Here is a 57355-nt window from a genome sequence, read left to right on the forward strand (position 1 = left end):
TCGCCGACGGGGGCGCGCCCGAGTCGGCGCCGGCCCGGCGGGTCGGCTGGGCCGCGCTCGGCGGGGTGGCGCTCACGTTCGTCGTCCGGGGGTCGCTGGCCTGGTGGCGTGGCGCGCCGGGGCCGACCCGGGCCTCCCTCGTGATGCGCGACCACCCGGCCGCCGACCTCGGCCCGTCGTCGGGTCTCACCGACGAGGTGCGCCACGCCGCCACCTATTCCCGCAGCGTCGTCCTGTCCTACGCCGGTCCGGGCGGCCCCCGTTCGGTGGCGGTCAGCGCGGTGACGTCGGTCAGCCCGTCGGGCGAGATGCGGGTCATCGCCGGAGACGAGGCGTGGGAGGCGGTCGAGCGCGATCCGCGCGTGGCGGTCTTCGTCGGCGACCCCCGGTTCTGGGCCGAGGTGCGCGGAGTGGCCATCGCCGACAACGACGTTCTGCGGATCACCCCGCGTGAGGTTCTGGTCCGGGAATATCCCGGCCGCCACCAGGCTCGCACGCGCTAGGTCCACCCATTCGTCTTTCCCGTGCGGTATAACCGGGGGCGGACCGGGGAGGCAGGATGCGGGAGGACGGCCGAGCCCGCCCCACGGGGCGAGTGGCTGCGAGAAACGCTTTCGAGCAGGCGCGACAGCGCTATTTCGCTCTTCCTCCGGTCGCCCGAAGAACCATTTTCATCGTGTTACTGGTGGCTTCGGTGGCCCTGGCCGCAGGGCTCGGCTGGGATATGCTCTATACCTTTTTCGCCACCTTGACGATCCTGGCGTTCACGGTCCTGGCCCTGCATTTCCCCCGTGGCGCGGCGACCCTTCTGGTGGTCGCGGTCTGGTCGGTGATCTGTCCCTTCATCATGGTCGTGGCCAACAGCCAGGCGATCGGCTCCTTCCTGCTGTTCCCCCTGTGGCTGCTGGGCCTCGTGGTCGCCGGGATCGCCCACCTGATCCGCTGGGTGCCCCCGTGGCTGACGACCGCGCTCGCGCTGGGCGCCGCCGCGATCACCGGCATGCTGCTGCGCCTGGTCAGCGACCCGGCCGCGCTCTACGGCGCCTACGGCGGCGCCGCCGTCGTGCTGGTCTGGCGGTTCGTGCTGGCCCGGCAGGCCAAGGCCCGGCAGGCGCCCCCAGAGGTGCCCGCGCAGCAGCGCGTACGCGCGGGCGGCGCGCCGCCCCATCCGCACGCGCAGGGAGAGCCGGGCCGCCCCCCGCAGATCACGGTCGAGCAGGCCCTCGCCCAGCTCGAAGGCATGATCGGCCTCGAACCCGTCAAAGAGCAGGTCCGCTCGATAGCGGCCTCCATCGAGGCGGCCCGGCTCCGCCGCGAGGCCGGGCTGACCTCCGACGCGCCGATGCGCCACTTCGTCTTCGTCGGCCCGCCCGGCACCGGCAAGACCAGCGTCGCCCGCAGCCTCGCCTCGATCTTCTACGCCTTCGGCCTGCTCGAGACCCCCTACGTCGTCGAGGCCCAGCGGGCCGACCTGGTCGGCGAGTTCCTGGGCGCGACCGCCATCAAGACCAACGAGCTCATCGACCGCGCCCTCGGCGGCGTGCTGTTCATCGACGAGGCCTACGCGCTCATCAACTCCGGTGACGGGCAGACCGACCGGTTCGGCCACGAGGCCGTGCAGACGCTGCTGAAGCGGGCCGAAGACGACCGCGAGCGGCTCATCATCATCCTGGCCGGATACGAGAAGGAGATGACCGCGTTCCTGGCCTCCAACCCGGGTCTGTCGAGCCGGTTCTCCACCCGCGTCCGGTTCCCCAGCTACCAGCCGGCCGAGCTGCTGGAGATCACCGAGGCGCTCCAGGTCAAGCGCGGCGACCGGCTCGACCCGGCCGCGCGGCCGGTGCTGCTGGGGCTGTTCGACGACGTCCACCGGCGGGGCCTGGTCGACGAACTGGGCAACGCGCGGTTCGCGCGCAGCGTCGTCGAGGCCGCCGCGCAGGCCCGCGACGTGCGGGTGATCAGCGTCGGAGGAGCCCCCCGGGGCGAAGACCTGGTGACGACGACGGCCTCCGACGTCTCCAAGGCGTTCGGCGAGATCACCGCCCGGTTCCGCGGCTACCAGGCGACCCCCACGCTGGAGGACGCGCTGGCCGACCTCGACCGCATGGCCGGGCTCGAACCGGTGAAGCGGCAGGTCAGGGCCATCACCGCGCAGCTGCGGGTGGCCCGGATGCGCGAGGAGCAGGGGCTCCCGGTGCAGTCGCAGACGCGCCACTTCGTGTTCGTCGGGCCGCCCGGCACCGGGAAGACGAGCGTGGCCCGCATCATCGGCCGCATCTTCTCGGCGCTCGGCCTGCTGGCCCGGCCCGACGTGGTCGAGGCGTCGCGACCCGACCTCGTGGGCCAGCATCTGGGCGCGACCGCGATCAAGACGAACGAGCTGGTCGACCGGGCCCTCGGCGGGGTGCTGTTCATCGACGAGGCCTACGGCCTGGTCAACGCGGGCTACTCGGGCGGTGACGCGTTCGGGGCGGAAGCCGTACAGACCCTTTTGAAAAGGGCCGAAGACGACCGCGACCGGCTCGTCATCATCCTGGCGGGCTACGAGCGCGAGATGGACGCGCTGCTGGCCACCAACCCCGGGCTGGGCAGCCGGTTCAACAGCCGGGTCGTGTTCCCGAGCTACTCGCCGCAGGAGCTCGCCGAGATCGCCGAGATGACCGCCGCAGACGCGGGCGACCGGTTCGACGCCGCCGCCGCGCGCGACCTCGACGACGTGTTCGGCTACGTGTGCCAGGAGCGGCTCATCGACGGCCTGGGCAACGGGCGGTTCGCCCGGTCGCTCTACGAGCGGGCGGCCATGCGGCGCGACGTCCGGCTGGCCGCGCAGGGCAGCGCGACCTCGGCCGAGCTGACCACCATCACCGGCGACGACGTGCGGTCGGCGGTGGACGAACTGTCCTGACCGACACCTGGCACGGGTTTTGCGGCCCCATCGGTGGCGTGATCACATGATGGGGTCCCATGAGGAAACGTGCCGGCCTGCTGGTCCCGGCCCTCTCCATGGTTCTCGTGGCCTGTGGGGGCGGTCAGACCACCGCGACAGGGAGCGGGCCGCAGAGGGGCGGCATGCTCAGGGTCGTCGGCTCCGGCGACGTCGACCACCTCGACCCGTCGTCGTCCTACACGGTCGTCGCCTACAACCTCGGCCGCACCTGGACCCGTCAGCTGGTGACCTATCCGGCCGGGAGCGACATCTCGGTCGCCGGGAACGTCGTCCCCGACGTCGCAGCCGCGCTGCCGAAGGTGAGCGACGACGGGAAGACGTACACCTTCACGCTCCGGCCCGACGTCATGTGGAACACCAGCCCGCCGCGCCCGGTCGTGGCCGCCGACTTCGAGCGGGGGCTGAAGCGGCTGGCCAACCCCGTGCAGCCGTCGGGCGGCATTTCCTATTACACGCAGACCATCGCCGGTTTCCAGGAATTCTTCACCGCGTTCCAGAAGCAGCCGAAGACGGCCGCCGGAATGGCGAAGTTCATGAACTCCACCCGCATCGCGGGCGTGCAGGCGGTGAATCCGACGACGCTGAAGATCCAGCTCACCGCGCCCGCCAGCGACTTCCTCAACATCATGGCCCTCGGTTTCGCCTCGGCCGCTCCGGTCGAATACGAGAAATACGTCCCCGACGGGCCGGACTTCCGGCAGAACACCATTTCCGCCGGGCCCTACCAGATCGAGACCTATTTCGCCGGGCGGCAGATCCTGCTGGAGCACAACCCGGTGTGGAAGCAGTCGAGTGATCCGGTACGCCGCCGCTGGGTCGACCGCATCCTCGTCACCCTGGGCCAGGACAGCCCCGACGTCGTCCAGCAGCAACTGGAGGCGGGCGTCGCCGACCTGTCGTGGGACCAGCCGGTGCCCACCTCGGCCATTCCGCGCCTGACCGGCAACCCGGCCTACAAGGTCTACGAGGGCTCGACCCTGAACCCGTTCCTGGCGTTCAACATGCAGAGCCCCAACAACAACCGCGCCCTCGCCAACGTGAAGGTCCGGCAGGCGATCAACTACGTCGTCAACAAGGCGGCCATCGCCCAGATCTACGGCGGCTCGAAGATCAACTCCGTGCTCGACGGGGCGATCCCGCCGGGTTCCATCGGCTATGACGCCGCCGTCCGCCCCTACGCCACCCCGGGCGGCCGGGGCGACGTGAACCGGTGCAAGGCGCTGCTGGCCGAGGCCGGGGTCGCCAACCTGAACCTGCAGTTCCCCTACCGCACCAACGGCAACCACCCGAAGGTCGCCCAGTCGATCGCCGGCGACCTGACCAAGTGCGGCATCACCACGCAGCTCATCCCGACCGCCCCCGACGACTTCTACGGCCGCTACCTGTCGAGCGTCCAGAAGAGCCGCGAGGGCAAATGGGACATCGGCGCGCCCGGCTGGATCCCCGACTGGTACGGCAACAACGCCCGCTCGATCGTGGTGCCGCTGTTCGACGGCCGCAACTACACCGAGGGCTCGACGAACTACGGCGCCTACAACGACCCGGCCGTCAACGACCTCATCACCCGGGCGCTGACCGCGCCCGACGCCCGCGCGGCCGAGGGCCTGTGGCGGCGGACCAACGCCCGCATCATGGCCGACGCGCCGATCGTGCCGCTGACCTCCCAGAACGTGCCGATCTTCCACTCGTCGCGGGTGCGCAACGCCCTCTACACGCCGCTCACCCAGCAGTTCGACTACACGCAGCTCTGGCTGGCCTCATGAGCCTCCTCGAGGTCGCCGGCCTCCGCGTGACCTTCTCGACGCCCGACGGTGACCTGCGGGCGGTGCGCGGCGTGTCGTTCGAGGTCGAGGCCGGGCAGACGCTCGGCGTCGTCGGCGAGTCGGGCTCGGGCAAGAGCGTGAGCGTCCAGGCGCTCCTGGGCCTGATCCCCGGCGCCAAGGTCGAGGGCTCGGCCCTGTTCGACGGCGAGCAGCTCATCGGCATGCCGGCCGAGCGGCTGCGCCGGATCCGGGGCGCCCGGATCGGGATGGTCTTCCAGGACCCGCTGTCGAGCCTGCACCCGATGTACTCGGTCGGCCGGCAGATCGCCGAGGCGGTGCTGGTCCACCGCCGCGTCAGCAAGGAGCAGGCCTGGTCGGTGGCCCGGGAGCGGCTCGAACAGGTCGGCATCCCCGGCGCGCGGGCGCGCGACTACCCGCACCAGTTCTCGGGCGGCATGCGCCAGCGGGTGATGATCGCCATGGCGATGGCCCTGGATCCCGAACTGATCATCGCCGACGAGCCGACCACGGCCCTCGACGCGACGGTCCGCGCCCAGATCCTCGAACTCCTCGGGCGGCTGGGCTGCGCGCTGATCATCATCACCCACGACCTGGGCGTCATCGCCGACATGGCCGACGAGGTCATGGTCATGTACGCCGGCAAGCCCGTCGAGAAGGCCGGCCGCCGGGCGCTGTTCCACGACCCGCGCCACCCGTACACCCGGGGCCTGCTCAACTCCCTGCCGCAGGGCAAGGAGCGGCTGAAGCCCATCGAGGGCCGCCCGCCCAGCCTGCTCAGCCCGCCGACGGGCTGCTCCTTCCATCCCCGCTGTCCCGTGCGGATTCCGCGCTGCCCGATCGAGGAGCCGCCGATGCTGGGCCCGGACGACCACCCCGACGCCTGCTGGCTGGAGGAGGGCCGGTGAGCCTTCTCGACGTCTCCGACGTGCGGAAATACTTCCCGATCAAGTCGGGGATCTTCTTCCGGCGCGAGGTCGGCCGGGTGCACGCCGTCGACGGCGTGAGCCTGTCGGTCGAGGCCGGGGAGACGCTCGGCGTGGTGGGGGAGTCGGGCTGCGGCAAGTCGACGCTGGCCCGCTGCATGACCGGCCTGTACGAGGTGACCTCGGGCACGATCACGTTCGACGGCGACATGCGGCGCGACGTGCAGATGGTCTTCCAGGACCCGTACGGATCGCTGAACCCCAGACGCCGGATCGGGTCGATCATCGCCGACCCGCTGGTCATCCACCGCGAGGGCACCCCCGCGTCCAGGCGCCAGCGGGTCCGCGACCTGATGGCGCTCGTGGGCCTCAACCCCGAGCACTACAACCGCTTCCCCGCCGAGTTCTCCGGCGGCCAGCGCCAGCGCGTCGGCATCGCCCGCGCCCTGGCCCTCAACCCCCGCCTGGTCGTCTGCGACGAGCCCGTCTCCGCCCTGGACGTCTCCATCCAGGCCCAGGTCGTCAACCTGCTCAAGGACCTGCAGACCGAACTCGGCCTCACCTACGTCTTCATCGCCCACGACCTCTCGGTGGTCCGGTACGTGAGCGACCGCGTGGCGGTCATGTACCTCGGCAAGATCGTCGAGATCGCCCCGGGCGAGGAACTCTACGAGCGCCCCCGCCACCCCTACACGGCCGCCCTGCTGTCGGCCGCCTCGGTCGCCGACCCCGACCGGCAGAGGGACCGCGTCGTCCTGCGCGGCGACGTGCCCTCACCGATCTCCCCGCCGTCGGGCTGCCGCTTCCACCCACGCTGCCCGAAAGCGCAGGACCGCTGCACGGTCGAGGAACCGCTGCTGCTGGGAGACGGCCACAAGTGGGCCTGCCACTTCCCACTGGAACCCGGCGAACGCCTCCAGACCCGGACGGAGGAACAGTGAGACCACCTCACGCACCTGAGGGGAGGCTCGGGTGAGCCTCACCGATGCCGCGTTCGAGGCGGAGCCCGTCCATGCCGAGGTCGTGCACGGCAAGGGGCCCTGGCGGCTGGCCTGGGAGCGGATGCGGCGGGACAAGGCCGCGGTCGCGTCCATGGTCGTGATCGTGCTGGTCGCGCTGCTGGCGCTCTTCGCGCCGCTGTTCGCGCTCATCACCGGGCACGACCCGCTGACGCAGTATCCGTCGACCGCGCTGACGCCCGAGGGGCTCCCCGTCGGGCCGGGCGCGGAGTTCTGGCTCGGGGCCGACAGCCTCGGGCGGGACCTGTTCGTCCGGCTGGCCTACGGGGCGCGGATCTCGCTGCTCGTGGGGCTGAGCGCCACCGTCCTCGCGACCGTGTTCGGGGTCGTCGTCGGGCTGCTGGCCGGGTTCTACGGCGGGTGGGTCGACGGGGTGCTCGCGCGGGTGCTCGACGTCGTGCTGAGCTTCCCCTATCTGCTGGTCGCGATCGTGCTGGTCGCGGCCGTGGGGGCGTCGGTGCCGCTGACGATCTTCGTCATCGCGTTCTTCTCGTTCGCGGCGATGGCGCGGGTGGTGCGGGGGCAGACGATCGGGTTCCGGGAGCGGGAGTTCACCGAGGCCGTCAGGTCGCTCGGCGCGTCGCCGCTGCGGATCATGGTCATCGACGTGCTGCCGAACCTGGTCGCGCCGGTCACCGTGCTCGCCTCGCTGCTCATCCCGACCTCGATCGTCTTCGAGGCGACGCTCAGCTTCCTGGGGCTCGGGGTCGACCCGCGCACCCCAAGCTGGGGCGCCATCCTGGCCGACTCGACCGACTTCTACCGCGTGGCCCCCGGGCTGCTGATCTTCCCGGCCGTGCTGCTGCTGCTCACCACGCTCGCGTTCAACCTCCTCGGAGACGGCATCCGCGACGCGCTCGACCCCAGGAGGTGACCTGTGTGGCGCTTTCTCATCCGGCGGATCGTCTTCGGGATCGTCGTGCTGTGGCTGGTCGCCACGACGGTGTTCCTGCTGTTCTTCGCCGGCCCGGCCGACAGCGTGGCGCGGCGGCTGGCCGGCCCCCGCGCGCCCATCGAGGTCGTCGACCAGATCAAGGACACCCTCGGGCTCGACCGGCCGCTGTTCACCCAGTACCTCGGCTTCCTCGGCAACCTGCTGCGCGGTGACCTCGGCACCTCGTTCATCAGCCAGACGCCCGTCTCCACGCTCATCCTCCAGAGCCTCCCCGGCACGCTGTGGCTGGTCTTCGGGGCGGCCGTGCTGTGGATGATCATGGGCGTGGGCGGGGGAGTGGTGTCGGCGACCAAGCCGCGCAGCCTGCGCGACCGCACGCTCACCGTGCTCGTCCTGGCCGGGATCTCACTGCCGACGTTCGTGCTCGGCATCCTGATGATCTATCTCGCGCTGTCGGTGTTCCCGGGGACGGGGCTGCAGCCCGGTCCCTACATCTCCCCGTTCATCGACGTCGGGGCGTTCCTGTCGACCATGGTCATGCCGTGGATCTGCCTCGCGGTGGTCCAGGCGGCGGTCTACGTACGGCTGACCCGGGGCTCGATGCTCGACACGATGGGCGAGGACTTCATCCGTACGGCCCGCGCCAAGGGCGTCCCCGAGCGGTCGGTCACCTACCGGCACGGCCTGCGGGCCGCGCTTACGCCGGTGATCACCCAGTTCGGCGTGGATGTCGGGACTCTCCTCGGCGGCGTGGTCGTGACCGAATCGGTCTTCGGCCTGCAGGGGATCGGGCAGCTCATGATCCGGTCGGTGCGCGACGGCGACCTGCCCGTCATCATCGGCGCGGCCATCATGGCCGCCGCGTTCATCGTGATCGCCAACATTCTCGTCGACGTGGCGTACTCGTTCCTCGATCCACGCGTTCGGCTCGCCTGATTTGATCACGCTCTGCCACTACTCTGTGACGCGAGGTGGTGGTGGGAATCATGGTGCGACTGGTGAACTACGCGGCGTTGATCGTCGTCGCCTCCAGCCTGGCGTGGCTGCTGGCCGCCGTGACCCTCGATCCCCGGGCCAACTACGCCGGCCGCACCCCCGCGCCGCCGGTCGCCGTGGTCGACGCCGCCCTGTCCGAGGTCAACCTCAACGACCACGACCCGCTGCTCGACCGCTACCTCACCTGGGTCTCCGGCCTCGCGCGCGGCGACTTCGGCCGCACCTGGGACGGCCTCAGCGTCGGCGCCGACCTGGCCGACCGCGCCGGGGTGACGCTCCGGCTGGTGACGGCGGGGCTCGTCGTCGGCGCGCTGCTCGGCCTCACGGTGGGCACCCTCGCCGCCGTCCACCACCGCCGGTGGTTCGACCGGCTGTCGGGCGGGCTGGTGTTCATGCTGCTGGCGGTGCCGACGGTGGTGCTGGCCAACGTGCTGATCCTCGGCACGGTCTGGTTCAACGACGCGACCGGGGCCCGGTTCCTGATGGTCAGCGGCGAGACCGGCGCCGGCGGCCCGTTCGACCGGCTCCGGCATCTGGTGCTGCCCGCGCTCACCCTCGCCCTGCCGCTGGCCGCCGTCTTCAGCCGCTACCAGCGCAACGCGATGCTCGACGTGCTGAACGCCGACTACGTCCGCACCGCCCGCGCCAAGGGCCTGCCCCGGCGCACGGTCATCGTCAGGCACGCCCTGCGGACCGCGCTGATCCCCACGACCACCTACCTGACCTTCACCTTCGGCGCGCTGCTGGTCGGCTCGACCGTCACCGAGACGGTCTTCGGCTGGCACGGCCTCGGGCAGCGCCTCATCACCGCGATCCAGACCAGCGACGTCAACACCGTCGCCGGGATCACCGCCGTGGCCGCCGTGGCGCTGCTGCTGTCGGCCGTCGCGGCCGACGCGCTGCAGCGGGTGCTCAACCCCGGGAGGGCCCGATGAGCGCGACGCTCCCCACCGTCTCCACCCCCGCCGAGGCGCCCCCGGAGCCACGGCCGCGCATGTTCTCGGCCACCGGCATCGCCGGGCTCGCCCTGCTCAGTTTCCTCGGCGCGCTCGCCGTCCTCGGCCCGATCCTGGTGCCCTGGACGGCCGCCGACCGCGACTTCGAGGCCTTCCTGCAGCCGCCCTCGGCGAACCACCCCTTCGGCACGACCGCCTCCGGCGGCGACATCCTCGTGCTGACCCTGCTGGGGCTGCGGAGGTCGCTGCTCATCGGGCTCGTGGTGGCCGTCGCGGCGACGACGATCGCGGCGCTGGTGGGGGCGTTCGCGGGCTACTTCCTCGGCTGGGTCGACCGCACCCTGATGTGGGTCACCGACCTGCTGCTCGTCATCCCGGCCTTCCTCGTCGTCGCGGTCGTGTCGTCGGGGCAGGACGACTGGATCGCCCTGGTCGTGCTGCTGACGGCGTTCATGTGGATGGTCACGGCGAAGGCGGTGCGCGGGTCCACCATCGTGATGCGCGACCGCGAATACGTGAAGGCGGCCCGGTTCATGGGCGTGCCGTCGCACCGCATCGTGCTGCGGCACGTCGTCCCGAACCTCGCGTCGCTGCTCGTCGCCGACGCCACCGTGAACGTCGGCGCGGCGATCCTCGCCGAGACGTCGCTGTCCTACTTCGGGTTCGGGGTGGTGCCGCCCGAGGTGTCGCTCGGGTCGCTGATCGCCGACGGGGCGCCCACCGCGCTCTACGCGCCCTGGACCTTCTGGTGGGCGACCGGCCTGCTCATCGCCCTGATCGTCGCGGTCAACCTGGTCGGCGACGACCTGCGCGACCGGTTCGACCCGGCCCTGCGAGCGTCCCGATGATCGACGTCACCGACCTCTCCGTCTCCTTCGGGACCACCCCGGCCGTTCAGGGCCTGAGCTTCTCCGTCGCGCGGGGCGAGGTCCTCGGGCTCATCGGGGAGTCGGGCTCCGGCAAGTCGGCGACCGCGCTGGCCGTCATGGGGCTGCTGCCGCCCACGGCGTCCACGACCGGGTCGATCCGGCTGGACGGCGAGGAGCTCACCACCGCCGGAGAGAAGCGGCTGACCGCGCTTCGCGGCCGGGCGATGGCCATCGTGTTCCAGGACCCGCTGCAGGCGTTCACCCCCGTCCACCGCGTCGGGGCGCAGATCGCCGAGGCGATCAGGGCCCACCAGCGGGTGCCCCGGAAGGTCGCCGCGCGGCGGGCGGTGGAACTGCTCGACCTGGTCGGCATCCGCGACCCCCACCAGCGGGCCAGGTCCTATCCCCACGAGTTCTCCGGCGGCATGCGGCAGCGCGCGCTCATCGCGATGGCCGTCGCCAACCGCCCCGACCTGCTCATCGCCGACGAGCCGACGACCGCGCTCGACGTGACCGTCCAGGCCCACATCCTCGACGTGCTGAAGACCGCGCAGCGCGAGACCGGCGCCGCGCTGCTGCTCATCACCCACGACCTCTCCGTGGTCGCCAGGGCCGCCGACCGCGTCCACGTCCTGCGGGGCGGCCTGACCGTCGAGACCGGGACCGTCGAGGAGGTGCTGCGGGCGCCGCGGGAGACGTACACGAAGACCCTGATCGCGGCGATGGAGGCCGGCGACCGGCCCGCGGCCGCGCGGCCGGTCCGGACCGTTCTCGAGGTGCGCGACCTGGTCCGCCACCACCCGGGCGTCAGGGCGGTCGACGGGGTCAGCTTCGACCTGCGCTCGGGCGAGACCCTCGGGCTCGTCGGCGAGTCGGGGTCGGGCAAGACCACGCTCCTCATGGAGATCATGGCGCTGGCCCGGCCGCAGCGGGGCCGCATCACCGTGCTCGGCCGCGACACCGCCCAGCTGTCGCGGCGCGACCGCCGGCGCGTCCGGCGCGACCTGCAGATCGTCTTCCAGGACCCGTCGGCCTCGCTCGACCCGCGCATGACCGTCGGCGCGATCGTCGCCGAGCCGCTCCTCACCCACGGCCGCTCACCGGGACGGGTCCCCGAGCTGCTGGCGCAGGTGGGCCTGCCTGCCGCCTACGCCGCCCGCCACCCCGTCCACCTCTCCGGCGGCCAGCGCCAGCGGGTGGCCATCGCCAGGGCCATCGCGCTCGACCCGGCGGTGCTGGTGCTCGACGAACCCGTCTCGGCCCTCGACCCGACCATCCGCGCCGAGATCGTCGGGCTGCTGGAGAACCTGCGCGCCGAACGCGGCCTGTCCTACCTGTTCGTCGCGCACGACCTGCCGCTGATCCGGCGCATCGCCGACCGCGTCGCGGTCATGTACCGGGGCCGTATCGCCGAGATCGGCCCGGCCCACCAGGTGTTCACCGCCCCCGGCCATCCGTACACCCGAGCCCTGCTGCGCGCCTCCGCCCTGCGCGACGACGACCCGCCGATCGCCACGGGCTGCCGTTTCCGCCCCCGCTGTCCCCTGTACGCCGAGCTCCCCGCCGCCCCGAGATCCCGCTGCGTCACCGAGGAACCCGAGATCAGCGGCGACTCGGGAGCCGCCTGCCACCACCATCCAGGAGAAGCACCGTGAAACGCGCATGCGCCCTGCTACTGGCCCTGACGACCGCCGCCTGCGCGGCCCAGCCGGGAGCGCCCGGCGAGCAGGCCGCCCAGGTCACCGCGGCCGACCTCAACCTGACCCCGCGCGAGAAGATCAAGACCGGCGGCACCCTCCGCTGGGGCCTGACCGAATATCCGGCCCAGTGGAACCAGAACCACATCGACGGCAACCACATCAACGTCAAGACCGTCATGGACGCCCTCATGCCCCGCCCGTTCCGCTCCGACGAACACGGGGTGCCGGCGCTCGACGCCGACTACGTGGCCGCGGCCGACGTGACGGCGACCTCGCCGAAGCAGGTGGTGACGTACACCCTGAACCCCAAGGCCCGCTGGTCGACCGGTGAGCCGATCACCTGGGCCGACTACGACGCCCAGTGGAGGGCGCTGCGCGGCAAGGACCCGGCCTTCCACGTCGCCAACGTGACCGGCTACCAGGACATCGCCTCGGTGACCAAGGGCAGGAACGACTTCCAGGTCGTGGTCACCTTCGCCCGGCCGTTCGGCGACTGGCGGTCGCTGTTCGCGCCGCTCTACCCGAAGAGCGCGACCGCCTCGCCGCAGAACTTCAACGCGGGCTGGGTCGGCAAGATCCCGGCCACGGCCGGTCCGTTCCGGTTCGGCGCCTTCGACACCCGGGCCAAGACGATCACCCTGAGCCGCGACCAGAAGTGGTGGGGCGAGCCCGCCAAGCTCGACTCGATCGTGTTCCGCGGCCTGGAGTCCGACGCCCGCGTCGCCGCCTTCGCCAACGGCGAGCTCGACGTGTTCGACATCGGCCCGTCGGCGGCCGACCTCTCCCGCGCCAAGTCGGCCGAGGGCGCGGTGGTCCGCCAGGCGGCCGGTCCCGACTTCCGCCACTTCACCTTCAACGGCGAGAGCCCGATCCTCTCCGACGTCCGGGTCCGCCAGGCCGTCGCGCTCGGCATCGACCGCGCGGTCATCGCCAAGAGCGATCTGAAGGGCCTCAACTGGCCGGTCACGCTGCTCGACAACCACTTCCTGATGAACAGCCAGCAGGGCTACCGCCCCAACGCCGGCGAACTCGCCGCCCCCGACGCCGCCCGCGCCGGCGCGCTGCTCGACGCGGCCGGCTGGCGCATGAACGGCTCGGTCCGCCAGAAGGCCGGCAAGCAGCTCGACCTGCGCTTCGTCATCCCCTCGGGCCTGCAGCTGGCCCGCTCGGAGGGCGAGATCACCCAGGCCATGCTGGCCAAGCTCGGCATCAAGCTGACGATCGAGACCGTGCCGAGCAACGACTTCTTCACCAAGTACGTCATCCCCGGCAACTACGACATCGCGCCCTTCTCGTATGTCGGCACCCCGTTCCCGGTCTCGGCCTCCTACGGCACCTACGCCGACGGCGTGCGCTCCCAGGGCGACGACATCTCGTGGAACGCCAACCTCGGCCGCAGCGGCAACGCCGAGATCGACGCGAAGCTGAGGGCGGCCATGGCCGAACTCGACCCCGGCAAGGCGCTGAAGCTGATCAACGAGGCCGACCGGCTGGTCTGGCGCGAGGTCAACGTCCTGCCGCTCTACCAGCGGCCGCAGACCGTGGCCGTCGACGCCAAGCTCGCCAACGTCGGGGCCCGCGGGTTCCGCGACCTCGACTACGCCGACATCGGATTCGTGTCGTAGCCGTCCGATAGCGTCCGGGCCATGGACCTGACATGGCCCCAAGTGCTGGCGTGGCGGCTCGGCCGTCAGTTCGTGACCTCCCCCGGCCCCGGCGCGGTGGCCGTGGCCGAACGGCTCTGCGGGGTGCAGGCTCAGGTCGCGTCCTCGGCCGAGCTGGCGATCTCCCTCCGGCTCGGCCGACCGGCCGGGCCGGAGATCGAGCAGGCCCTCTGGACCGACCAGACCCTCATCAAGACCTGGTCGATCCGGGGCACCCTGCACCTGCTGCCGACCGCGTCCTGGCCGGTCTACCGCGCGGTCCTGGGCACCCTCCGTTACTGGGACAAACCCTCCTGGCACCGGGGCAGCGGCGTGTCGGCCCAAGAGCTCGACGCCATCATCGGCGCGGTGCCCGAGGCGCTCGCGGGCGGGTCGCTGACCAGGGAGGAACTGGTCGACGCGGTGATCGCGGTGACCGGCGACGAGCACCTGCGCGAGAAGCTGGCCTCCGGCTGGGGCCAGCTGTTCAAACCGCTGAGCTTCCTCGGCGAGCTCTGCCACGGGGTGCCGCGCGGCGGCAAGGTGACGTTCACGGTGCCGCCGAGGGTGGGGGAGATGTCGCCCGAGGAGGGCGGCGTCGAGCTGCTGCGGGCCTTCCTGGGCGCCCACGGCCCGGCGAGCATGGCCGCCTTCGACGGGTGGCTGTTCCGGGGGCTGACCCGGCGCGCGGTCCTCCGCCGGTGGTTCGCCGATCTCGCACCCGCGACGATCACCGTCGAGGGCGAGGAGCTGTTCGTCCTCCCCGAACACGTCGACGACCTGAGGGCGGCCCGTCCGTCGGAGGAGACCTACCTGCTGGCCGGCTTCGACCAATACGTCATGGGCGCCCCCCGCGACCTGGAGCCCCTCCTGCCGGCGGCCGCCAAGGCGGCGGTCAGCAGAACGGCGGGCTGGATCTCCCCGGTCGTGGTCCACCGGGGCCGCGTGGTCGGCACCTGGGACGCCCGCGACGGCGTGCTGACCGCGACCATGCTGGAGGAGGCGCCCGGCGTGGAGAAGGCGGCCGAGAAGGTCGTCGACGTCCTGGACAGACCCCTCACGGTCGTGGTGACCCGGGCCTGACCGGCCGGAAGCGGAGCCGGTCGCCCGGCCTGAGCTGGGCCACCTTCGGCAGGTCCGCCGTGGTCACGACGCCGATCACCGGATAGCCGCCGGTCGGCGGGTGGTCGGCGAGGAAGACGATGGGCTGGCCGTCCGGCGGCACCTGGATCGCGCCCGCGACCATGCCCTCACTGGGCAGCTCCCCGGTCCGCGCCCGCCTGAGCGCCGTCCCGGTCAGCCGCGCCCCGACCCGGTTGCTGTCCTGACTCACTCTGTACGCCCCCGCGCACAACGTGGCGAAACCGTCGTCGGTGAACCAGTCGTCCCGGGGCCCGCGCACCACCTCGACGGCCGGGTCGGCCGAGATAGGGCGCTGCGGCGCGACGTCGGCGTGCAGTCCGAACATCGGCTCACCCAGCGGCAGGACCGTTCCCGCCGCCAGCGGCGCGGGCCCGAGCCCGGAGAGCGAGTCGGTCGACCTGCTGCCCAGCACCGGCGGCACGCAGATCCCGCCCCTGACGGCCACATAGGTCCGCAGTCCCTCGTAGGGCGCGCCGATCTCCAGCGTCCGCCCGGGAGCCACCCAGAAGGGCGCCCACATGCCGCCCGTCGAGGTCGGCGCCGGCGCTCCGGCCAGCGCCACCCATGCACCCCGTCCGAACCTGAGCGTCGCCCCGCCGAAGGTGAGCTCGATCGCGGCGGCGTCCTCGGCGTTGCCCACCAGCCGGTTGGCCAGCCGCAGGCTCGGCAGGTCGGCCGCCCCCGACCGGGGCACGCCGAGATGGGCGAAGCCGCGCCGTCCGAAGTCCTGGACGGTGGCGTAGGGACCGGGGACGACGACCTCGACGTCGCGTCCTTCCGCGCCGGACGGGTCGCGATGGCCCCCGCCGGAGATCTCGTGATCTGGTCGTCCGGTCACGCGGCGACCATCCGGACCCGCGTGCCCGGCCTGAGCAGGGCGGGGGAGTCGCTCGTCACGTCCCACACCGAGAGGGTGGTGTGTCCCAGCAGGCGCCAGCCTCCCGGTGAGGCGGCGGGATACACCGCCGAATAGGCCCCGGCGATCGCCACCGCCCCGGCCGGCACGGCGGTCCGCGGCCGGTCGAGCCGGGAGACGTGCAGAGAGGAGTCGAGGCCCACCAGGTAGGCGAACCCCGGTGCGAAGCCCAGCCACCCGGCCACGAACTTCGAGCCCGTGTGCCGGGCGATCACCTCGTCGACGGAGATCCCCGCCAGCGCGGCCACGTCGGCGAGGTCGGCGCCGTCGTACACGACCGGGATCTCGACCGTCTCCCCGCCCGCGTCGTGCAGGGGGGCGTGGTCGAGCTGCTCGATCAGGGGGATCAGCTGCTCGGCCCGGCCGCCCACCACCAGCACCGTCTCGGGCCCCGGGACGATCTCCTCCACGTCGGTGAGCAGCCGCAGACGGGCGTCGAGCCGGTGGGAGGCGGCCAGGGAGCCCGTCTCGACGAGCAGGGCGCGCTCGCCCACCCGCCGGATCACGCGAACGCCTCTACGGCCACACCCGCGCCGGTCAGCGCGTCGCGGACGGCGCGCGCGAGGCCTACCGCACCCGGAGTGTCGCCGTGGACGCAGATCGACCGCGCCTCCACCCGCACCTGCGACCCGTCGACGGCCGTCACGACGCCCTCGCGGGCCATCCGGACCGCCCGCGCGGCCACCTCGCCGGGATCGTGCAGCACCGAACCGGGTTCGCGCCGCGACACCAGGGCGCCCTCGGGGGTGTACGCCCGGTCGGCGAAGCACTCGGCCACGGTCGGCGCCCCCAGCCCGTGGACCGCCGACCCCGGCAGCGTCAGCACCGGCAGCGGGCCGTAGTCGGTCACCGCCTCGACCACGGCGCGCGCCTGCACCGCGTCCCAGATCACCCGGTTGTAGAGCGCTCCATGCGGCTTCACGTAGGTGACCCGCCCGCCGACGGCCCGCGCGATCCCGTCGACCGCCGCCAGCTGGTAGAGGATCTCGGCCCGCAGCTCCTCGGCCGGCACGTCCATCTCACGCCGCCCGAACCCCGCCAGGTCGCGGTAGGAGACCTGCGCGCCGATCGCCACGCCGCGGGCGACCGCCGCCTCGCACACCCGGCGGATCGTCAGGGGGTCGCCCGCGTGGAAGCCGCAGGCCACGTTGGCGCTGGTCACGATCTCCAGGAGCGCGTCGTCGTCGCCCAGCGTCCAGGCCCCGAACCCCTCGCCGAGGTCGGCGTTCAGGTCGATCCTCATGATCCCCAGCCTAGAGGGGCGGCTCGTCGGGGATGTCGGCGATGTCGTCGAGGGCGGCGGCGAGTTCGTCGGGGTGGTCGCCGATGCGCTCGGCGATCTCGATCAGCACGTGTAACACGTCGTGGCGGTCGTGGCCGAGGTCGATCAGGCGCTGGGCCGCCTCCCACATCTGGGGCGGGTCGCCGTCCCACAGGCGCTTGGCGATCTCCTCGTGCCAGGCCAGGTGCTCGGCGAAGTCGGGCCGCGACAGCTCCCCGGCGTGGTCCATCTCCAGCAGGATCCGCCGGTCGGCCTCGTCGGCGGGGTTGAGGCGGTCGAGTTCGACGTCGCCGTACATGCCCTGGAGGACCGGGAACACGAACGCCCGCCGCGCGAGCGCGGAGAGGTCGCCGTCGGGCAGCAGCCGCTCGACCAGCTCGCGGTCGAGCCCGAACGACGTCGGGTCGCGGTAGGCCACGCCGAACCGGGCGGTCGCCTCCCAGACCGCGTCGAGCGTCGCCCTGATCGCCTGGTCGGGCAGGCCGATGCGGGCCCCCGCGAAGCGCACCCAGGCGGCCAGCACGTGGGGCATGGCGTCCTGCTGCGCCGGGGTCAGCATGATCTTCCGGGGCAGCCAGTCGAGCAGGAACGTCTCGCACTTGGCCGGGCTGACCCGGTGCGGACGGCCGAAATCCTGGTCGCAGCCGTAGTCGATGATGTGGTCGGCGCAGCGCGAGGCCGCCGACGGGTCGCTCAGGTTCTCGGCCGCGTCGCTGGCCAGGAACTCGGCCGCGAGCATGGCCCGCCGCTCCCGCGTGTAGGGCGCCTCGCTGTGGGCCGGGGCCGGCCGCTTCCGGCCGGGCGGCAGCGCCTTGATCCGGGAGCGCGCGAAGGCGTGGTAGGCCGAATAGCTGTCGCTGACGACCTTGGGCGCCTTGCGGTCGTAGGCCTCCTCGCGGGCCGCCTTCATGGCGAACTCCAGCAGCGCCCGCGCCTGCTGCGGCTCGATCTCCTCGAACCGGAGCATCGGGTTGCCCGCGGCCTCTAGGCCGGCCTGCTCCAGCAGCTTGTCGACCTGCGTGGAGACCCAGGCGTCGCGGGCCATGCCGCGCATGTTGTAGTCGACGACGAGCACCAGCGCGTGGGTGTCGTCGCCGTTGTAGGCGAAGGTGCTGACCACCGTGTCCTGGTCGCCGTAGATGTCGCGGGAGACATAGCAGCCCTGCGGCTTGACCGCGCCGACGCGGTCGGCCCAGCCGGGGCGGGCGACGTCGGACTCCATGAGGGCCAGCGCGGCCCCCTCGGCCTTGGCGGCCTGCCGGGCGGTGCCGAGGTAGGCGACCGAGATCAGCAGCGTGAGCGCGGCGGGCGTGCCCGCCTTGGCGGCGTAGTCGACGAGGCCCTCTCCGAGGATCTGCTCCACGTCGCCGCCGCGAAGCCGCTTCCCCCACCAGGCGCCCAGCATGTCGGACACCATGAGCTCGGCGTCCAGCGGACTCCTGACGGCGAGTAGCTCGCGGGCCGCGAGGAGCATCTCCGCGAAGACGTCGTCCGGCGGATTTTCCCGGGGATCTCGTCTCCGTCTTCGACTCACTGTTCTACCTTCTCGCATTACGACGCCAAAAGGCACCGTAACGCGGCCCGGTGACTACCCCGTTATTTATCTCCTGCCCGGAGGCGCGGAGTTGACCAGGGCGAGAAGGTGCTCCCGGGCGATGCGTTCGATGCTCGCGGGAGTGACGTCGACACCGAGGTGCTCGGTGCAGGCCCAGACGTCGTCGACGCATCGTTCGACGGTGACCAGGGGGACGGTGAGGAATTCCTCGGAGAGCCGGGCGGTGAGGGCCTCACGTGTTCCAGCGCGTGTCGCGGCGGCTGTGGAGCTCGTGGCGAGAGTAGGCATAGAGGCAGGCATCCTCGCTGAATGTGGGAATTCCGGTGCTCGGTGGGGCACCGGTTGTCGGGCGAAAGTGCCGTCTCTCATTCCATAACTTTCCGCGCTGGTGTCAACCCTCCGCGTGGTTTTGTTACATGAGCCAAACACACCAGGGTGACGCGTGCGAAGCTGGAAACATGTACATCCGGCTAACACAGCGTCCCGAGGCCGACGAACTCCTCGGGCGCAGTGGCCTGGCCCTGCTCGTCGGCATGCTGCTCGATCAGCAGATCCCCATGGAGTGGGCGTTCCAGGGTCCCCACACGATCTCCGAGCGGCTGGGGCACGACCTCGACGCCCACGAGATCGCCGCGATGGACCCGGAGGCCTTCGCCGCGATACTTTCGGCGAAACCGGCCGTGCACCGTTATCCCGGCTCGATGGCCGGGCGGATCAGGCAACTGGCGGCCCATCTGGTGGACCACTACGATGGCGACGCCGAGCGGGTCTGGGCCGACGCTGGCAGCGGAGCCGAACTGCTGCGCCGCCTGACGGGCCTTCCCGGGTTCGGCAAACAGAAGGCGCAGATCTTCCTGGCGCTGCTGGGCAAACAGCTCGGCGTTCAGCCGCCGGGCTGGCGCGAGGCCGCGGGGGCTTACGGCGAGGAGGGGGCGTTCCGGTCGGTCGCCGACGTGGTCGACGCCGGCAGCCTCGCCAAAGTGCGGGCGACCAAGCAGGAAGCGAAGAAGGCCGCCAAAAAGTAAGTCAGATCTTGCTGCGCGAGGTGGCGCTTTTTTGACAGGATGCGTTGACCGCATGCCGGGCGGGGCTTCCGTCCGTGCGTGCCCATCGCCGATGATGTAGGGCAGAACTGCGCTACTCAATACAGTTATGGAGATGTGCCTCGTGGGAGACCCTGGCACGCGACGGAGGTGCCGACCATGAGCGCCGAAACCTCCGTGCCCCGTCCCCGGGAGTCGGGTTTGGACATCTCAGACTCTGCCCTGTTCAAGGGCCTCATGTCGGAGGCTCCCTACGCCTTCGCCTTCTTTGACACCACTGGCCGTTTTGTCCGTGTCAACTCGACCTTTACCGAGCTGACCGGGATCGCTGTCGACCGGCATATCGACCGCCTCCCCGCCGACATCCTGTCGGCCGACCTGGCCACCGTGATCGACTCCGCCCTGCGCAGGATCAACGACGACCGTCTTCCCGTCACCGACCAGCGGCTGCGCACCCGCGCCGAGAACGGCGACGCCCGCCACTGGACCATCTCGTTCTTCCCGCTCCACGACGACGAGGGCGCCGCCATCGGCACCTCCCTGTTCGGCGTCGACGTCACCGAGCGCCAGACCACCGAAGAAGACCTGCGCCGCAGCGAGGAGCGCTACCGCTCGCTCGTCGAGTCGCAGCAGCAGCTCGTCTGGATCACCTCGCCCAGCGGCGCCGTCGTCGAAGACGCCCCGCAGTGGCGCGCCATCACCGGCCAGGGGCTGGAGGAATACCTCGCCCACGGCTGGCTCGACGCCGTCCACCCCGACGACCGCCCGGCCGCCGAGGAGGCCTGGCGCGAGGCCCTGCGCGGCCGGACCATGTTCGAGTGGAGCTACCGCGTCCGCACCCGGGCCAGCGGCTACCGCGACTTCGAGGTCCGGGCCGTCCCGATCATCCGCCACGGCCGCGTGGTCGAGTGGGTCGGCGCCAACTCCGACGTCACCGCCCAGCGTGAGGCCGAGGAGATGCGCGGCCGGCTGACCGACCAGCTCGGCGCCGCCGCCCTGCGCACCGCCCGGCTCCAGGGCGCGACGGCCATACTGGCCGAGGCGCTCACGGTCGAGCAGGTCGTCCAGGTCATCATCGACGTCGGCCGCACCGCCCTCGCCGCCGACCACTCCGCCGTCGCGCTGCTCGACCCCGACCGCGGCACCCTCAAGGTGATCAACTCCGGCGCCATCCCCGACGCGGGCGGCGCTCCCGGCGAAGACATCTCACTGTCGCGCTCCAGCGTGATGACCATGGCCGTGAACAGCCGCCGCCCGGTCTTCGCCGAGTCGCCCGAGAGCCTGCGCGCCCAGCTCACCGACGCCGGCGGGGAGACCGACCAGATCAACGGCTTCCTCGCCCACACCCAGGAGCGGGCCTGGGTGGGCCTCCCGCTGCTGGCCGCCGGACGCGCGCTGGGAGCGCTCCGTTTCTCCTTCACCCGCCCCCAGAAGATCTCCCAGGAAGACGGGGTGTTCCTGGAGGCCCTGGCCGGTCAGTGCGCGCTGGCCGTCGAGCGGGCCACCCTGTTCGAGCGCGAGCACCGCACCGCCGAAACGCTCCAGCGCAGCCTGCTCCCCGAGCGGCTGCCGGTCGTGCGCGGCCTCGTGCTGGCCCAGCGCTTCCGCTCGGGCTCGCGCCACGTCCAGGTCGGCGGCGACTGGTACGACGCCTTCGTGCTCCAAGACGGCCGGGTGGCCGCCGTGGTCGGCGACGTCATGGGCAAGGGCGTCAAGGCCGCCGCCGGAATGGGCCGCATCCGCAACGCGATGCGCGCCCTGGCGCTGACCAACCCGCCGCCCGCCGCGGTGCTCACCGGCCTCGACCGCGTCTTCGAGGCGACCGAGGAGGAAGAGCAGGTCACGACGCTGGCCTACATGGTCGTCGAACCCACCACGGGCGAGGGCACCCTCGCGCTGGCCGGCCACCCGCCGCCCCTGCTGGTCTCTCCGCAGGGCACCGCGATCCTCCAGGAGAGCGACCAGCCCGGCACCCCGCTGGGCTGGGCCACCAGCCGCAAGCAGTTCCGGTTCGCCGTGCCGCCCGGCCACACGGCGGTGCTCTACTCCGACGGTCTCGTCGAAAACCGCAAACGGGGCTTGGACGCGGGCCTGCGGGAGCTCTCCGCGGTCGTCGCGGAAGCTCCAGAGGAGATCTTGACAAGTCCCCATATGTTGCTTGATTTCCTGGTGGACCGGATGTTGTCCGGGTATGAACAGGATGATGACGTCACGGTGCTTGCGGTTCATGTCCCCGCTGCCACGAAGAGTGACTGAATGAATCAGTCATAACGGTTGCTTTCGGGTATCGGTGACCGGCTTCCGTACGCACCAGTGTCTCGGTCGGCCTAGGGTGGAGGGCAACCGGCCGGAGGTGGCCGTACGGGGTGTCGCGGCGTGCCAGAATGGTTTGTCGCCCTCCGCGCGGCCTCGCCATCGGAAAAGAAGCAACCACCTGGGTCCATTCTCGCCATGCGTTCGTTCGAGAGGTGTTCGTGTCGCCTGCAAGTTCGACTCGCTCGAAGCCGTCGGAGCTGAACGAGCCAGTGATTCAGCAGCTCCTCGAGCGTGGGCGCTCGCAGGGTTTCCTCGAAGCCGAGGATGTCCGCCGGGCCGTCGAGGAAGCGGACATTCCGGTACCGCAAGTCGCCGGAATCCTGCGTAGCCTCAGCAAAGAGGGCATCATCGTCAGGCTCACCGCCGAAGACTCCGCGGGGCCGAAGAAGGCGAAGCCCCCCGCGAAGAGCCGTGCCAAGGCCGCGCCCGTCAAGAAGACGTCCACCAAGGCCGCCGCCGCCAAGGAGTCGCAGCCCGAGACCGTCACCGCCGTGGTGACCGATCCGGCGCCCGCTCCGGCCGCGAAGAAGCCGGCCGCCAAGAAGGCCGCCCCGGCCGCGAAGCCCACCGCGTCCGCGAAGAAGACCGCCCCCGCAGCCAAGCCCAAGGCCGATGCGCCGGCCACGGGTCCCGCCACCCCCGCAGGCAAGGCCGACACGAAGCCCAAGTCGGCCGAGCTGTCCGAAGACGACGACGACATCGAAGACGTCGACATCGAAGACTTCGACATCGAGGACATCGAAGACGTCGAGGTCGACGTCGAGTCCGAGGAGACCGAGACCGAGGGCGACTCCGAAGAGGAGACGACCGACGAGCCCAAGGGCGCCGAGGTCGTGGCGAAGGTCGAAGAAGAGGTCCTGATCCTCACCGACGACGACGATGACGCCCCCGTGGCGCAGGTCGCCGCCGCCGGCGCCACCGCCGACCCGGTGAAGGACTATCTGAAGCAGATCGGCAAGGTCCCCCTGCTCAACGCCGAGCAGGAGGTCGAGCTCGCCAAGCGCATCGAGGCCGGCCTGTTCGCCGAGGAGCAGCTGGGCACCGACGGTGACCAGCTCCCCGTCGACGTCCGCGCCGAGCTCGAGTGGATCGCCGAAGACGGCCGCCGGGCCAAGAACCACCTGCTGGAGGCCAACCTCCGTCTGGTGGTCTCGCTGGCCAAGCGCTACACCGGCCGCGGCATGCTGTTCCTGGACCTGATCCAGGAGGGCAACCTCGGTCTGATCCGCGCCGTCGAGAAGTTCGACTACACCAAGGGCTACAAGTTCTCGACCTATGCCACGTGGTGGATCCGGCAGGCGATCACCCGGGCCATGGCCGACCAGGCGCGGACGATCCGCATCCCGGTCCACATGGTCGAAGTGATCAACAAGCTGGCCCGCGTGCAGCGCCAGATGCTCCAGGACCTGGGCCGCGAGCCCACCCCGGAGGAGCTGGCCCGCGAGCTCGACATGACCCCCGAGAAGGTCATAGAGGTCCAGAAGTACGGCCGCGAGCCGATCTCGCTGCACACCCCCCTCGGCGAGGAGGGCGACAGCGAGTTCGGTGACCTGATCGAAGACTCCGAGGCCATCGTCCCGGCCGACGCCGTCAGCTTCACGCTGCTCCAGGAGCAGCTCCACAGCGTTCTGGACACCCTGTCCGAGCGCGAGGCGGGCGTCGTCTCGATGCGGTTCGGTCTGACCGACGGTCAGCCCAAGACCCTCGACGAGATCGGCAAGGTCTACGGCGTGACGCGCGAGCGCATTCGTCAGATCGAGTCGAAGACGATGTCCAAGCTGCGTCACCCGTCGCGTTCGCAGGTCCTGCGCGACTACCTCGACTAACGGATATCCGTTAATACGGCCCGGTATGCGATATTGCGTACCGGGCCGTATTAACGTTCTGTTTTTACGTGGGCGTAACACGAAAGTTGCGCGTGACCAACTCGTCACTTCTATGCTGCCGCCCCATGGGAGTAATCGAAGTGGATCGAGCACGTGCTCGGGGGCCACGAGTGATCCCGGACCGCCCATGGGCGGACATCATGCTGGACGAGGCGGTTCTGGCCGTTCAGCGCCGTAACGTCGAGGCGGCCATTCCCCTCCTGGCCGCCACCAGAGGCGATCCCGAAGTGCGCGCCCTGCGTATCGAGGCCCTCTCCCGCGCGGCGGTCGGAATGAGCCGCGGCATCGAAAGCCTCATCGCCCGGGATCAGGCCAATCCCGATTTATGGCTGTGGCTGGGCAGAACCAGAATCGAGGAAGCCTTCGAGATAAAACCCGAAGTGAAAGCCCGGGCCGTGCAGGCCCGCAGGCTGGAGGCCTACCACTCCGCCATGGAGTCGGCCCGCCAGCCGCTCGTGACCGCGGCCGGCCTGATGCCCGCCGATCCGGTCCCCTGGGAGTCGATGCTCTGGCTCGCCGTCGGCCTCGAACGGCCGCGCAGCGACAAGGACTCGGTCTGGTACGAATGCGCCCGCCGCTGGCCGACGCTCTATCCGGCCAACGTGGCCAGACTGATCACGCTGTCGCCCGGCTGGGGCGGCACCGCGACCGAAATGCTGGAATTCGCCCGTACGGTGGTGGCCAAGGCCCCCGAAGGCAGCCCCCTGCCGGCCCTGATCCCCTTGGCCCACTTCGAGAACGTCGCCGCGGAACGCACTCCCATGTCACGGGGCGGCTGGTTCGGCTTCGACGCACAACGGGAGATCGTCGCCGCGGCGGGCCAGTGGTCGCAGCGCCGGATCGGCCCCGCCCACCCACGATCGATCGAGGCCCACAACGCCTTCGGGGCCGCGTTCTTCCTGTCCGACCTGCGACGTCCGGCGAGGGGACATCTCACGCGGACGGGTGGCCGGTTCAGCAGGCTGCCGTGGTCGCACCTCGGCGGGGAACCGGAAAACCAGTTTCAGCGGGCCTGTAACAAACTGAACGTCATCACGAACTGAGCACCACGTCGAGCCTGCCCGGGTGGAGCTCGACGGCATGACCGAGCCTGGTCAGCAGGTGGGCGAGCTCGCCGGCGTCTTTCGCCGGGGCGGGGCTCTCCACCAGCGACCGGGCGATCAGACCCCGGGTGAGCTTGGCCATGTGGCTGACGACGGTGCCGTCGGCCCTGAGGACCCGCACCGCGACCGTCTCCCTCTTCGGCTTCCAGGCCGCCGCGTAGGTCGACGACCTGAGATCGACCACGAGCCCGGTGCCCTCGTCGAAGATCGGCGCGAGGGTGGGCTTCCAGAACGCGGCGAGGCCGCCGACGGGCGGGAGACGGACCCCCATCGAGAGGCGGTAGGGCGGGACCCGGTCGCCGAGCCTGAGTGCGCCCCAGAGCCCCGAGAAGACGACGAGCCGTTTGGTGGCACGGGCTCTGGCCTGGGAATCGAGCGTGGCGAGGCTGAGGGCGTCGTAGAGGACGCCGGTGTAGAGATCGGCGACCTTGACGGTCCGGGCCGATCGCAGGCCCCGGTTGCGGCTGATCTCGCCGGCCAGGCCCGGAGGCAGGCCCAGGACCTGGTGGGCCTGCTCGGGGGTGTGGCAGAGCTCGACGAGCGCGTCGAGGACCTTCTCGCGGGAGGAGGTCAGCTCGGGGAAGCTCAGCGAGCCGAGATCGACGGGACGACCCCGGCCGGAGGCCGCCTTGCCCTCCGAGGGCGGCAGGAGGATCAGCACGCGCCTAGCCTAGGGCGAAACCGCAGGCTGACGGCACGTCGTGCTGGTGAGCCGTAAAGGCGGAAAGAACGACGGCGTGACCAGGGAGAGCCTGGTCACGCCGCCGTCGTCGTTTTCGGCCGCCGGATCACCGCTCGTCGGGAGCGGCGGAGGCGGGTGTCGTACTGAGTCGGGCCGACTCGTCCTGGATCTCAGCGCCCTTGTCGCGCAATGCGGCCACGTGCTGTCGGCCGTGGTGTGCGCAGAACAGGAGTTCGGCGCCTACCGGAAGAGTCGCGCGAATGTAGGCCTGAGCGCCGCATCGGTCGCAGCGGTCTAGGGCGGTCAGCGGCTTGGTGGGGGCGAGAGCTCCAGTCACGTATCGCCTTTCGGGTCACCCCGTTGACCGGGGATGTTGGCGTCACAGTCACTTGGGACAACATCTAACCGGATGAGGGCGTTCCCAATCACCTCCTGACTACGCCGAGAGCGGAATGTTCCGAAAGGTGACGTGGATCACACCGCAGGTAACGAGAAGCCCTCGACAGCTGGCAAGCTGGTAGGCGTAAAACCACGCCTACCGCTAAGCTGCGTACGCGTGTTCGACTGTTGAGCGTGGGAGCTGGAGTGACGGTAGCGGAGACGGGTTACACGGCTCGTCATCTGTCGGTTCTGGAAGGTCTCGAAGCCGTCCGCAAGCGCCCGGGCATGTACATCGGGTCGACCGACAGCCGCGGGCTCATGCACTGCCTGTGGGAGATCGTCGACAACTGCGTCGACGAGGCGCTGGCCGGTTACTGCTCCCACATCGAGGTGGAGCTCCATCCAGACGGTTCGATCGAGGTGCGCGACAACGGCCGCGGCATCCCGGTCGACGTCGAGCCCAAGAGCGGCCTGGCGGGTGTCGAGCTCGTCTACACGAAGCTGCACGCCGGCGGGAAGTTCGGCGGCGGGTCCTACGGCGCCTCCGGCGGTCTCCACGGCGTGGGCGCCTCAGTGGTGAACGCCCTGTCGTCCCGGCTCGACGTCGAGGTCGACCGTGACGGGCGCGTCCACGAGATCAGCTTTCGCCGCGGCGTGCCCGGAATCTTCGACGGCGAAGGGCCGTCGGCCAAGTTCAAGAAGAAGTCGGGCCTGCGCGACGGCGGGCCCCTCGGGTCCCGGGTCACGGGCACCCGCGTGCGGTTCTGGGCCGACCTGCAGATCTTCCTGCCGGAGGCGGAGGTCTCGCTCGACGAGATCCACGTCCGGCTGCGGCAGACCGCGTTCCTGGTCCCCGGGCTGACGCTGTCGGTGCGCGACAGCCGGACCGAGGAGGTCACCGAGGAGACCTTCCGGTTCGACGGCGGGATCAGCGAGTTCACCGAGTTCCTGGCCCGCGACGAGGCCGTCTGCGACGTGCTGCGCATGCAGGGGCAGGGCCATTTCAACGAGACCGTGCCGGTGCTCGACGAGCAGGGCCACATGACGCCGACCAAGGTCGAGCGCGAGATGGTCGTCGACGTGGCGGTCCGCTGGGGCAAGGGCTACGACTCGACCGTGCGGTCGTTCGTCAACGTGATCGCCACGCCCAAGGGCGGCACCCACGTGCTCGGCTTCGAGCGGGCGCTGGTCCGCACCATGAACGAGTTACTGCGTGAGTCCCGGTTGCTCAGGGCCAACGACGACGGCGTGACCAAAGAGGACATCCTCGAAGGTCTGACCGGCGTGGTGACCGTCCGGGTGGCCGAGCCGCAGTTCGAGGGGCAGACCAAGGAGGTGCTCGGCACCTCCGCGGCGACCCGCATCGTCTCGACGGTCGTCTCGCGGGAGCTCCGCGAGATCTTCACCAACCCGCCGCGCGGGGCCAAGCAGCAGCTCAGGGCCGTCCTGGAGAAGATCGTCGCGGCGGCCAAGGCCCGCATCGCGGCCCGGGAGCACCGCGACAACCAGCGGCGCAAGACGGCGCTCGAGAGCTCGGCGCTGCCGGCGAAGCTGGTCGACTGCCGGAGCGACGGCGTCGACCGCAGCGAGCTGTTCATCGTCGAGGGCGACTCGGCCCTGGGCACCGCCAAGCTGGCCCGCGACTCGGAGTTCCAGGCGCTGCTGCCGATCCGGGGCAAGATCCTCAACGTGCAGAAGGCGTCGGTCAGCGACATGCTGAAGAACGCCGAGTGCGCAGCGATCATCCAGGTGGTGGGGGCGGGGTCGGGCCGCTCGTTCGACATCGAGCAGGCGCGCTACGGGAAGATCATCCTGATGGCCGACGCCGACGTCGACGGCGCCCACATCCGGTGCCTCCTGCTCACCCTGTTCCACCGCTACATGCGGCCGATGGTGGAGGCCGGGCGGGTGTTCGCCGCCGTGCCGCCGCTGCACCGGGTGGAGCTGACCAACCCGGGGCGGGGGCAGGAGAAGTACATCTACTGCTACTCCGACGCCGAACTGCACAAGGTCCTCAACGGGCTCCGCAAGCGGAACAAGAAGTGGAAGGAACCGCCCCAGCGCTACAAGGGTCTGGGTGAGATGGACGCCGACCAGCTGGCGGAGACCACCATGGACCCGCGCCACCGCGTCCTGCGGCGGATCCGGATCGAAGACGTCGAAGAGGGCGAGCGCATCTTCGACCTCCTGATGGGGAGCGACGTGGCGCCCCGGCGCGAGTTCATCGTCAGCTCGGCCTCCGACATCGACCGCGACCACATCGACGCCTGACCTCGCTCGTGACGACCTGGCCGCCCGCACGGGCGGCCAGGTCGTCACGTTGTACGGCCGCTGCCGCGGCGAATGGGCCGGCGGTCGAAACCGGGCTGGTGTGATCTGCACGCCTGCCTGGTGAGCGGCGTGTCGGGTCAGAGCATGCGGCGGAAGTGGTGGGTCCGGCCGACCGGGGTGAAACCCAGGCGGCCGTAGAAGTCCTTGGGCCAGTCGGCCTCGTCGGCCTCCAGGAACAGGGTCAGGCCGCCCGCTCGGCGGATCGCCTCCGTCACCACGGCTCGGGCGTGGCCCCGGCGCTGGTGGTCGGGGTGGGTCGACAGGTCTTCGAACTGGGCCATGCCCGAGGGCCGGTGGAGGTAGAGGTCGCCGTGGCAGACGATGGTCTCCCCGTCCCGTACGGCCAGGAAGGTCGTCTCGTAGCCGTCCTGGACGACGGTGGCGCGGCGTTCGGTGAGCTGGTCGAGTTCCTCCTCGGTCAGCTGGGGGAGGTCGGCGGCCCAGCTGGCCCGTACGGGCTCGTGGAGGTCGGCCAGGGTCACGGTCACCACGCGGGCTGAAACGGGCCCTGGTGCGCCCTGGTGGATCATCAGGAGGTTCGACTCGCGCTCGTAGCCCGCCTCGGTCAGCGCACCGGTCACGGCCAGCGCCGTGGGCTCGTGGTGGATCTCCACCAGGCGGTGGGCCGACCCCGCGAGGGCGCGGTCGGCCAGGGCCAGGATCTCCGGCGCGTCCGCCGGGCCGGTGATCACGACCTTGTTGTGGTGGTGCGAGGCGGCGTACCGGCGGTTGCGGACGGCGAAGCCGAAGAGGTGCTCCTGGACGTCGTCGGCCTGGGAGCGGATGTGATCCTCTTTGAACCGGAGGATCCGGTCGAGCTCGGTCATTACGCGGCGGCGTCCCGGCGGAATTCCTCGACCCGGGTGAGCTTGCCGGTCCGGACGTCGTAGATCGCGCCGCCGACCGACACCACGCCGTCGAGGAACGGGCTGGTGCGGATGCGGATGAGGTCGTGCCGCAGGGCGGCGTTCTGGTCGGGGACGGTGTGGAAGTCGAGGCTCCGGGTGTCGACACCCTGGGCCAGGGCCAGGTCGTGGATGTCGTCGTCGGTGACCTTCGTCATGCCGCAGTCGGTGTGCGGCATCACGAGGACCCGGTTGACGCCGAGGACGAACACGGCGACGACGAGGGTACGCAGCACGTCGTCGGTCACGCGCGCGCCCGCGTTGCGGAGGATCTTGGCGTCGCCGGGCTTGAGTCCCAGCAGGCCGAGGGGGTCGATGCGGGAGTCCATACACGTGACGACGGCCAGTCCGCGGGCGGCCGTGCCGGTCAGGCCGGAACCCGTGAACGTGGCGGAGTAGGTCTCGTTGGCCGAGAACAGATCATCGAAGGCACCGTTCATGTACCGAATGTTCCCGCAGACCGCATTCGTGACCTTTCCCGGGGTCTACCAATGCGATGAAGCACCGCCGAACTCGTGTCACCCTAGGTAATTATCCGTGACGTAAAGTCGCCGACCGTCTGAGGAGACCCGAGAGCATGAGCACCACCGCGCCCCTGTCCGACCATCTCCGCGCCCGCGCCCGCCACCGTCTCGACCGCGTGGAGCCGTCTGACGAGGGCCGCAACGCCCGCCTGGCCCTCGCGCTGATCGACGCGGCCTGTTATGTGGACACGCTGCCGGAGGACGACCCGTTGATCATGGCTCTGTGCGAGGCGGGGATGTTGAAGCCCGACGGGTTCGAACCGGGCGACCGTGAGTCGCAGCTGCTGGCCGACTGGGCGGGCGGCGACCCGGCGCAGTTGCTGGAGGCGCTGGCGAGGTGACGCGTCCGGCCGGGGGAGTGGGGTAATTGCCTGGCTTATCCGGCGACACCGGTATAGGTTCTTAGCCGGTTACATCGTTACGGGAAAGCAGGAGACGTCCATGGCCATCGCCACCCTCCATTCGTTCGTGTACGACTGCCCCGACCCCAAGGCCCTCGCCGACTTCTATGCGGAACTCCTCGGCTGGGAGATCGTGAAGGACGACACCGACTGGGTCACCATCGGTGACGGTGGCCCGGTGCACCTGGCGTTCCAGCACGCCCCCGACTACGTCCCCCCGGTCTGGCCGCAGGTCGACCACCCGCAGCAGGCCCACCTCGACGTCGTCGTCGACGACCTGGTCGAGGCCGGGAAGAAGGTCGTCGCCCTGGGGGCGGTCAAGCACCACCACCAGCCGGGGAACGAGGAGGGCTTCGTCGTCTACCTCGACCCGGCCGGCCACCTCTTCTGCCTCTGCGATTGACGTCTTATATTCCCGAAGGGGAATATAAGACGGTGGACGTGTTCGCCGTACTCGCCGAGCCGGCCCGCCGCCGCATACTCGACCGGCTGCGCCGGTCGGAGAGCAGCGTCGGGGATCTCGTGCGGGAGCTGTCGATGGGCCAGCCCGCCGTCTCCAAGCATCTCAAGGTGCTCCGGGAGGCCGGGCTGGTCTCGTCGCGTACGGCCGCGCAGCAGCGCATCTACCGCGTCGAGCCGCGTCCGCTGGCGGCCCTGGACGAATGGCTGGCGCCCTACCGCCGCCTCTGGGACGACCGCCTCGACGCCCTCGAAGCCCACCTCGACAGCCAGGAGTAGGCCATGGAACTCGCCGACGTCACCGCCGGCCCAGCAGACGACGGCCGCTGGACGCTCGTCTTCACCCGCGACCTCCGCCACCCGCCCGAGAAGGTCTGGGCCGCGCTGACCGAACCCGGCCGGCTCAGAGAGTGGGCCCCGTTCGAGTCCGACCGCGATCTCGGCACGCCCGGCGACGCCACCCTGGTCATGGACGGCGCCGGCACCGAGGAGACCATCCTCAGGGCCGACCGCCCCCACCTGCTCGAATACACGTGGGGCGGCGACCTTCTCCGCTGGGAACTCGAACCCACGGAGTCGGGCACCCGCCTGCGTCTCTCCCACACCATGCCGGGCCCGGAATGGGCGGCCCGCAACGCGGCCGGCTGGCACGTCTGCCTCGACACCGCCGACCTCCTCCTCGCCGGCACCCCGCAGGGCCGCGTGGTGGGCGACGACGCCCGCGACCACGGCTGGCAGGACCTCCGCGACGCCTACGAGACCAAGCTGTCCTGACCCGAGGCCGGTCGGCAGATGGGGGCATCCGGCAGGGCGCCGGTCGTCTGCGGGTGAGCCCTTCTCACGCACCGCCAGGTACAAGAGGCCTGCGAAGATCCAGCTCCTACGTCCCGGCGGGTGAACCGCGGGGCCCATCTGCCCGGATCAGCCGACCTCCTCCGGGTGGAAGCACAACTCCACGTTCTTCTCCGCCGCGAACAGCTCCAAGGCCCCGACCGCGTCGTCCACCTCCCGCCCGAACCTCCTCCGGGCCAGGTCGACGAGGGTCGCCGTATCGAAGAGCCGCAGGATCTCCGTCGCCAGGATCACGGTCGGCGGCTCCGGGCCTTCGGTCTCGGTCGCGATCTCGACCGGGTCGTCGACCGTGAAGCCGCCGTGCGTGAGGTGCCACAGCGGGCTCGACCAGCCCGTCTGGTCGGCGACCAGGTCGCCGTAGGCGATGGCCAGGTCGGCGACCTCATAACCCGCCGGGACCACCGCCGTGGACACGGGAGGCGTCTGGCTCACGGCCTCGGCGTGGGCCCGGATGGCCGCGCACAGACGGTCGGCGGCCTCCAGGATCTCGCTCACAAGGCTCCGCCGATCGCCGAGACCGTGTGGGTCAGCCGCACCCCGGAGCCGTCGCGCCGGCCGATCTCGTCGGGCAGGGGCACCGGCTTGCCGACCGACGACACCGCCTTCGCCGGCCCCGGGCCGGCCCAGGCCAGCAGCAGCACGTCTTCGCCCTTGAGGAAGCGCTGGGCGCGGACGCCGCCCGTCGCGCGGCCCTTGGCGGGGAACTCGGCGTAGTCGGAGATCTTGCCGCCGCCGATCTGGGTGCCGGGCAGGGCGGTGGACGAACCGGCGATGGTCACCACGCGGGACTCGCGCGACGGGTCGATCGCGCCGAACCAGATGACCTTCGCGCCCGGTTCGACCCGGATGCCGGCCATGCCGCCCGCCGGGCGGCCTTGGGGGCGGACGTTGGTGGCGGAGTAGCGCAGGAGCTGGGCGTCGGAGGTGATGAAGACCAGGTCGTGGTCTTCGGAGGTGAGTTCGACGGCGCCCACCACCGTGTCGCCGTCGCGGAGGCCGATGACCTCGAACTCGTCGCGGTTGGCCGGGTAGTCGGGGACCACCCGCTTCACGACGCCCTGTTCGGTGCCGATGGCCAGGCCGGGGCCGTCGGGGTCGAGGGAGCCGAGGCCCACGACGGTCTCGTCGGCGGCCAGCGAGACGTATTCGGCCACCGGGTGGCCGCCCGCCAGGGACGGCGGGTTGGCCGAGGCCGGCAGGGTCGGCAGGTCGACCACGCTCACCCGGATCATGCGGCCGAGCGAGGTCACCACCCCGACCTCGCCACGCACGGTCGAGCGCACGGCCGACACGAGCACGTCGTGGACGGTGCGTTCGCCCGTGGCGGGCAGCGGGGAGGCGTCGGCCGTGCGGGCCAGCAGGCCGGTGGAGGAGAGCAGGACCAGGCACGGGTCGTCGGCGACCTCCAGGGGCACCGGCGCGAGCGCGGCCACCCCACCCTCCAGCAGGAGCGTGCGCCGGGGGGTGCCGTAGGTCTTGGCGACCTGGGCCAGCTCGTCGGAGACGACCTTCCGGAGCTTCAGGTCGGAGGAGAGGATCTCGGTGAGCTCCGCGATCTCGCGGGTCAGCGTCGCCTTCTCCTTGTCGAGCTCCAGGTTGTCGTAGCGGGTCAGGCGGCGCAGCGGGGTGTCGAGGATGTAGTTGGCCTGGATCTCGCTCAGCGAGAAGCGCTCCATCAGGCCGCTCCGGGCCGCCGCCGAGTCGTCGGAGGTGCGGATGACCTGGATGACCTCGTCGATGTTCAGCAGGGCGATGATCAGGCCCTCGACCAGGTGCAGCCGCTCTTCGCGCTTGCGCCGGCGGTGGAGGGACCGGCGGCGGACGACGTCGATGCGGTGCTCGACGTACACGGAGAGGAGTTCGCGCAGGCCCAGGGTGCGCGGCTGGCCGTCGACGAGGGCCACGTTGTTGATGCCGAACGTCTCCTCCATCGGCGTCAGCCGGTAGAGCTCCTCGAGCACCGCCTCGGGGTTGAAGCCGTTCTTGATCTCGATGACCAGCTGGAGGCCCTTGTGCCGGTCGGTGAGGTCTTTGAGGTCGGCGATGCCGGTCAGCTTCTTGGACGTCACCAGTTCCTTGATCTTGGTGACGACGCGCTCGGGGCCCACGTTGTAGGGGAGCGCGGTGATGACCAGGCCCTTGCGGCGCGGGGTGACGTTCTCGACCGTCGCGGTGGCCCGCATCTTGAAGGTGCCGCGGCCGGTCCGGTAGGCGTCGTGGATGCCCGACAGGCCGTTGATGTAGCCGCCCGTGGGCAGGTCGGGGCCCGGGATGAAGTTCATCAGGTCGTCGAGCGTCGCGTCGGGGTGCTTCAGCAGGTGCCGCGCGGCCGCCACGACCTCGACCAGGTTGTGGGGGGCCATGTTGGTCGCCATGCCGACGGCGATGCCCGTCGAGCCGTTGACCAGCAGGTTGGGGAAGGCCGAGCCCAGGACCGAGGGCTCGGTCTCCTGGCCGTCGTAGTTGGGCTTGAAGTCGACCGTGTCCTCGTCGATCGACTGCACCATCAGCATCGCCGCGTCGGACAGGCGGGCCTCGGTGTAGCGCATGGCGGCCGGCAGGTCGTCGGGCGAGCCGAAGTTGCCGTGGCCGTCGACCAGCGGCAGCCGCATCGAGAACGGCTGGGCCTGGCGGACCAGCGCGTCGTAGATCGCGCCGTCGCCGTGGGGGTGGAGCTTGCCCATGACCTCGCCGACGACGCGGGACGACTTCACGTGGCCCCGGTCGGGGCGCAGCCCCATCTCGTTCATCGAGTAGAGGATGCGGCGCTGCACGGGCTTGAGCCCGTCGCGGGCGTCGGGGAGCGCGCGCTGGTAGATGACGCTGTAGGCGTATTCCAGGAAGCTGGTGCGCATCTCCGCGGACACGTCGATGTCGACGATCCGCTCCTCGAAGTCCTCGTCGGGCGGGGGGCTGGTGGTTCGTCGGGCCATGTCGAACATTTTGCCGGTCCGCACCGACGCTTGCGACTCAGACCTTCGAGACTTCCGTCTTGTACAGGCGGAATCCCCTGGCCTCGTAGTTCCCGCGGGCCGCCGGGGAGTCGAGGGAGCAGGTGTGCACCCAGACTCTCTCGGCCGACGACCACGCCCGGGCGGTGCCGAAGTGCAGGAGGTGGCCGCCGAGACCCTTGCCGATCGCGAAGGGCATCAGCCCGAAATAGGCGATCTCAACGTCGGAACCCTGCGGTTCCAGGGCGATGTAGCCCGCCGGGGTGCCGCGGAGGTAGGCCACCCAGGTCTCCACGCCCAGGTCGAGCCAGGAGAGCCACTGTTCGTCGGTCCAGTCGCGGCGGTCGGTCCACTGCCAGCCGCCGCCCACGGCCGAGTAGAGGAAACGATGGAAATCGGCCGAGGGGATCTCGGCCCGGACGATGTCGACATCGTCGCGCGGGGGCCGGGCGGGGCGCAGATCGGAGGGGGCGGTCTGTTCCAGGTACCAGGTGGTGACGTCCACACCCGGAGATTACTGGTACTAAGGACACCGTGAGCGAAGAGGAGATGCTGCGCGAGGAGGCCGAGGAGCGCCTGAGGGCGCTCGCGGGCGACCACGCGACCCTGCGCGACGACCAGTGGACCGCGATCAAGTCGCTGGTCCTCGACCGCAGGCGCACGCTGGTGGTGCAGCGGACCGGCTGGGGCAAGTCGGCGGTCTACTTCATCGCCACCGCGCTGCTGCGCGAGCTCGGCGAGGGGCCGACGGTGATCATCTCGCCCCTGCTGGCGCTGATGCGCAACCAGATCGCCGCCGCCGAGCGGGCCGGGATCCACGCCGTCAGCGTGAACTCGGTCAACCCGGGCGAGTGGGAGAAGATCTACGGCCAGGTCGCCGAGGGGCTCGTCGACGTGCTGCTGGTCAGTCCCGAGCGGCTCAACAACCCCGAGTTCCGCGACCAGGTGCTGCCCGAGCTGGCCGAGTCGGCGGGGCTCGTGGTGGTCGACGAGGCCCACTGCATCTCCGACTGGGGCCACGACTTCCGGCCCGACTACCGGCGGCTGCGCACCCTGCTGGAGGAGCTGCCGCCCGGCGTGCCGGTGCTGGCCACGACCGCGACCGCCAACGCGCGGGTGACGCGTGACGTCGCCGAGCAGCTCGGCGACGCGCTCGTGCTGCGCGGGCCGCTCGAACGCGACAGCCTGCGCCTGTCGGTGGTGACCCCCGGCGGGCCCGAGAAGCGGCTGGCCTGGCTGGCGACCGCGCTCAAGGAGCTGCCGGGCTCCGGGATCATCTACACGCTCACCGTCGCCGCCGCTTCAGAGATCGCCGCCTACCTGCGCGACCAGGGCTTCCCGGTGGTGGCCTACTCGGGGCAGACCGAACCGTCCGAACGGCTGGCCGCAGAAGACGACCTGCTCGCCAACCGGGTCAAGGCGCTGGTGGCCACCTCGGCGCTCGGGATGGGGTTCGACAAGCCCGACCTCGGGTTCGTCGTCCACGTCGGGGCGCCGCCGTCGCCGGTCGCCTACTACCAGCAGGTCGGCCGCGCCGGGCGCGGGGTGGCGCGGGCCGAGGTCGTCCTGCTTCCCGGTACGGAAGACCGCGACATCTGGGCCTACTTCGGCTCCCTGGCGTTCCCGCCGGAGAACCAGGTCAGGGCCGCGCTGGCCGCGCTCGGCGACCAGACGCTCTCGACGGCCGCGCTGGAGAGCCGGGTCGACCTCAGCCGCACCCGGCTGGAGATGATGCTCAAGGTCCTCGACGTCGACGGCGCGGTCCGCCGGGTGAAGGGCGGCTGGGAGGCCACCGGCGAAGAGTGGGCCTACGACGCCGACCGCTACAAGCGCGTCGCCGCCGAGCGCACCGCCGAGCAGGAGGCCATGCTCGCCTACCTCACCACCGACGGCTGCCGCGAGATGTTCCTGCGCCGCCACCTCGACGACGACACCGCCACCCCGTGCGGCCGCTGCGACAACTGCACCGGCGCGTGGTGGGACGCCGGCGTCGCCGAGACCGCCGTCAAGAGCGCCCACGACCGGCTCGTGCGGCCCGGCGTCGACCTCGACCCCCGCCGCCAGTGGCCGACCGGCCTCGACGACCTCAAGGGCCGCATCAAGCCCGAACTGTCGGCCGGCACCGGCCGCGCCCTCGGCCGGCTGACCGACATCGGCTGGGGCACCCGCCTGAGAGAGCTCCTGGCGGGCCCTGACCAAGACGTACCGGACGACGTCTTCGGAGCCGTCGTGGAGGTCCTGAAGACCTGGGGCTGGGAGCAACGGCCGGTCGCCGTCGTCAGTGTCCCCTCGGTGTCCAAACCCCGGCTCGTACGCAGCCTCGCCGAGCGCCTCGCCCAGATCGGCCGCCTCTCCTACCTGGGAGAACTCGGCTACCGCAACGGCACGCCGGGCCGGCAGTTCAACAGCAACCAGCGGGTCCAGGCGATCAGGGCCACCCTGGCCATGCCCCGCGAACTGGGCGCGAAGATCGCCGAAGCGCAGGGCCCGGTGCTGCTGGTCGACGACCGGTCCGACACCGGCTGGACGCTGACGCTGGCCGCCGCACAGATCCGCCACGCGGGCGCACCGGTCGTGCTCCCCCTGGTGTTGGCGACCGCTACGTAGGTATAGGGGAGGGGTGCTTCCCTCCCACCGCGTCGCGGACGCCCTCGTCACCGTCACCGCCGATCAGAACCCCGTCGCCGGGCAGGACGTTCTCGTCAGGCAGACCGATCACGAGTTCCTGTTCGGCTGCACCGGCTTCGACCGCGACATCCCCTTGGCCGACCAGTGGTTCGAGCTGTTCAACTTCGCCACGCTGCCCTTCTACTGGGGGCAGTTCGAGGGCGAGATGGGCAGGCCGCAGACCGAGAAGCTGATGGAGATGGCGTGGTTCTTCAAAGACCGGGGGGTGCCGGTGAAGGGCCACCCGCTGGCCTGGCACACCCTCGCCCCCGACTGGCTGCTCGACCTGAACAACGGCGAGATCGCCGCCGCCCAGGTCGCCCGCATCACCCGTGAGGTCACCGACTTCTCCGGCGTGATCGACATGTGGGACGTGATCAACGAGGTCGTCATCATGCCGATCTTCGACAAGTACGACAACGGCATCACTCACCTGTGCCGCGACATCGGCCGCATCCCCATGATCCGGATGGTGTTCGACGCCGCCCGCCACGCCAATCCCTCCGCGACCCTGCTCCTCAACGACTTCGACATGTCGGCCGCCTACGAGTGCCTCATCGAGGGCGTGCTCGAAGCGGGCGTCCGCATCGACGCGCTCGGCCTGCAGAGCCACATGCACCAGGGCTACTGGGGCGAGGAGCGCACCCTGGAGACCCTCGACCGCTTCTCCCGGTACGGCCTGCCGATCCACTTCACCGAGACGACCATCGTGTCGGGGCACCTGATGCCGCCCGAGATCGTCGACCTGAACGACTACCAGATCGACGAGTGGCCCTCCACGCCCGAGGGGGAGGAGCGCCAGGCCGACGAGATCGTCCGCCACTACCGCACCCTGGTCGGCCACCCCGCCGTCCGGGCGATCACCTACTGGGGCATCCAGGACGGCGAATGGCTGGGAGCTCCGGGCGGTTTCGTCCGGGCCGACGGCACCCCCAAGCCCTCCTACCACGCCCTGCGGAACCTGGTCAGGGGCGAGTGGTGGCTGCCCGAGACGACCGTCCGCACCGACGAGGAGGGCCGGCTCCCGCTGCGGGGCTTCAAGGGGACGTACACGATCGAACACCAGGGCCGGACGGGCACGGTGAACCTCGGAAACGGTAGTACTCCGGGCGGATCCGCGATCGTCTGCGAACTCGTACCATGACGGCGTGTGGAACGAGCCGCGTCCTCTTCCGCCTCCCCCCACGCGGGTCTGGCGTGACCTTGCGCTGATCGGCCTGCTGGCCCCGGCCGTGGTGCTCGAAGGGGTGCTGCGGCCGGAACTGCCCCGGCCGGTGGTGGCGCTGACGCTCGCGCTGGTGCCGGCGCTGTGGTGGCGGCGGGCCCATCCGCTGCTCGTGGTCGTGCTCGCCTTCGGCGGCACCCTCGTGGCCGACCTGCTGATGGGCCGCCCCGACGACACCTACACGGCGGCGTTCCTGCTGATCCTGCCCTACACGCTGGGCCGGTGGGGGTCGGGGCGGGAGATCCTGGCGGGCGCCGCGCTCATGGCGGGCAACGTCGTCCTGTCGGTCCAGGCGCCCGGCGACCTGGTCGGCGCCCTCGCCGTCGTCTCGATCGCGCTGCTGGCCGGGATCGCCGTCCGGTTCCGGGTCCGGGTCCAGCAGCGCGACCGCGAGCAGGTGAAGCTGCTCGAACGCGAACGCCTGGCCCGCGACCTGCACGACACCGTCGCCCACCACGTGTCGGCGATGGCGATCCGGGCCCAGGCGGGGCTGGCCCGCGCGGAGAAGGACCCCGGCGCGGCCGTGGAGGCGCTGAAGGTCATCGAGGCCGAGGCGTCGCGGGCGCTGGCCGAGATGCGGACGATGGTCCGGGTGCTGCGCCACCCCGCCGACCTCGATCCGGCCCGCGGCGTCGCCGATCTGCCGGAGCTCCAGAAGGGCTCCGGCGTCCCGGTCGACGTCGAGGTGGCCGGCGACCTCGGCAGCCTCCCGCCCCCGACCGACGCGGCGATCTTCCGGCTGGCCCAGGAGTCGGTCACCAACGCCCGGCGGCACGCCCGCCACGCCACCCGCATCCACGTGCTCGTCGCGGCCGACGGAGACCGGGTCAGGCTACGGGTCACCGACGACGGGGAGGCCCCCGTGCCGGGCGCGACGGGTTATGGTCTCCTCGGCATGGCCGAACGGGCCACCCTCCTCGGCGGCACCTGCGAGGCGGGCCCCGCCCCCGGCCGTGGCTGGACCGTCACCGCCGTGCTCCCGAGGACCGCATGACCATTCGCGTGATCGTGGCCGACGACCAGGAGATCGTCCGGACCGGCCTGGTGATGATCCTGGAGACCCAGGACGACATCGAGGTCGTCGGCCAGGCCGCCGACGGCCGCCGCGCGGTCGAGCTGGCCCGCAGGCTCAAACCCGACGTGTGCCTGCTCGACATCCGGATGCCCGGGATGAACGGCATCGAGGCCACCCGCGAGCTCTCAAGCGAGGTCGCCGTGGTCGTCATCACCACCTTCGACCTCGACGAGTACGTCTACGCCGCGCTGCGCGCGGGCGCCCGGGGCTTCCTGCTGAAAGACGCCGGGTCGGCGCTGCTCGCGCAGGCGGTCAGGGCCGCCGCGAACGGAGACGCCCTGATCGCGCCGAACGTCACCGCCCGCCTGCTGCGCGCCTTCGCCGGCACGGCCGACCCGGTCCAGCCGTTCGAGCCGCTGACCGACCGGGAGGAGCAGATCATCACCACCGTCGCCCGGGGGCGCACCAACCACGAGATCGCCGACGAACTCCACATCTCGGTCAGCACGGTGAAGTCCCACGTCGCCAGCCTCATGGCCAAGCTCGGCGCCCGGAACCGGGTCGAGATCGCGATGTGGGCCTACGAGACGGGCCGGATCAGGAACGCCTGATGGCCCATTCGGCCACCGCGGCGTTGATCGCCCATCCGGCGGCCATCGCGGCGAACCGCCCGGCGTCGTCGGGGGTGACCCCGGCGACGGCGAACGGCACATGGGTGAACGCCTGGGTGCCGGCGCCCATGGCCAGCGCGTAGGCGCGGATCATCCAGGCCCGGTGGGTGGTGAAGTCTCTGCGCCGGACCGCCAGGACGGCGTACACGACGGCGAAGGCCATCACCCCGCCGACGCCCACCCGCATGATCGTCATCGGCAGGCCGTCGTCGCTCTCCGGCATGTCGTACCAGAGGGCCATCCAGATCCCGCTGAGGGCCACGGTGAGCCCGGCCACCGCCAGCACCCGCCCGGCCCGCCGGTGCCAGGAGCCGCGCCGCAGTGCCGGGACGAACTGGAACGCCCCCACCAGCGCGTAGACCACCGCGCCGACGATGTGCGCCACGACGGGCAGCGGCATGTCGAAGAAGCGGAGGTTGTCGGGCGTGACGGGACCGCCGGAAGAGAGTTCACCGAGCCGGACGCCACCGCCCAGGGTCGGGATCAGGCCGAGGAGGACGAGCCCGGCGGGCAGCAGCCACGGGCGCCTGCGGGAAGCGACGAGGGTCATGCCTCAGATCGTCGCGAGCCGGGCCACCCGTTCACATCGCGCCAACGGCTCCGGCCTGATCGTTCCAAAAGCCGGTGACCGGGCGTACTTTCGGCTAGAGGCGGGGCCGGGCGCCCAGGTTGGCCAGGCACTTGGCGGCCAGCGCGTTGCCCGCCGACAGGGCGTCGGCCGGCTGCTTGCCGTCGAGCCAGCTCGGCAGGAACCCGGCGGCGAACGCGTCGCCCGCGCCGGTGCCGTCGACGACCCGCTCGACCTGCTCGGCCGGGACCTTGACGGCCTCGGACCGGTTGTTGCTGTACCAGAGCGCGCCGTCGGCGTTGCACTTGATCACGACCTGCGGGAACCAGGCGGTCAGCACCTTGGCCGCCGCCTCGGGCTCGTCGCGGCCGGTCAGCACCTTGGCCTGGTCGGCGTTGGCGAACAGCAGCTTCGCGCCGTGGGTCCATTCGAGGAAGGGCTCGGCGCCGGTGCGCTCGACCGGCGCGGAGGAGGCGCAGTCGACCGAGATCGACATGCCCGCCCGGCGGGCCAGGTCGAGGGCGGCCAGACCGGCGTCGCGGGAGCCCTCGCAGATCAGCGTGTAACCCGACATGTGCAGGTGGCTGCCCTGCGTGAACAGGTCGCGGGGCAGGTCTTCGGGCGACAGCGCGGCGTTGGCGCCGGGGTCGGAGAGCATCGTGCGCTCACCCTTGTGGGTGACCAGGACGACACAGGTGCCGGTGGGGCGCTCGGGATCCATGACGAGCCGGGCGTCGACGCCGTAGCCCATCAGCTCCATGTCGCGGTTGCGGCCGGTGATGTCGGCGCCGCGACGCCCGATGAAGGCGACCTCGGAACCCTCGACGGCGAGCCATGAGGCGATGTTGGCCCCGGAGCCGCCACCGTGCATGGTCACCACGGCCGGAGTGTCGCTTGCCCGGGCGAGCGGATACCTGGCGCGGGCGACCGCGTCGGTCATGAGATCGCCCACCACGACGACCCGCGTCATGATGTCACCACCCTTGCTTACTGCAAATCGACGCTGACCCCGAGAAACTTAACAGCTTCTGCAAGCTTCGTGGGGGGTGAGGCGGACACTCGTACACAGTCGATGCACATCCGTTGCCCAACCACCTCGTTTGCGCACAGATACCCTCAGAAGGTGGAACCCGAGTATCCGCCGCACTGGGAGGCCGACGTCGTCCTTTCCGACGGCGGTACCGCTCACCTGCGGCCCATCCGCCCCGATGACGCCGAACTGTTGCGTTCCTTCTACTCCCGCCTCTCCGCCCAGTCGATCTACTTCCGTTTCTTCGGTCCCCGTCCGCGCCTCTCGGACCGGGAGGTCACCCGCTTCACGACGGTCGACTACAACGACCGGCTCGCTCTGATCGCCACCATCGGAGCCGAGATGGTGGCGGTGGTCCGTTACGACCGGGTCAAGCCCGCCGACCACGCCGAGGTGGCCTTCCTCGTCGAAGACGCCCACCAGGGGCGCGGCCTCGCGGCGGTCCTTCTCGAACACCTGCGGGCCGCCGCCCGGGAACGCGGCATCCGGACCTTCATCGCCGACGTGCTGCCCGCCAACCACCGGATGACCCAGATGTTCCGGCAGGCCGGATACATCGCGCAGAGCACGTTCGAGGACGGCGTCGTCCGGATGACCCTCGACCTCGCCAGCACCCCCGACTCGCTGGAGGTGGTGACCGGGCGGGAGCACCGCGCCGAGGCCCGGTCGATCGAGCGGCTGCTCAAGCCCGAGTCGGTCGCGGTAATCGGGGCCAGCCGGGAGCCGGGCGGGATCGGGCAGACCGTGCTGCGCAACCTGCTCCGGGCCGAGTTCACCGGGCCGGTCTACCCGGTGCACAGAGAGGTGCGGGCGGTCGCGGGCGTGCGGGCGTACAAGAACATGGCCGCGATCGACGGCGAGGTCGACCTGGCGATCGTGGCCGTCCCGGCCGAGAGCGTGCTGGACGTGGTCGAAGAGTGCGCCCAGAAGGGCGTGAAGGGCCTGGTCGTGGTCTCCAGCGGGTTCGCCGAGACGGGCGAGGAGGGGCTGCGGCGCGAGCAGGAACTCGTGCGGATCTCCCGTGCCTACGGCATGCGGGTCGTCGGGCCCAACTGCCTCGGCATCGCCAACACCGACCGGTCGATCAAGCTCAACGCCACCCTGGCCGGACGGTTGCCCGCGCGCGGGCGCATCGGCTTCTTCAGCCAGTCGGGCGCCCTCGGGACCGCCCTGCTGCACCGCGTCGACCAGCGCGGCCTGGGCATCTCCACCTTCGTCTCCGCCGGGAACCGGGCCGACGTGTCGGGCAACGACCTGCTCCAGTACTGGGAGGAGGACCCGGCGACCGAGGTCGTCCTCCTCTATCTGGAGTCGATGGGCAACCCGCGCAAGTTCACCCGGCTGGCCCGGCGGATCTCCCGCACCAAGCCGATCGTGGCGGTGAAGTCGCAGGCCGCCGAATTCGGGCTGCCCGACAGCGCGGTCTCGACGCTGTTCGAGCAGGCCGGGGTGATCCGGGTCGACGACCTCACCCAGCTCTTCGACGTCGCCCAGCTGCTCGCCTGCCAGCCCCTCCCCGAAGGGCCGCGCGTCGGGATCGTGAGCAACTCCGACGCCCTGGCCCGGCTGGCCGCGCACGCCTGCGTCAGCGCGGGCCTCGCCCCCTCGACCGCCGACCTCGGCGCCCGCGCCGGGGCCGCGGAGTTCGGCGCCGCGCTCTCGTCGATCCTCTCCGGCGTCGACGCCGCCGTGGTCGTCTACATGCCGCCCGTGCCCGGCCCCGACTCCGAGGTCGCCGCCGAGCTGGTGCGGGTCGCGGGGGAGAGCGGCAAGCCGGTGCTGGCCACCTTCCGGGGAGAGGCCGGGGTCCCGGCCGCGCTGCGCGCGCCGGGAGAAGGTCCCGCACGGGGTTCGATCCCGTCCTATCCGGCGCCCGAGGAGGCGGTCAGGGCCCTCGCTCTGGCGGTACGCCATGCGCAGTGGCGCCGGGGCGACGAGGGCACCGTCCCCGAACTCGGCGGGATCGACGTGGTCGCCGCGCGCGAGATCGTCTGCCGGGCCGCCGAGGAGCCGGTCGAGATCGACGCCACCGAGCTGCTGCGGGCCTACGGCGTCGAGGTCTGGCCGTCGGAGACCGTGACCTCGACCGAGGAGGCGGTCGCGGCGGCCGGGCGCCTGGGTTTTCCCGTGGTGGTCAAGTGGGACGGCACCGGTCGCGCCGGGACGGTCCGCCTGGCGCTGCCCGACGAGGGCGCGGTCGCCAGGGCGTACACGGACCTGGAGAAGGTGTTCGGGCCCCGGCTGGCGGTCCAGCGGATGGCGCCGCAGCCGGCCGTGCCGACGGTGATCACCTCGGTGCAGGACCGGGACTTCGGGGCCGTGGTGTCGTTCGGCCTGGGGGAGATCGCCGCCCGGCTGCTCGGCGACGACGCCTACCGGCTCGCTCCGCTGACGGCTGAAGACGCCGCCGGGCTGGTCCGGGCCCCCAAGGCCGCGCCGCTGCTGTTCGGCGCGCACGGCTATCCGCCCGTGGCGGTGGGCGATCTGGAGGAGGTGCTGTGCCGGATCGGGCGGCTGGCCGACGCGCATCCGCAGGTCGCGGCGCTGCGGCTGGACCCCGTCTTGGTGGGTGAGAACGGCGTCCACGTATTGGGCGCACGGGCGGTGCTGAAGGCCGTCACCGGGCCCCGGCCGGACGTGGGTCCGCGAAGATTGCCATCCTGACAGCCCGGTGAAATCAGGGTGCTTGACAGGGCAGGATGGTCCCATGAGGGATACCCGAGTCTCGGCTGCAGGTCTGCGCGAGGCCATCGACCGAAGTGGCTACTACCCCGACCTGGTCGCCGACGCCGTCGATTCCGCCCTGGGCAAGGAGAGCGTCAGCGCCTACGTCGTCCATCATGAGGCCACGTTCGACCCGGCCATGGAAGTCCGCCGGCACGTCACGGTCCTGGTGCTGTCGCCCACCCGGCTGCTCGTCTGCCACACCGACGAGCACCCGCCCGCAGAGGGAAACCCCGCCTCCCACGCGTCGACGACCACCGAGGCGGTCCGGCTGAGCCGGGTCCAGTCCGTCGCGCTCACCCGCCTGGTGCCCGACCCGGCGTCCTACTCGCCCGGCGTCGCCCCCAGCGAGGTCACGCTCACCATCGGCTGGGGCGCCATCTCCCACGTCGACCTCGAACCCGCCACCTGCGGCGACGAGAACTGCGAGGCCGACCACGGCTACACCGGCTCGATCACCGCCGACGACCTCCAGCTCCGCGTCAGCGAGGCGGCCGACGGCCCCGAGGCCGTGCGCCACGTGCTGGCCTTCGCCCGCGCCCTGTCGGAGGCGACGGCGCGCACGTGATGGCCACCCTCGCCGACATCGCCGGTTCCGTCCACGCCACCTTCGACGGAACCGGCGGCGGCACGCTGGGGCTCGACCCGGCCGAGAAGGTGTGCCTGTTCATCGTCGACGGCATGGGCGCCGACCTGCTCGCCGCCCACCCGTCCCGCGCGCCGTTCCTCGCTTCGGCGCTCTCCCGGGTGCTCACGGCCGGCCTGCCGTCGTCGACCCCGACCAGCCTGGCGACCATCGGGACCGGCGTGCTGTCCGGCAACCACGGCATGCTCGGCATCACCGTCGCGGTGCCCGGCGAGAACCGGCTGCTCAACTGCCTGCGCTGGCAGACCGACGGCCCGCCCGTCGACCCGGTGACCTGGCAGCCCGTCGACACCGTGTTCCAGCGGCTGGCCCGATTCGACGTCGCCTCCTCCTACGTCGCGCCCGCCGCCTTCGACGGCACCGGCCTCACCGAGGCGGTCTACCGGGGCGTCCGCTACGTGCCGGCCGACACCCTCGACGAACGGGTCGCGGGCGTCCACGCCGCCCTGCGCGCGTCCCGCAAAGCCTATGTGACCTGCTATTACGGCGAGCTCGACGCGATGGGCCACATGACCGGCTGGGGCTCGCCCGAATGGCTCGACCAGCTGTCGGTCGTCGACGGCCTGGCCGAACGGCTCGCCGCGGCGCTGCCGCCCGGCGGGGTCCTCTACGTCACCGCCGACCACGGCATGATCAACGCCACCGACAAGGTCGACCTCGACCGCCACCCCGAGCTGACCGAGGGCGTCGCCCTGGTCGGCGGCGAGGCCCGGCTGCGCCACCTCTACACGGTCCCCGGGGCCGCCGGCGCGGTCCTGCAGACCTGGCGCTCGGTGCTCGGCGACCGGGCCAGGGTCGCCACGCGTGAAGAGGCGATCGACGCCGGCTGGTTCGGCCCGGTCGACCCCGCCCTGCTGGGCCGGGTCGGCGACGTCGTCGCCGTGGCCGAGGGGGAGTGTGTGATCGCGTCGTCCCGGGCAGAGCCGCTGGAGTGGTCGATGACCGGCTATCACGGGTCGGTCACCCCCGCCGAACAGAACGTGCCCTTCTTGGAGATCCGCCGATGAGCCCACTGATCACCGCCGCCGACCTCGCCGAAGCGCTGGGCGGGGTGACCGTCCTCGACGTGCGCTGGCGTCTCGGCGGCCCGCCCGGCCCGTCCGAATACGCCCTCGGCCACATCCCCGGCGCGGTCTACTGCGACCTCGACACCGCCCTCGCCGCCCCCGCCGGCTCGGGCGGGCGCCACCCGCTGCCCTCCGCCGCCGCGTTCGAGGCCTCCATGCGGTCGCTCGGCGTCTCCGGCAACCGCCCGGTCGTCGTGTACGACGACTGGAACGCCCTGGCCGCCGCCCGCGCGTGGTGGTGCCTGCGCTACTTCGGGCACGGCGACGTACGGGTGCTCGACGGCGGACTGAAGGCGTGGACCGGCGAACTGTCGAAGGACGCCCCCGACGTGACGCCGGGCGACTTCACCGCCCGCCCCGGCGGCATGCCGCTGATCACCGCCGCCCAGGCCGCGATCCTGGCCGACGACGGCGTTCTCCTCGACGCCCGCGCCCCCGAGCGCTACCGGGGCGAGGTCGAGCCGGTCGACCCCGTGGCCGGCCACATCCCCGGCGCGGTCAACGCCCCGACGACCGAGAACCTGGAGCCCGGCGGCCGCTTCCACCGGCCCGAGTTCCTGCGCGAGCGCTTCAACACCCTCGGCGTCGTCGAGGGTGTTCCGGTGGGCGCCTACTGCGGCAGCGGCGTGACGGCGGCCCATGAGGTGCTGGCCCTGGAGTCGGCGGGCATCACCGCGTCCCTGTACGCCGGATCGTGGTCCGAATGGATCACCGGCCCGGGCCGTCCGGTGGAGAGGTCCTGATCGATTCGGCCGTCCCGGTCTCTCGGCGGCGTGGCTGGGCGACCGCGGCGATCTGGCTGATCGTCGCGCTGTTCGGCGTGTGGGCGGCGCTGCGGCTCGTTCCCGGTGACGTGGCGTTCTGGTGGGTGCAGCTGGTGGCGTTCACCCCTTACGTGGCGTTATCGTCACCGGTCGCGCTTGTCCTGGCTCTGGCCGCCCGGCGGTGGGCGGCCGGGGGAGCGGCGCTGGCGGTGTGCCTGGTCTTCGCCGCGGTCGTCGTGCCCCGGATGGTCGGCGAGAGCCCTTCGGGCGGGGGCGGGCCGCGTCTACGCGTGCTGGCGGTGAACCTGCTCGCGGGAGGGGCGCCGGCGGAGGAGGTCGTGCGGCTGGTCCGGGAGCTTCGGGCCGACGTGGTGGCTTTTCAGGAGCTCTCCCCAGACGCCGTGGAGGCGATGGGGCGGGCGGGCATCGACGCCCTCCTGCCGCACCAGGTGACGGAGGCCCGGCGCGGGACGCGCGGGTCGGGGATCTACGCCCGCTTCCCGGCCACCCGGGTGGGGCTGCTCGACTTCGGGGGATTCGGGCAGCTCATGGGGCGGCTTGACGTTGACGGGGTGACGGTGGACATGGTGTCCGTGCACCCGTGCGCGCCTTATACGGCGGCGCTTCACCAGTGCTGGGGCGAGGGCCTCGCCGCCCTTCCTCGGCCTGGCGGTTCGGCCAAGCTTCTCATCGGCGATTTCAATGCCACGCTCGACCATGCGAGAGTCCGCGACCTGCTCGACTCCGGGTATCGCGACGCGGCCGAGGCGACGGGCAACGGCCTGCAGACGACGTGGCCGGCCCTTCCGCGCGACTTCAACGGGCTGCTGCCTATCCCGCCTGTGACCATCGACCACGTGCTGACCGACAGCCGGACCGCGATCCACGCCTTCTCGGTTCACCTGCTTCCCGACACCGACCACAAGGCGGTCTTCGCGGACGTGGAGCTTCCCGGCCCCGGGAACTGAACGCACATCGGGTGGCGCACCCGAAGGGACCGGAGCAGGTCAATCCCTGGCACGTCGATGTCTCGCGGGCGGAAAGCCTTTCAGGCCGGCCACCTGGGGAGTGCGGGCGTTGGTGGCATAACCGGAAATGTCGGCATGTCGGTTGGCTCCAGACGGCTGTCTTGCGAACTAGAGGACTGCGGGCGGCTGTGGCGTCAACCGGTGCCGAAGCAGGCGAATCCCGGCACGTCGGTGGCCACGGCCGCGCCCGCGAGGGCCTGAGCCGGGGACTGTCCCCGGGCCAGCAACCGGTGGAACTCCACCATCAGGCGGGCCGCCTCGTCGTCGCGGACCGGCACGATGCCCGCGATCACCGTGCGCGCCCCTCGGTCGAGGAAGGCCCCCGCCAGCCCGAACGCCGCTCCGTCGGCGGGAGCCGACGCCATCCCGGCGTCACACGAGGACAGCACCACGAGGGGCGGCACCCGCGTCAGGCGGAAGAACTCGTGCACCAGGAGCGGGCCGTCGTCCAGGAGGATGCTCGACATCATCGGCCGGCGCCCGGAGAAGATGCCGTGGGCGGCGATGTGCACGATGCCCGCCCGTCCGAGAGCCTCCAGCAGAGCGGCCCGCGTGGCGGGCACCCGCTCTCCCTTCTCGTGGACGCCCACCACCGCCGCCACCTCCTCCTCCGCATGGGCCAGATCGGGCCCGGCGAGCGCCACCACCGGCACGCCGACCTCCCGGCGGGTGACGGCCAGCGCGGCCGAAGGGGCGACCGACACGGCCCGCCCGCGCAGCGACGGCAGCAGCGACCAGGGCAGGGAGTGCAACGCGACCGTGGGGACCACGCTGACGGCTCCCGGCGGCAGCCGGAGCGGCCGGATCAGCGCCTCGTCGAGCGCGGACAGCTCCCGCAGGAGGCCGGGTGACAGTCCTTCCTCACCTTCCGGACGGGTGTCGCGGAGGTTTCTCCGGCGCAGGTTGTAGCGGATCCGCACCATCGCCTCGGTGACGGCCGACAGCGACCCCAGGCCGTGGAGCGTGACCCGGTCGCCGTGGGCGACTACGGCATGGAGGGCGTCCTGGTCGCGTACCAGCTCGACCAGCACCTCGGGCCGCTCGGCCACCGGCTCCGCACCGCTGACGAGAGCCCGCCACCGCTCCGACCAGAGCAGCACGTCGTCGGCGCTCTCCTGCCTGATGGCCAGTTCGAGCCCCAGCGTCGCGATCTCCTCGGCCACTCGGGAAACCCGCCAACGCTCATCGGCGAGCCGCCTCACGTGCGGAACGGCACCGAGTGTCGACGTCACGAAATTTCGGGACATGCGAATGGCTGGGACCGGCGGCGTGGTGGGGTGCCCGCCCGGACGACCTCCCTCCGTGACCTTGGAGACGCCGTCAGACGCCGATGCGAATCCACCCGAGTCAGGCATCGCGTCATGATGCCGATCGGTCGGCAGAGGCATCGAGGCAGGCTGCGGTGGCTCAGTAGCGCCCCGCACAGCCGCGTCCCCGGGCGACGTTTCCGAGGCCAGCCGAGACATCTCCCGGAGCGACTCGGCGAACCCCCGCCGGGTCAGTTCGAGCGCCTCGGCGAGCTCGCCGCCCACCCATCGCCGCAGCGCCTCCGCGTGAAGCCGCGTGGCCACGCACCCCGACCCGTCCCGGACCCGGTCCAGCATCCGCTGCGCGACCACCAGCCCGCCGACCCCACGACCGCACCGGCGCACGAACGCCGACACCGCGAACAGCCGCAGCTCATCGGCCTCCGACCGCCACCCCGCAGCCTCCAGTTCATCGGCCCCGGCGGCGCACTCGCCGAGCAACCCCTCTTCGATCCCGCTCTCGGCCGCCTGCGCCGGCCTGCCCAGCCTCAGTCCATCGTCGAGTCCGTTCTCGGTCGTCTGGGCGAGCCGCGCCCGTAGCAGCACGTCGCGTGCTCTGGTCTCCCACGCCGCCCGTCCCAGTCGCCCGAACTCCGTCAGCGCCGTCGAGGCCGTGTCCTCGGCCCGCCGTACATCCCCTGTCAGCAACTCGACCGTCGCCAGCAGCAGCCGGGCGTGCGCAGTGGCAGGGCGGGCCGAGGTCAGGTCGGGCAGGGCGAGTTCGAGGAGCATCCGGGCCTCGCCCGGGAGGCGTGCTCCGACGAGGGCCGAGGCGAACTCGGCTCGGGTGAGGGCCAGGCGCTCCGGGGACTCGTACAGGGAATCCTCGGCACTCAGATGGACGTCGAACGCCGCCAGGATGTCGGCGCGCCGGGCCGCCGCGAACGGGCCGTAGGACTCAGGCGCGGACACGCAGCCAGCGGGTGACCACCGGGGGATCGCTCGGGCGGTGGTAGGCCACGCTCACCCAGCCGGGCGGGAGCCCGGCCACGGCGAACTGGCCGTCGGCGGAGGGCACGCGGACCTTCGTCACGTGCGGGGTGCGGACCTCGACGTAGGCGTCGGGCGCCGGCGGCGGGCTCACCTGGCCGGCGATCTCCAGGCGGCCCTCGGTGATGGTCGTCTCGACGTCGAGGGTCGTGTCGCCGGCCGCGAACCGGTGCATCTGGGGCTTTCCGCCCGCCCGTGCGCCGGAGGCGGCCGTCAGGTCGGCCGGGGCCGCGACGACGCAGCCGGGCAGGCGCATCGCGAGCGCGGCCATCGCGTCGGCCGCCAGCCGGCCGGGAGCGGGGTCGGCCTGGGCCGCCAGGCGCATCGCCGCCAGCATGTACGTCTCCAGCGCGGCGTCGTCAGCACTCAAGGGGATCCTCCTTGAGCAGGGTCCGGAGTTTGGCCGAACACCGCGTCCGGGTCGGCCCCACGCTGCCGATCGGGATGTGCATCCGGGCCGCGACCTGCGCATACCGTACATCTGGATTGAGGGCGAAGAGCCGGAGCATGGTCCGGCACGGCTCGTTGAGCCGGGACACGCGCGACCAGAGAGTGCGCCCGTAGTCGGCGTCGACGATCTCCGTCGTCGGATCGGGCGCCGCGAGCGTGGGATGTTCGTAGAGGTCGGGCGGGTCGGCCGGGAACTCCTGCCCGGCCCTGCGGCCGAGCCGCAGCGCCTCGCGCCGCGTCGTCGTCATCAGCCACGCCCCGACCGCCCGCGGGTCGCGGATGCGGTCGACGCTCTCGATCAGCCGGAGCCACGCTCCCTGTACGGCGTCGGACGCGTCGGCCGCCCCCAGCCCCGCCGCCCGCGCCACAGCCCACATCTGACTGTTGAAGCTGGCGACCAGCTCGGACCAGGCATGGTCGTCGAGCAGATCGAGAGGGATCGATTCGTCGTGAACCTCGAAAAGCACGCGTCACTGACCCTTTCCGCACCAGCCTCACTGACTGTGCTGACAGAGGAGCGTTGCGTGAGCAACTCTAGCCATGGTGTCCGGCGCCGCCCGGTGAGATCGCGGAATTCCGGAAGGGTGGCCAACTTCCACGATCGCGCCGATTTACGCCTTGAGGAGAGACCGATTCGCCCGGCGGCCAAGCGGGAATCGGTATGACCCTCCTCTGGTGCCCCGCCGCGACGGACGGTAGTCTCTCCTAGAGTCACTTGTGATCATCCCAGTATGAGGCCGTTGGGGAAGGCGCACCTCGTACGAATCGGGAGGTCCGGTGGCTGCTGCTCGTGGCGTCCTGTACGTCCACTCGGCTCAGCCTGCGCTGTGCCCACACATCGAGTGGGCCGTCGCAGGCATTCTTGGCGTTCCCGTCGACCTGACGTGGACGCCCCAGCCCGCTGCGCCCGGCGCCCTGCGCGCCCAGGCCGAATGGGAGGGGCCCGCCGGCGTCGCCGCCAAGATCACCTCTTCGCTCATGGGGTGGCAGCGCATCCGCTTTGAAATCACCGAAGACCCGTCGCCGGGCAGCGACGGCTCCCGCCATGCGTACACCCCCGCCCTGGGCGCCTTCACGGCGACCATCGGCGTCAACGGCGACATCCTGATCCCGGAGGACCGCCTCCGGAACGTCATGCTGATGGCCAGCCAGGGGCGCGCGGTGCTGGAAGACGAACTCGACAAACTGCTCGGCAAGCAGTGGGACGAGGAACTGGAGTCCTTCCGGTACGCCGGCGAGGGCGCTCCGGTGCGCTGGCTCCACGCGGCCGTCTAGCCGTAGAAAGGGGCGCGTGGCCTCTGACCGCGCGCCCTGCCGCCCTTCACCACGCCCACGGGCCGGGGCCGCCTTACCCGGCCACTACCTTCGTTGGCTAGGCGCTCCCTGCGGCTAGTCATCACGCTCTCCGCCTGGGTCGCCTTCCTGGCCGCCACCTCGACTGCCGCTGGCGAGGGCATCTGCTGCCCCTCGTCGTGACCGCTGGCCAGGGCCACCTTCCGTTGGCCGCCGCCTCGCACAACGCCGGCGTCCGTCATTGAGCGGTACGGTCTGTCGCCTTCTCACCTCGCCACCAGCTCGGGGTGTCTCCTGGCAGCCACCCCCCATGACGCGCGCCTTCTGCCCACATTCGGGCGGTTGGCAGGGCCTTGGCGGTGGCGGGCCGTTTGCTTCGGCCCCACATTTCCTGGAGTCCTCCCGTCCCGTCGGTTTCGGACTTCTCTCGCTTAGTGGAATCGTTTCGGTCCAGGTACCTGCCCGATTGCGGATGCCCGGGCGAAGGCCTGGGTGACACTAGGCTCACCCTTTCGCCACCTTCGTGCCCCACGGGTGCGCGGTCCTCAAATGGTGCGGGTCGGGCACCAGGTCCTTGTTCTCTCGCGGTCGGGCCGGGAACGGGATGGGCTTGCCGGAGCCCGATGACCACCTCGTCGTGGACAGCGGGCAGGTCGGTCGGTGAGCGATGCGCGCGGCGCCCCACTTGGCCGCACCCTGCAAGAAGCGCCCTGAGCTCCGTCGGGCCGATATAACGAAATTTCGGGCGGCTTCAGCCACCCGATCGAAGCCGCCGGAGATCCCGCTGGTGAGAACCGCAGGGTGCACAGCCGGCGGAACGCCGAAGCGCCGCCCCCACAAGCAAGTGGAAGCGGCGCTCAGGACGTACAGAGAAACTAGAGCGGGATGTTCCCGTGGGCGCCCCGCGCCGGCGTCGCACGGGCGATCACCTTCGCGATGGCCCCCCGTGTCTCCCCGGGCTGGATGACCTCGTCGACCACGCCCAGGTCGACCGCGCGGTCGAGGCCGCCGGCGATCTTCTCGTGCTCCTCCGCCAGGCGGTTCTCCAGGTCGGCCCGCTCCTCGTCGGGAACGGCGGCCAGTTCGCGCCGCTTCAGGATGCGCACCGCCGCGACCGCGCCCATGACCGCGATCTGGGCCGTCGGCCAGGCGAACACGCGGGTCGCGCCGAGGGCGCGGGAGTTCATCGCGATGTACGCCCCGCCGTAGGACTTGCGCGTCACCAGCGTCACCCGGGGCACGGAGGCCTCGGCGAACGCGTGGAGGAGCTTGGCCCCGCGCCGGACGACGCCGTCGTGCTCCTGGCCGACGCCGGGCAGGTAGCCGGGCACGTCGACCAGCACGACCAGGGGCACCCCGAACGCGTCGCACATGCGCACGAACCGGGCCGCCTTCTCGGCGGAGGTCGAGTCGAGGCAGCCGCCCAGGCGCATCGGGTTGTTGGCGATGACGCCGACGGTACGGCCGCCGAGACGGCCCAGGGTCGTCACGATGTTGGGGGCCCACTTGGGGTGGAGCTCCACGCCCGGCTCGTCGAGCAGGCCGTTGACCAGCGGCTTCACGTCGTAGGCGCGGCGCACGTTCTCGGGCAGCAGGGTCGAGAAGTCGACCTCGCCGACCTCGCCCAGCCGCACGCGGCCCTGGTGGCCGAGCAGCGTGGCGACCTGGCGGGCCTTCAGCAGGGCCTCGGGCTCCGACTTGGTGACGATGTGGACCACACCGCTGCGCTTGCTGTGGGGCTCGGGGCCGCCCAGCGACGCCATGTCGATGGTCTCGCCCGTCACCGAACGGACGACGTCGGGGCCGGTCACGAAGATGCGGCCCTCGTCGGCGAGGATCACGATGTCGGTCAGCGCCGGGCCGTAGGCCGCCCCGCCCGCCGCCGCGCCGACCACGACGGAGATCTGGGGCACGATGCCCGACGCCTTCGTCATGGCCGCGAAGACGCGGCCCACGGCGTGGAGGGACTCCACGCCCTCGGCGAGGCGGGCGCCGCCCGAGTGCCAGACGCCGATGATCGGCACGCGCTCGCGGACCGCCACGTCGTAGGCGTGGACGATGTGCTCACAGCCCTCGGCGCCCATCGCGCCGCCCTGGACGCGGGCGTCGCTGCAGAACGCCACGACGGGGACGCCCTCGACGCGGCCGGTGACCGCCAGGGCCCCGCTCTTGTCCTGCGGCGAGATCAGCCGCATGGAACCCTCGTCGAGCAGGTGGCCCAGCCGGACGACGGGATCGCGGGGGTCGGCCGCCTCCTGGTCGGAGGCGGCGGTCACCACCCTGTTGTCAACGACAGTCATTGCGTCCCTCTCAGACAGCTGATCAAGCAGTGGTGAAGGCGACGGCGACGTTGTGGCCGCCGAAGCCGAAGGAGTTGTTGATCGCGGCGAGCTGCCCGTCGGGGAGCTTGCGCGGCTCGCCGCGCACGATGTCCACGTCGAGGCCGTCGGCCGGGTCGTCGAGGTTCGCGGTGGCGGGCACGATGCGCTCGCTCAGCGCCAGGATCGTGAAGACGGACTCGATGCCGCCCGCGCCGCCCAGCAGGTGACCGGTCATCGACTTGGTCGAGGTGACGAGCGGGGAGCCGGTGAGCGCCTCGCGGATGGCCCGCGCCTCGATCTCGTCGCCGACGGGCGTCGAGGTGGCGTGGGCGTTGACGTGGCGGACGTCGGCGGCGCTGATGCCCGCGTCGGCGATGGCCGTCAGCATCGCGGTCTTGCCGCCGATGCCGCTCGGCTCCGGCGCGGAGATGTGGTGGCCGTCGGAGGTGATGCCGACGCCGGCCGCGACCGCGTAGATCTTCGCGCCGCGGGCCTTCGCGTGGGCCTCCGACTCCAGGACGATGATGCCGGCGCCCTCGCCGAGCACGAACCCGTCGCGGCCCTTGTCGAAGGGGCGCGAGGCGCGGTGGGGCTCGTCGTTGCGGGTCGACATGGCGCGCATGGCCGCGAACGAGGCCATGTTCAGCGGGTGGATGGCCGCCTCGCTGCCGCCGGCGACGACGACGTCGGCGCGGCCGGAGCGGATCATCTCGATGGCCTGGCCGATCGACTCGGCGCCGGTCGCGCAGGCGCTGACCGCCGCGTGGGTGCCCGCCTGGGCGCCCAGGTCGATGGAGATCCAGCCCGCGGCGCCGTTGGGCATGAGCATGGGGACGGTGTACGGCGAGAGCCGGTTCCACCCCTTCTCACGGTAGGTGTCGTAGGCCTGCAGGATCGTGTTGATGCCGCCGATGCCGGAGCCGACGACCACGCCGAGCCGGGTCGGCTCGACCTCGGGCGCGCCGGCGTCCTGCCAGGCCTGCCGGGCGGCGATCAGGGCGAACTGCTCGTAGCGGTCGAGACGCCTGGCCTCGGGGCGGGGCAGCACCTCACCGGGGTCGACCGCGGCGACGCCGGCGAACTTCGCCGGGACGGTGTCGACCCAGTCTTCGGTGAGGGTGCGGATGCCCGACCGCCCGTCGAGGAGCGCCGCCCAGGTCGAGGCGACGTCTCCACCAAGGGGCGTCGTCGTGCCGAGTCCGGTGACGACGACTCGCACCCGGTTGGTACTCACTTTGGCTGCACTCCTCTACGGTCGAACGGTTGTGCGGGGGAACTCAGTTCTGGATGAAGTTGATGACGTCCTTGACGGTCTTCAGGTGCTTGAGCTGGTCGTCGGGGATCTCCGCGCCGAACTCGTCCTGGGCCGCCACGGCGATCTCGACCATCGACAGCGAGTCGATGTCCAGGTCGTCGACGAAGCTCTTCTCCGGGGTCACCTCGGAGGCCGGGATACCGGTGATCTCGTTGACGATCTTGCCGAGGCCAGCCAGGATCTCCTGCTCGGTGACTGCCATGTCTCTCCTTTGAGTGGTGTTTCTGGGTTTTCGTACGGCGAAGACCGTACCGGCATTAAGGGATCTCGATGACCTGGGAGGCGTAGGTCAGGCCCGCCCCGAAGCCCAGGAGCAGCGCGAGGCCGCCCGAAGGCACCTCGCCCTGTTCGATCATGCGGGACAGCGCGAGCGGGATCGACGCGGCCGAGGTGTTGCCGGCCAGCACGATGTCGCGGGCGACGACGGCCTTGTCGGCCCCGAGCTTGCGCGCGATGGCCTCGATGATGCGCAGGTTCGCCTGGTGGGGCACGAACGCCGCCAGGTCGGCGGGAGCCACGCCCGCACGCTCGCAAGCCTCTTTGGCCACCGGGTGAAGGGCCGTGGTGGCCCAGCGGAACACCGTCTGACCTTCCTGGTGAAGGGACGACGACCGGTCGTGGATCATGATGGCGTCGGCCTTGTCGCCCGCGCTGCCCCAGACGACCGGGCCGATGGCCGGGGTCTCGGACGGGACGACGACCGCTGCGCCGGCCCCGTCGGCGAAGATCACCGAGGTGGCGCGGTCGTTGATGTCGACCCATTGGGTGAGCTTCTCGGTGCCGATGACCAGCACGTTCTTCGCCGAGCCCGCGCGGATCGAGTCGCTGGCCGCGGCGAGGGCGTAACAGAAGCCCGCGCAGGCCGCGTTGAGGTCGTAGGCGCCCGGCGCCTGGATGGCGAGCCGGTGGGCGACCCGTCCGGCCAGGTTCGGGATCGGGGCCTCGGGGGTGCACGTGGCGACGATCACGAGGTCGATGTCGGAGGCGGCCAGGCCGCTCGCGGCCAGCGCCTTTCCGCCGGCCTGGACGGCCAGGTCGATCTCGGACTCCTCGGGACCGGCGAAGCGGCGCTCCTTGATGCCGACCCGGCTCTGGATCCACTCGTCGTTCGTTTCGATGATCTTGGCGAGATCGTCGTTGGTGACCACGTTCGCCGGCTGGTAATGGCCGAAGGCCAGCACCTTGGCTCCCGGCGCCCCCGCGGGTAGCTTCACTTGATCGCCTCCTTGGCGGCGTCGAGGGCCGGGGTCAGGTCGGCGGGGGTCTTGAGCGCGACGGTCACCGAACCGGGCAGGCCGCGCTTGGCCAGGCCGGTCAGGGTGCCGCCGGGCAGCAGTTCGATCATGGTGACGGGGGTGTCGCCGGTCTCCTGCGCCATGGTCTCCATGCACAGGTCCCAGCGGACCGGGTTGCTCACCTGGTTGACCATGCGGTCGAGGGCGTCGCGGCCCGACATGACGATCGCGCCGTCGGCGTTGGACAGCAGCCGCAGCGCCGGGTCGGCCGGGGCGACGTCGGCCGCGGCGGCGCGCAGCCGCTCGACGGCCGGAGCCATGTGGTGGGTGTGGAAGGCGCCGGCGACCGCGAGGGCGCGCAGCCGGGCCCGCTGCGGCGGGTCGGCCTGGAGGGCCTCCAGCTGCTCCAGCGTGCCGCCCGCGACGATCTGACCGGCGCCGTTGTTGTTGGCGGGGGTCAGGCCGTGCCTGTCGAGGGCGTCGAGGACGTCGACGCCGCCCAGGATCGCGGTCATGCCGGTCGCGGTGACGGCGGCGGCCTCGGCCATCGCCCGGCCGCGCTCGGCGACCAGCGAGA

52 protein-coding genes and 1 pseudogene (1 of these 53 cut by a window edge) are annotated in these 57355 nt (G+C 71.3%); 31 read left to right on the top strand and 22 right to left on the bottom strand.

The annotated features are described in order from the left end of the window. From FDA94_RS39285 to FDA94_RS18395, 12 genes and pseudogenes are all read left to right on the top strand, one after another. A pseudogene (locus FDA94_RS39285) lies at positions 1-503 on the top strand (hypothetical protein); the annotation flags it as partial. A gap of 221 nt (positions 504-724) precedes the next feature. Continuing rightward, positions 725-2905: an AAA family ATPase gene (locus FDA94_RS18345; RefSeq protein WP_425460155.1), complete on the top strand. Its 2181-nt coding sequence runs from the start codon at positions 725-727 to the stop codon at positions 2903-2905. 59 nt (positions 2906-2964) lie between these two features. Further along, entirely contained in the window at positions 2965-4710 is a 1746-nt protein-coding gene (locus FDA94_RS18350) for an ABC transporter substrate-binding protein (RefSeq protein WP_137248298.1), read from the top strand. Continuing rightward, the gene (locus FDA94_RS18355) at positions 4707-5636 is read left to right on the top strand and encodes an ABC transporter ATP-binding protein (RefSeq protein WP_137248299.1); all 930 of its coding nucleotides are present in this window, start codon (positions 4707-4709) and stop codon (positions 5634-5636) included. The genes FDA94_RS18350 and FDA94_RS18355 overlap by 4 nt, the downstream gene beginning before the upstream one ends. Further along, positions 5633-6595, top strand: a complete 963-nt coding sequence (locus FDA94_RS18360) for an ABC transporter ATP-binding protein (protein WP_281286594.1) — start codon at positions 5633-5635, stop codon at positions 6593-6595. Before FDA94_RS18355 ends, FDA94_RS18360 begins: the two co-directional genes overlap by 4 nt. Positions 6596-6626: 31 nt before the next feature. After that, the gene (locus FDA94_RS18365) at positions 6627-7547 is read left to right on the top strand and encodes an ABC transporter permease (RefSeq protein ID WP_137248301.1); all 921 of its coding nucleotides are present in this window, start codon (positions 6627-6629) and stop codon (positions 7545-7547) included. Positions 7548-7550: 3 nt separating this feature from the next. Further along, positions 7551-8504 carry an ABC transporter permease gene (locus tag FDA94_RS18370; protein WP_137248302.1) on the top strand — a complete coding sequence of 318 codons (954 nt, stop codon included), beginning with the start codon at positions 7551-7553 and terminating at the stop codon, positions 8502-8504. A 50-nt stretch (positions 8505-8554) separates the two neighbouring features. Continuing rightward, entirely contained in the window at positions 8555-9499 is a 945-nt protein-coding gene (locus FDA94_RS18375) for an ABC transporter permease (RefSeq protein ID WP_170991009.1), read from the top strand. Beyond that, positions 9496-10368 (top strand): ABC transporter permease, encoded by an 873-nt coding sequence (locus tag FDA94_RS18380; RefSeq protein ID WP_137248303.1) that lies wholly within the window; start codon positions 9496-9498, stop codon positions 10366-10368. The genes FDA94_RS18375 and FDA94_RS18380 overlap by 4 nt, the downstream gene beginning before the upstream one ends. Then, on the top strand, positions 10365-12044 hold the full coding sequence (locus tag FDA94_RS18385; RefSeq protein WP_137248304.1) for a dipeptide ABC transporter ATP-binding protein: 1680 nt from the start codon (positions 10365-10367) through the stop codon (positions 12042-12044). The genes FDA94_RS18380 and FDA94_RS18385 overlap by 4 nt, the downstream gene beginning before the upstream one ends. Next, a complete protein-coding gene (locus FDA94_RS18390; RefSeq protein WP_137248305.1) occupies positions 12041-13714 on the top strand; it encodes an ABC transporter family substrate-binding protein in 1674 nt (557 codons plus the stop codon). The genes FDA94_RS18385 and FDA94_RS18390 overlap by 4 nt, the downstream gene beginning before the upstream one ends. 21 nt (positions 13715-13735) lie before the next feature. Then, a complete protein-coding gene (locus FDA94_RS18395; RefSeq protein WP_246060022.1) occupies positions 13736-14815 on the top strand; it encodes a DNA glycosylase AlkZ-like family protein in 1080 nt (359 codons plus the stop codon). Here the strand turns inward: FDA94_RS18395 and FDA94_RS18400 are convergent. The 5 genes from FDA94_RS18400 to FDA94_RS18420 all read right to left on the bottom strand — a co-directional run bounded on the left by FDA94_RS18400 (position 14790) and on the right by FDA94_RS18420 (position 18916). Further along, positions 14790-15713, bottom strand: a complete 924-nt coding sequence (locus FDA94_RS18400) for a 5-oxoprolinase subunit C family protein (RefSeq protein WP_425460154.1) — start codon at positions 15711-15713, stop codon at positions 14790-14792. The two genes, FDA94_RS18395 and FDA94_RS18400, sit on opposite strands and share 26 nt — an antisense overlap. Then, positions 15710-16297: a 5-oxoprolinase subunit B family protein gene (locus FDA94_RS18405; protein WP_137248306.1), complete on the bottom strand. Its 588-nt coding sequence runs from the start codon at positions 16295-16297 to the stop codon at positions 15710-15712. The genes FDA94_RS18400 and FDA94_RS18405 overlap by 4 nt, the downstream gene beginning before the upstream one ends. Continuing rightward, positions 16294-17034 carry a LamB/YcsF family protein gene (locus FDA94_RS18410; protein WP_137248307.1) on the bottom strand — a complete coding sequence of 247 codons (741 nt, stop codon included), beginning with the start codon at positions 17032-17034 and terminating at the stop codon, positions 16294-16296. Before FDA94_RS18410 ends, FDA94_RS18405 begins: the two co-directional genes overlap by 4 nt. Before the next feature lie 10 nt (positions 17035-17044). Further along, a complete protein-coding gene (locus FDA94_RS18415) occupies positions 17045-18547 on the bottom strand; it encodes a hypothetical protein (protein WP_137248427.1) in 1503 nt (500 codons plus the stop codon). A 126-nt stretch (positions 18548-18673) separates the two neighbouring features. Next, positions 18674-18916, bottom strand: a complete 243-nt coding sequence (locus FDA94_RS18420) for a hypothetical protein (RefSeq protein ID WP_137248308.1) — start codon at positions 18914-18916, stop codon at positions 18674-18676. A 170-nt stretch (positions 18917-19086) separates the two neighbouring features. Between FDA94_RS18420 and FDA94_RS18425 the strand changes: the two genes are divergently transcribed. The 4 genes from FDA94_RS18425 (at position 19087) to FDA94_RS18440 (ending at position 24916) form a co-directional block, all read left to right on the top strand. After that, complete coding sequence (locus tag FDA94_RS18425; protein WP_083949785.1) at positions 19087-19653, top strand: HhH-GPD-type base excision DNA repair protein; 567 nt, start codon at positions 19087-19089, stop codon at positions 19651-19653. Positions 19654-19830: 177 nt separating this feature from the next. Then, on the top strand, positions 19831-21927 hold the full coding sequence (locus FDA94_RS18430) for a SpoIIE family protein phosphatase (protein ID WP_137248309.1): 2097 nt from the start codon (positions 19831-19833) through the stop codon (positions 21925-21927). 218 nt (positions 21928-22145) lie between these two features. Then, a complete protein-coding gene (locus FDA94_RS18435; protein WP_137248310.1) occupies positions 22146-23813 on the top strand; it encodes an RNA polymerase sigma factor in 1668 nt (555 codons plus the stop codon). A 200-nt stretch (positions 23814-24013) separates the two neighbouring features. Further along, entirely contained in the window at positions 24014-24916 is a 903-nt protein-coding gene (locus tag FDA94_RS18440) for a hypothetical protein (protein WP_246060023.1), read from the top strand. Here FDA94_RS18440 and FDA94_RS18445 read toward each other — a convergent pair. Further along, the gene (locus tag FDA94_RS18445) at positions 24906-25637 is read right to left on the bottom strand and encodes a YaaA family protein (protein WP_137248312.1); all 732 of its coding nucleotides are present in this window, start codon (positions 25635-25637) and stop codon (positions 24906-24908) included. The genes FDA94_RS18440 and FDA94_RS18445 overlap by 11 nt on opposite strands. A gap of 127 nt (positions 25638-25764) precedes the next feature. After that, positions 25765-25995, bottom strand: coding sequence for a DUF7455 domain-containing protein (locus FDA94_RS40565; RefSeq protein ID WP_083973837.1), 231 nt, complete (start codon positions 25993-25995; stop codon positions 25765-25767). A gap of 248 nt (positions 25996-26243) precedes the next feature. Between FDA94_RS40565 and FDA94_RS18455 the strand changes: the two genes are divergently transcribed. Next, positions 26244-28310 (top strand): DNA gyrase/topoisomerase IV subunit B, encoded by a 2067-nt coding sequence (locus FDA94_RS18455; protein ID WP_246060024.1) that lies wholly within the window; start codon positions 26244-26246, stop codon positions 28308-28310. 137 nt (positions 28311-28447) lie between these two features. Here the strand turns inward: FDA94_RS18455 and FDA94_RS18460 are convergent, their stop codons facing one another. Together FDA94_RS18460 and FDA94_RS18465 are read right to left on the bottom strand one after the other, a co-directional pair. Next, positions 28448-29197 (bottom strand): GNAT family N-acetyltransferase, encoded by a 750-nt coding sequence (locus tag FDA94_RS18460; protein ID WP_137248314.1) that lies wholly within the window; start codon positions 29195-29197, stop codon positions 28448-28450. Then, positions 29197-29715, bottom strand: coding sequence for a beta-class carbonic anhydrase (locus FDA94_RS18465; protein ID WP_137248315.1), 519 nt, complete (start codon positions 29713-29715; stop codon positions 29197-29199). Before FDA94_RS18465 ends, FDA94_RS18460 begins: the two co-directional genes overlap by 1 nt. A gap of 137 nt (positions 29716-29852) precedes the next feature. Between FDA94_RS18465 and FDA94_RS39290 the strand changes: the two genes are divergently transcribed. From FDA94_RS39290 to FDA94_RS18480, 4 genes are all read left to right on the top strand, one after another. After that, positions 29853-30140, top strand: coding sequence for a hypothetical protein (locus FDA94_RS39290; RefSeq protein ID WP_170991011.1), 288 nt, complete (start codon positions 29853-29855; stop codon positions 30138-30140). Between the two features lie 100 nt (positions 30141-30240). After that, positions 30241-30603 carry a VOC family protein gene (locus FDA94_RS18470; protein ID WP_137248316.1) on the top strand — a complete coding sequence of 121 codons (363 nt, stop codon included), beginning with the start codon at positions 30241-30243 and terminating at the stop codon, positions 30601-30603. Positions 30604-30641: 38 nt separating this feature from the next. Further along, positions 30642-30938 (top strand): ArsR/SmtB family transcription factor, encoded by a 297-nt coding sequence (locus tag FDA94_RS18475; protein WP_246060025.1) that lies wholly within the window; start codon positions 30642-30644, stop codon positions 30936-30938. A 3-nt stretch (positions 30939-30941) separates the two neighbouring features. Further along, complete coding sequence (locus FDA94_RS18480) at positions 30942-31433, top strand: SRPBCC family protein (protein ID WP_137248318.1); 492 nt, start codon at positions 30942-30944, stop codon at positions 31431-31433. Between the two features lie 147 nt (positions 31434-31580). Here the strand turns inward: FDA94_RS18480 and FDA94_RS18485 are convergent, their stop codons facing one another. Genes FDA94_RS18485 through FDA94_RS18495 form a run of 3 tightly spaced genes read right to left on the bottom strand, consistent with a single transcriptional unit; the run spans position 31581 to position 34967 of the window. Continuing rightward, a complete protein-coding gene (locus FDA94_RS18485; protein WP_137248319.1) occupies positions 31581-32006 on the bottom strand; it encodes a hypothetical protein in 426 nt (141 codons plus the stop codon). Beyond that, a complete protein-coding gene (locus FDA94_RS18490) occupies positions 32003-34444 on the bottom strand; it encodes a DNA gyrase/topoisomerase IV subunit A (protein ID WP_137248320.1) in 2442 nt (813 codons plus the stop codon). The genes FDA94_RS18485 and FDA94_RS18490 overlap by 4 nt, the downstream gene beginning before the upstream one ends. 37 nt (positions 34445-34481) lie before the next feature. Then, positions 34482-34967: a GNAT family N-acetyltransferase gene (locus FDA94_RS18495; RefSeq protein ID WP_137248321.1), complete on the bottom strand. Its 486-nt coding sequence runs from the start codon at positions 34965-34967 to the stop codon at positions 34482-34484. Between the two features lie 44 nt (positions 34968-35011). Here FDA94_RS18495 and FDA94_RS18500 point away from each other — a divergent pair, with 44 nt between their 5' ends. From FDA94_RS18500 to FDA94_RS18515, 4 genes are read left to right on the top strand one after another with little or no spacing between them, the layout of a single operon-like run. Then, positions 35012-37069, top strand: a complete 2058-nt coding sequence (locus FDA94_RS18500) for a RecQ family ATP-dependent DNA helicase (RefSeq protein ID WP_137248428.1) — start codon at positions 35012-35014, stop codon at positions 37067-37069. A gap of 13 nt (positions 37070-37082) precedes the next feature. Then, complete coding sequence (locus FDA94_RS18505; protein WP_137248322.1) at positions 37083-38273, top strand: endo-1,4-beta-xylanase; 1191 nt, start codon at positions 37083-37085, stop codon at positions 38271-38273. Positions 38274-38277: 4 nt separating this feature from the next. Beyond that, positions 38278-39348: a sensor histidine kinase gene (locus FDA94_RS18510; protein ID WP_137248323.1), complete on the top strand. Its 1071-nt coding sequence runs from the start codon at positions 38278-38280 to the stop codon at positions 39346-39348. Beyond that, positions 39345-39980 carry a response regulator gene (locus tag FDA94_RS18515; RefSeq protein WP_137248324.1) on the top strand — a complete coding sequence of 212 codons (636 nt, stop codon included), beginning with the start codon at positions 39345-39347 and terminating at the stop codon, positions 39978-39980. Before FDA94_RS18510 ends, FDA94_RS18515 begins: the two co-directional genes overlap by 4 nt. Here FDA94_RS18515 and FDA94_RS18520 read toward each other — a convergent pair. Together FDA94_RS18520 and FDA94_RS18525 are read right to left on the bottom strand one after the other, a co-directional pair. After that, entirely contained in the window at positions 39967-40590 is a 624-nt protein-coding gene (locus FDA94_RS18520) for a DUF2306 domain-containing protein (RefSeq protein WP_137248325.1), read from the bottom strand. The genes FDA94_RS18515 and FDA94_RS18520 overlap by 14 nt on opposite strands. 94 nt (positions 40591-40684) lie before the next feature. Further along, entirely contained in the window at positions 40685-41578 is an 894-nt protein-coding gene (locus tag FDA94_RS18525; protein WP_137248326.1) for a carbohydrate kinase family protein, read from the bottom strand. Between the two features lie 153 nt (positions 41579-41731). Between FDA94_RS18525 and FDA94_RS18530 the strand changes: the two genes are divergently transcribed. The 5 genes from FDA94_RS18530 to FDA94_RS18550 are packed head-to-tail and all read left to right on the top strand — an operon-like array spanning position 41732 to position 47807. Further along, a complete protein-coding gene (locus FDA94_RS18530; protein ID WP_246060026.1) occupies positions 41732-44302 on the top strand; it encodes a bifunctional acetate--CoA ligase family protein/GNAT family N-acetyltransferase in 2571 nt (856 codons plus the stop codon). Positions 44303-44345: 43 nt separating this feature from the next. Beyond that, complete coding sequence (locus FDA94_RS18535; protein ID WP_030454595.1) at positions 44346-44930, top strand: DUF5998 family protein; 585 nt, start codon at positions 44346-44348, stop codon at positions 44928-44930. Then, a complete protein-coding gene (locus FDA94_RS18540; RefSeq protein ID WP_137248429.1) occupies positions 44930-46015 on the top strand; it encodes an alkaline phosphatase family protein in 1086 nt (361 codons plus the stop codon). The genes FDA94_RS18535 and FDA94_RS18540 overlap by 1 nt, the downstream gene beginning before the upstream one ends. After that, positions 46012-46818: a sulfurtransferase gene (locus tag FDA94_RS18545; RefSeq protein WP_137248328.1), complete on the top strand. Its 807-nt coding sequence runs from the start codon at positions 46012-46014 to the stop codon at positions 46816-46818. The genes FDA94_RS18540 and FDA94_RS18545 overlap by 4 nt, the downstream gene beginning before the upstream one ends. Beyond that, complete coding sequence (locus FDA94_RS18550) at positions 46779-47807, top strand: endonuclease/exonuclease/phosphatase family protein (protein WP_137248329.1); 1029 nt, start codon at positions 46779-46781, stop codon at positions 47805-47807. Before FDA94_RS18545 ends, FDA94_RS18550 begins: the two co-directional genes overlap by 40 nt. Positions 47808-48001: 194 nt before the next feature. Here FDA94_RS18550 and FDA94_RS18555 read toward each other — a convergent pair whose 3' ends face one another. From FDA94_RS18555 to FDA94_RS18565, 3 genes are read right to left on the bottom strand one after another with little or no spacing between them, the layout of a single operon-like run. Beyond that, positions 48002-50086, bottom strand: coding sequence for a CHAT domain-containing protein (locus FDA94_RS18555; RefSeq protein WP_137248330.1), 2085 nt, complete (start codon positions 50084-50086; stop codon positions 48002-48004). Then, positions 50073-50534 (bottom strand): hypothetical protein, encoded by a 462-nt coding sequence (locus FDA94_RS18560; RefSeq protein ID WP_246060027.1) that lies wholly within the window; start codon positions 50532-50534, stop codon positions 50073-50075. Before FDA94_RS18560 ends, FDA94_RS18555 begins: the two co-directional genes overlap by 14 nt. Next, positions 50524-51081 carry an RNA polymerase sigma factor gene (locus FDA94_RS18565; protein WP_246060028.1) on the bottom strand — a complete coding sequence of 186 codons (558 nt, stop codon included), beginning with the start codon at positions 51079-51081 and terminating at the stop codon, positions 50524-50526. The genes FDA94_RS18560 and FDA94_RS18565 overlap by 11 nt, the downstream gene beginning before the upstream one ends. Before the next feature lie 310 nt (positions 51082-51391). Here FDA94_RS18565 and FDA94_RS18570 point away from each other — a divergent pair, with 310 nt between their 5' ends. Next, positions 51392-51889, top strand: coding sequence for a DUF3145 domain-containing protein (locus FDA94_RS18570; protein ID WP_062349004.1), 498 nt, complete (start codon positions 51392-51394; stop codon positions 51887-51889). A gap of 893 nt (positions 51890-52782) precedes the next feature. Here the strand turns inward: FDA94_RS18570 and FDA94_RS18575 are convergent. The 5 genes in view from FDA94_RS18575 to FDA94_RS18595 are tightly spaced (at most 55 nt apart) and all read right to left on the bottom strand, a layout consistent with a single transcriptional unit that may run on beyond the window. Then, entirely contained in the window at positions 52783-54207 is a 1425-nt protein-coding gene (locus FDA94_RS18575) for an acyl-CoA carboxylase subunit beta (RefSeq protein ID WP_137248331.1), read from the bottom strand. A gap of 22 nt (positions 54208-54229) precedes the next feature. Further along, positions 54230-55462, bottom strand: coding sequence for a beta-ketoacyl-ACP synthase II (gene fabF, locus FDA94_RS18580; protein WP_137248332.1), 1233 nt, complete (start codon positions 55460-55462; stop codon positions 54230-54232). Positions 55463-55505: 43 nt separating this feature from the next. Beyond that, on the bottom strand, positions 55506-55745 hold the full coding sequence (locus tag FDA94_RS18585) for an acyl carrier protein (protein WP_030454584.1): 240 nt from the start codon (positions 55743-55745) through the stop codon (positions 55506-55508). Positions 55746-55800: 55 nt separating this feature from the next. Next, a complete protein-coding gene (locus FDA94_RS18590) occupies positions 55801-56757 on the bottom strand; it encodes a beta-ketoacyl-ACP synthase III (protein WP_137248333.1) in 957 nt (318 codons plus the stop codon). Continuing rightward, a protein-coding gene (locus tag FDA94_RS18595) for an ACP S-malonyltransferase (protein WP_137248334.1) crosses the window boundary here: on the bottom strand, positions 56754-57355 show its 3' portion. The gene runs 310 nt beyond the window's last position; only the last 602 of its 912 coding nucleotides appear in the window; the start codon falls outside the window, past its right edge — the gene reads right to left on this strand; its stop codon occupies positions 56754-56756. Before FDA94_RS18595 ends, FDA94_RS18590 begins: the two co-directional genes overlap by 4 nt.

It is taken from the genome of Herbidospora galbida (assembly GCF_005233835.1).
GTDB classification, from domain to species: Bacteria; Actinomycetota; Actinomycetes; order Streptosporangiales; family Streptosporangiaceae; genus Herbidospora; species Herbidospora galbida.

What these genes read in the sequence shown, in the direction of transcription:
- FDA94_RS18480 (WP_137248318.1), top strand. Translation starts at nt 30,942, where the DNA reads ATGGAACTCGCCGACGTCACCGCCGGCCCAGCAGACGACGGCCGCTGG.
- FDA94_RS18520 (WP_137248325.1), bottom strand. Translation starts at nt 40,590, where the DNA reads ATGACCCTCGTCGCTTCCCGCAGGCGCCCGTGGCTGCTGCCCGCCGGG.
- FDA94_RS18385 (WP_137248304.1), top strand. Translation starts at nt 10,365, where the DNA reads ATGATCGACGTCACCGACCTCTCCGTCTCCTTCGGGACCACCCCGGCC.
- FDA94_RS18420 (WP_137248308.1), bottom strand. Translation starts at nt 18,916, where the DNA reads ATGCCTACTCTCGCCACGAGCTCCACAGCCGCCGCGACACGCGCTGGA.
- FDA94_RS18355 (WP_137248299.1), top strand. Translation starts at nt 4,707, where the DNA reads ATGAGCCTCCTCGAGGTCGCCGGCCTCCGCGTGACCTTCTCGACGCCC.
- FDA94_RS18550 (WP_137248329.1), top strand. Translation starts at nt 46,779, where the DNA reads ATGGATCACCGGCCCGGGCCGTCCGGTGGAGAGGTCCTGATCGATTCG.
- FDA94_RS18350 (WP_137248298.1), top strand. Translation starts at nt 2,965, where the DNA reads ATGAGGAAACGTGCCGGCCTGCTGGTCCCGGCCCTCTCCATGGTTCTC.
- FDA94_RS18415 (WP_137248427.1), bottom strand. Translation starts at nt 18,547, where the DNA reads ATGCTCCTCGCGGCCCGCGAGCTACTCGCCGTCAGGAGTCCGCTGGAC.
- FDA94_RS18500 (WP_137248428.1), top strand. Translation starts at nt 35,012, where the DNA reads ATGCTGCGCGAGGAGGCCGAGGAGCGCCTGAGGGCGCTCGCGGGCGAC.
- FDA94_RS18490 (WP_137248320.1), bottom strand. Translation starts at nt 34,444, where the DNA reads ATGGCCCGACGAACCACCAGCCCCCCGCCCGACGAGGACTTCGAGGAG.
- FDA94_RS18440 (WP_246060023.1), top strand. Translation starts at nt 24,014, where the DNA reads ATGCTGGACGAGGCGGTTCTGGCCGTTCAGCGCCGTAACGTCGAGGCG.
- FDA94_RS18535 (WP_030454595.1), top strand. Translation starts at nt 44,346, where the DNA reads ATGAGGGATACCCGAGTCTCGGCTGCAGGTCTGCGCGAGGCCATCGAC.
- FDA94_RS18425 (WP_083949785.1), top strand. Translation starts at nt 19,087, where the DNA reads ATGTACATCCGGCTAACACAGCGTCCCGAGGCCGACGAACTCCTCGGG.
- FDA94_RS18470 (WP_137248316.1), top strand. Translation starts at nt 30,241, where the DNA reads ATGGCCATCGCCACCCTCCATTCGTTCGTGTACGACTGCCCCGACCCC.
- FDA94_RS39290 (WP_170991011.1), top strand. Translation starts at nt 29,853, where the DNA reads ATGAGCACCACCGCGCCCCTGTCCGACCATCTCCGCGCCCGCGCCCGC.
- FDA94_RS18430 (WP_137248309.1), top strand. Translation starts at nt 19,831, where the DNA reads ATGAGCGCCGAAACCTCCGTGCCCCGTCCCCGGGAGTCGGGTTTGGAC.
- FDA94_RS18395 (WP_246060022.1), top strand. Translation starts at nt 13,736, where the DNA reads ATGGACCTGACATGGCCCCAAGTGCTGGCGTGGCGGCTCGGCCGTCAG.
- FDA94_RS18465 (WP_137248315.1), bottom strand. Translation starts at nt 29,715, where the DNA reads ATGAACGGTGCCTTCGATGATCTGTTCTCGGCCAACGAGACCTACTCC.
- FDA94_RS18380 (WP_137248303.1), top strand. Translation starts at nt 9,496, where the DNA reads ATGAGCGCGACGCTCCCCACCGTCTCCACCCCCGCCGAGGCGCCCCCG.
- FDA94_RS18460 (WP_137248314.1), bottom strand. Translation starts at nt 29,197, where the DNA reads ATGACCGAGCTCGACCGGATCCTCCGGTTCAAAGAGGATCACATCCGC.
- FDA94_RS18575 (WP_137248331.1), bottom strand. Translation starts at nt 54,207, where the DNA reads ATGACTGTCGTTGACAACAGGGTGGTGACCGCCGCCTCCGACCAGGAG.
- FDA94_RS18375 (WP_170991009.1), top strand. Translation starts at nt 8,555, where the DNA reads ATGGTGCGACTGGTGAACTACGCGGCGTTGATCGTCGTCGCCTCCAGC.
- FDA94_RS18540 (WP_137248429.1), top strand. Translation starts at nt 44,930, where the DNA reads ATGGCCACCCTCGCCGACATCGCCGGTTCCGTCCACGCCACCTTCGAC.
- FDA94_RS18545 (WP_137248328.1), top strand. Translation starts at nt 46,012, where the DNA reads ATGAGCCCACTGATCACCGCCGCCGACCTCGCCGAAGCGCTGGGCGGG.
- FDA94_RS18515 (WP_137248324.1), top strand. Translation starts at nt 39,345, where the DNA reads ATGACCATTCGCGTGATCGTGGCCGACGACCAGGAGATCGTCCGGACC.
- FDA94_RS18525 (WP_137248326.1), bottom strand. Translation starts at nt 41,578, where the DNA reads ATGACGCGGGTCGTCGTGGTGGGCGATCTCATGACCGACGCGGTCGCC.
- FDA94_RS18585 (WP_030454584.1), bottom strand. Translation starts at nt 55,745, where the DNA reads ATGGCAGTCACCGAGCAGGAGATCCTGGCTGGCCTCGGCAAGATCGTC.
- FDA94_RS18410 (WP_137248307.1), bottom strand. Translation starts at nt 17,034, where the DNA reads ATGAGGATCGACCTGAACGCCGACCTCGGCGAGGGGTTCGGGGCCTGG.
- FDA94_RS18345 (WP_425460155.1), top strand. Translation starts at nt 725, where the DNA reads ATGCTCTATACCTTTTTCGCCACCTTGACGATCCTGGCGTTCACGGTC.